This window comes from Sinorhizobium chiapasense (genome assembly GCF_036488675.1).
Classification (GTDB): domain Bacteria; phylum Pseudomonadota; class Alphaproteobacteria; order Rhizobiales; family Rhizobiaceae; genus Sinorhizobium; species Sinorhizobium chiapasense.
Window position 1 is genome coordinate 3490001 of the sequence record NZ_CP133148.1, and the last position, 57671, is coordinate 3547671.

The 57671-nt window shown below is 60.2% G+C and carries 47 protein-coding genes and 1 tRNA gene (2 of these 48 running past the window's edge); 29 read left to right on the plus strand and 19 right to left on the minus strand.

Annotated elements, in window-relative coordinates; genetic code table 11:
* A protein-coding gene (locus RB548_RS16770) for a LysR family transcriptional regulator (protein ID WP_331372364.1) crosses the window boundary here: on the minus strand, positions 1-573 show its 5' portion. Its footprint begins 375 nt before the window's first position; the window shows 573 of its 948 coding nt (coding positions 1-573); the start codon lies at positions 571-573; its stop codon lies off the left edge, out of view.
* Between the two features lie 244 nt (positions 574-817).
* On the opposite strand from RB548_RS16770, the gene RB548_RS16775 reads away from it, so the two are divergent.
* From RB548_RS16775 to RB548_RS16805, 7 genes are all read left to right on the plus strand, one after another.
* Positions 818-2023 (plus strand): ABC transporter substrate-binding protein, encoded by a 1206-nt coding sequence (locus RB548_RS16775; RefSeq protein ID WP_331372365.1) that lies wholly within the window; start codon positions 818-820, stop codon positions 2021-2023.
* Positions 2024-2037: 14 nt separating this feature from the next.
* The gene (locus RB548_RS16780; RefSeq protein ID WP_331372366.1) at positions 2038-2820 is read left to right on the plus strand and encodes an ABC transporter ATP-binding protein; all 783 of its coding nucleotides are present in this window, start codon (positions 2038-2040) and stop codon (positions 2818-2820) included.
* A gap of 1 nt (position 2821) precedes the next feature.
* Positions 2822-3523 carry an ABC transporter ATP-binding protein gene (locus RB548_RS16785; protein ID WP_331372367.1) on the plus strand — a complete coding sequence of 234 codons (702 nt, stop codon included), beginning with the start codon at positions 2822-2824 and terminating at the stop codon, positions 3521-3523.
* A 3-nt stretch (positions 3524-3526) separates the two neighbouring features.
* A complete protein-coding gene (locus RB548_RS16790; protein ID WP_331372368.1) occupies positions 3527-4414 on the plus strand; it encodes a branched-chain amino acid ABC transporter permease in 888 nt (295 codons plus the stop codon).
* A 1-nt stretch (position 4415) separates the two neighbouring features.
* Positions 4416-5405 (plus strand): branched-chain amino acid ABC transporter permease, encoded by a 990-nt coding sequence (locus tag RB548_RS16795; RefSeq protein ID WP_408642380.1) that lies wholly within the window; start codon positions 4416-4418, stop codon positions 5403-5405.
* Between the two features lie 52 nt (positions 5406-5457).
* Positions 5458-7053: a GMC family oxidoreductase gene (locus RB548_RS16800; protein WP_331372370.1), complete on the plus strand. Its 1596-nt coding sequence runs from the start codon at positions 5458-5460 to the stop codon at positions 7051-7053.
* 206 nt (positions 7054-7259) lie between these two features.
* Entirely contained in the window at positions 7260-8738 is a 1479-nt protein-coding gene (locus tag RB548_RS16805; protein ID WP_331372371.1) for an aldehyde dehydrogenase family protein, read from the plus strand.
* On the opposite strand, the gene RB548_RS32160 is transcribed toward RB548_RS16805, so the two are convergent.
* The 5 genes from RB548_RS32160 to RB548_RS16825 all read right to left on the minus strand — a co-directional run bounded on the left by RB548_RS32160 (position 8735) and on the right by RB548_RS16825 (position 16162).
* On the minus strand, positions 8735-8899 hold the full coding sequence (locus tag RB548_RS32160) for a KTSC domain-containing protein (RefSeq protein ID WP_408642420.1): 165 nt from the start codon (positions 8897-8899) through the stop codon (positions 8735-8737). The genes RB548_RS16805 and RB548_RS32160 overlap by 4 nt on opposite strands.
* A gap of 462 nt (positions 8900-9361) precedes the next feature.
* Complete coding sequence (metH, locus tag RB548_RS16810) at positions 9362-13135, minus strand: methionine synthase (protein WP_331372372.1); 3774 nt, start codon at positions 13133-13135, stop codon at positions 9362-9364.
* A 433-nt stretch (positions 13136-13568) separates the two neighbouring features.
* Positions 13569-14726: a mannose-6-phosphate isomerase Pmi gene (gene pmi, locus RB548_RS16815; protein ID WP_331372373.1), complete on the minus strand. Its 1158-nt coding sequence runs from the start codon at positions 14724-14726 to the stop codon at positions 13569-13571.
* A 16-nt stretch (positions 14727-14742) separates the two neighbouring features.
* A complete protein-coding gene (locus RB548_RS16820) occupies positions 14743-15237 on the minus strand; it encodes a heme-degrading domain-containing protein (protein WP_331372374.1) in 495 nt (164 codons plus the stop codon).
* Between the two features lie 28 nt (positions 15238-15265).
* Positions 15266-16162, minus strand: a complete 897-nt coding sequence (locus RB548_RS16825) for an ROK family protein (RefSeq protein ID WP_331372375.1) — start codon at positions 16160-16162, stop codon at positions 15266-15268.
* Positions 16163-16479: 317 nt separating this feature from the next.
* Here RB548_RS16825 and RB548_RS16830 point away from each other — a divergent pair.
* Both RB548_RS16830 and RB548_RS16835 read left to right on the plus strand, forming a co-directional pair.
* Positions 16480-16556: transfer RNA gene (locus RB548_RS16830), tRNA-Arg, on the plus strand.
* A 223-nt stretch (positions 16557-16779) separates the two neighbouring features.
* Positions 16780-17430 carry a transposase gene (locus RB548_RS16835; protein WP_331372376.1) on the plus strand — a complete coding sequence of 217 codons (651 nt, stop codon included), beginning with the start codon at positions 16780-16782 and terminating at the stop codon, positions 17428-17430.
* 393 nt (positions 17431-17823) lie between these two features.
* Here the strand turns inward: RB548_RS16835 and RB548_RS16840 are convergent, their stop codons facing one another.
* From RB548_RS16840 to RB548_RS16865, 6 genes are all read right to left on the minus strand, one after another.
* Positions 17824-18636 carry a transporter gene (locus RB548_RS16840; protein ID WP_331372377.1) on the minus strand — a complete coding sequence of 271 codons (813 nt, stop codon included), beginning with the start codon at positions 18634-18636 and terminating at the stop codon, positions 17824-17826.
* Positions 18637-18840: 204 nt separating this feature from the next.
* Positions 18841-20448 (minus strand): DUF1254 domain-containing protein, encoded by a 1608-nt coding sequence (locus tag RB548_RS16845; protein WP_331372378.1) that lies wholly within the window; start codon positions 20446-20448, stop codon positions 18841-18843.
* Between the two features lie 265 nt (positions 20449-20713).
* On the minus strand, positions 20714-21070 hold the full coding sequence (locus RB548_RS16850; RefSeq protein WP_331372379.1) for a hypothetical protein: 357 nt from the start codon (positions 21068-21070) through the stop codon (positions 20714-20716).
* A gap of 81 nt (positions 21071-21151) precedes the next feature.
* Positions 21152-21328: a hypothetical protein gene (locus tag RB548_RS16855; protein WP_331372380.1), complete on the minus strand. Its 177-nt coding sequence runs from the start codon at positions 21326-21328 to the stop codon at positions 21152-21154.
* A gap of 897 nt (positions 21329-22225) precedes the next feature.
* Positions 22226-23017 (minus strand): hypothetical protein, encoded by a 792-nt coding sequence (locus RB548_RS16860; RefSeq protein WP_331372381.1) that lies wholly within the window; start codon positions 23015-23017, stop codon positions 22226-22228.
* Positions 23018-23184: 167 nt separating this feature from the next.
* Positions 23185-23721: an ion channel gene (locus tag RB548_RS16865; protein WP_331372382.1), complete on the minus strand. Its 537-nt coding sequence runs from the start codon at positions 23719-23721 to the stop codon at positions 23185-23187.
* Between the two features lie 844 nt (positions 23722-24565).
* On the opposite strand from RB548_RS16865, the gene RB548_RS16870 reads away from it, so the two are divergent.
* The 6 genes from RB548_RS16870 (at position 24566) to RB548_RS16895 (ending at position 31341) form a co-directional block, all read left to right on the plus strand.
* A complete protein-coding gene (locus tag RB548_RS16870) occupies positions 24566-26752 on the plus strand; it encodes a DUF3604 domain-containing protein (protein WP_331372383.1) in 2187 nt (728 codons plus the stop codon).
* Positions 26753-26779: 27 nt separating this feature from the next.
* Positions 26780-27910 carry a hypothetical protein gene (locus RB548_RS16875; RefSeq protein WP_331372384.1) on the plus strand — a complete coding sequence of 377 codons (1131 nt, stop codon included), beginning with the start codon at positions 26780-26782 and terminating at the stop codon, positions 27908-27910.
* A 9-nt stretch (positions 27911-27919) separates the two neighbouring features.
* Positions 27920-28903, plus strand: a complete 984-nt coding sequence (locus RB548_RS16880; protein WP_331372385.1) for a peptidylprolyl isomerase — start codon at positions 27920-27922, stop codon at positions 28901-28903.
* Positions 28900-29919 carry a HupE/UreJ family protein gene (locus RB548_RS16885; RefSeq protein WP_331372386.1) on the plus strand — a complete coding sequence of 340 codons (1020 nt, stop codon included), beginning with the start codon at positions 28900-28902 and terminating at the stop codon, positions 29917-29919. The genes RB548_RS16880 and RB548_RS16885 overlap by 4 nt, the downstream gene beginning before the upstream one ends.
* 50 nt (positions 29920-29969) lie before the next feature.
* On the plus strand, positions 29970-30620 hold the full coding sequence (locus tag RB548_RS16890) for a hypothetical protein (RefSeq protein WP_331372387.1): 651 nt from the start codon (positions 29970-29972) through the stop codon (positions 30618-30620).
* 235 nt (positions 30621-30855) lie between these two features.
* Positions 30856-31341 carry a class I SAM-dependent methyltransferase gene (locus RB548_RS16895; protein ID WP_331372388.1) on the plus strand — a complete coding sequence of 162 codons (486 nt, stop codon included), beginning with the start codon at positions 30856-30858 and terminating at the stop codon, positions 31339-31341.
* Between the two features lie 422 nt (positions 31342-31763).
* Here the strand turns inward: RB548_RS16895 and RB548_RS16900 are convergent, their stop codons facing one another.
* The 3 genes from RB548_RS16900 to RB548_RS16910 all read right to left on the minus strand — a co-directional run bounded on the left by RB548_RS16900 (position 31764) and on the right by RB548_RS16910 (position 37264).
* Positions 31764-33956 carry a putative bifunctional diguanylate cyclase/phosphodiesterase gene (locus RB548_RS16900; protein WP_331372389.1) on the minus strand — a complete coding sequence of 731 codons (2193 nt, stop codon included), beginning with the start codon at positions 33954-33956 and terminating at the stop codon, positions 31764-31766.
* Positions 33957-34052: 96 nt separating this feature from the next.
* Positions 34053-36050, minus strand: a complete 1998-nt coding sequence (locus RB548_RS16905; RefSeq protein ID WP_331372390.1) for a glycosyltransferase family 2 protein — start codon at positions 36048-36050, stop codon at positions 34053-34055.
* Positions 36032-37264 carry an HlyD family secretion protein gene (locus RB548_RS16910; protein ID WP_331372391.1) on the minus strand — a complete coding sequence of 411 codons (1233 nt, stop codon included), beginning with the start codon at positions 37262-37264 and terminating at the stop codon, positions 36032-36034. The genes RB548_RS16905 and RB548_RS16910 overlap by 19 nt, the downstream gene beginning before the upstream one ends.
* A gap of 337 nt (positions 37265-37601) precedes the next feature.
* On the opposite strand from RB548_RS16910, the gene RB548_RS16915 reads away from it, so the two are divergent.
* From RB548_RS16915 to RB548_RS16940, 6 genes are all read left to right on the plus strand, one after another.
* Positions 37602-39281, plus strand: a complete 1680-nt coding sequence (locus RB548_RS16915) for a putative bifunctional diguanylate cyclase/phosphodiesterase (RefSeq protein WP_331372392.1) — start codon at positions 37602-37604, stop codon at positions 39279-39281.
* A 76-nt stretch (positions 39282-39357) separates the two neighbouring features.
* A complete protein-coding gene (locus RB548_RS16920; RefSeq protein ID WP_331372393.1) occupies positions 39358-39876 on the plus strand; it encodes a ubiquinone biosynthesis methyltransferase UbiE in 519 nt (172 codons plus the stop codon).
* Positions 39873-41048 carry a methyltransferase domain-containing protein gene (locus RB548_RS16925; RefSeq protein WP_331372394.1) on the plus strand — a complete coding sequence of 392 codons (1176 nt, stop codon included), beginning with the start codon at positions 39873-39875 and terminating at the stop codon, positions 41046-41048. Before RB548_RS16920 ends, RB548_RS16925 begins: the two co-directional genes overlap by 4 nt.
* The gene (locus tag RB548_RS16930; RefSeq protein WP_331372395.1) at positions 41045-43405 is read left to right on the plus strand and encodes a SpoIIE family protein phosphatase; all 2361 of its coding nucleotides are present in this window, start codon (positions 41045-41047) and stop codon (positions 43403-43405) included. The genes RB548_RS16925 and RB548_RS16930 overlap by 4 nt, the downstream gene beginning before the upstream one ends.
* Positions 43406-43409: 4 nt before the next feature.
* Positions 43410-43967 carry a slr1658 superfamily regulator gene (locus tag RB548_RS16935; RefSeq protein ID WP_331372396.1) on the plus strand — a complete coding sequence of 186 codons (558 nt, stop codon included), beginning with the start codon at positions 43410-43412 and terminating at the stop codon, positions 43965-43967.
* A gap of 15 nt (positions 43968-43982) precedes the next feature.
* The gene (locus RB548_RS16940) at positions 43983-44321 is read left to right on the plus strand and encodes a slr1659 superfamily regulator (protein WP_331372397.1); all 339 of its coding nucleotides are present in this window, start codon (positions 43983-43985) and stop codon (positions 44319-44321) included.
* 118 nt (positions 44322-44439) lie between these two features.
* On the opposite strand, the gene RB548_RS16945 is transcribed toward RB548_RS16940, so the two are convergent.
* Positions 44440-45591 carry an AraC family transcriptional regulator gene (locus RB548_RS16945; RefSeq protein ID WP_331372398.1) on the minus strand — a complete coding sequence of 384 codons (1152 nt, stop codon included), beginning with the start codon at positions 45589-45591 and terminating at the stop codon, positions 44440-44442.
* 389 nt (positions 45592-45980) lie between these two features.
* On the opposite strand from RB548_RS16945, the gene RB548_RS16950 reads away from it, so the two are divergent.
* The 6 genes from RB548_RS16950 to RB548_RS16975 are packed head-to-tail and all read left to right on the plus strand — an operon-like array spanning position 45981 to position 51953.
* Positions 45981-46994 carry a UDP-glucuronic acid decarboxylase family protein gene (locus tag RB548_RS16950; protein ID WP_331374999.1) on the plus strand — a complete coding sequence of 338 codons (1014 nt, stop codon included), beginning with the start codon at positions 45981-45983 and terminating at the stop codon, positions 46992-46994.
* Entirely contained in the window at positions 46994-47980 is a 987-nt protein-coding gene (gene galE / locus RB548_RS16955; RefSeq protein ID WP_331372399.1) for a UDP-glucose 4-epimerase GalE, read from the plus strand. Before RB548_RS16950 ends, galE begins: the two co-directional genes overlap by 1 nt.
* Positions 47977-49836 carry a glycosyltransferase family 2 protein gene (locus RB548_RS16960; protein WP_331372400.1) on the plus strand — a complete coding sequence of 620 codons (1860 nt, stop codon included), beginning with the start codon at positions 47977-47979 and terminating at the stop codon, positions 49834-49836. Before galE ends, RB548_RS16960 begins: the two co-directional genes overlap by 4 nt.
* Positions 49837-49846: 10 nt before the next feature.
* Positions 49847-50461, plus strand: coding sequence for a DUF995 domain-containing protein (locus RB548_RS16965; RefSeq protein WP_331372401.1), 615 nt, complete (start codon positions 49847-49849; stop codon positions 50459-50461).
* Entirely contained in the window at positions 50458-51411 is a 954-nt protein-coding gene (locus tag RB548_RS16970; protein ID WP_331372402.1) for a glycoside hydrolase family 26 protein, read from the plus strand. The genes RB548_RS16965 and RB548_RS16970 overlap by 4 nt, the downstream gene beginning before the upstream one ends.
* 26 nt (positions 51412-51437) lie before the next feature.
* Complete coding sequence (locus RB548_RS16975; protein WP_331375000.1) at positions 51438-51953, plus strand: DUF995 domain-containing protein; 516 nt, start codon at positions 51438-51440, stop codon at positions 51951-51953.
* A gap of 97 nt (positions 51954-52050) precedes the next feature.
* Here the strand turns inward: RB548_RS16975 and RB548_RS16980 are convergent, their stop codons facing one another.
* Positions 52051-52353: a hypothetical protein gene (locus tag RB548_RS16980; RefSeq protein WP_331372403.1), complete on the minus strand. Its 303-nt coding sequence runs from the start codon at positions 52351-52353 to the stop codon at positions 52051-52053.
* An 818-nt stretch (positions 52354-53171) separates the two neighbouring features.
* Between RB548_RS16980 and RB548_RS32165 the strand changes: the two genes are divergently transcribed.
* Both RB548_RS32165 and RB548_RS16985 read left to right on the plus strand, forming a co-directional pair.
* Positions 53172-53405, plus strand: coding sequence for a VOC family protein (locus RB548_RS32165; RefSeq protein WP_408642381.1), 234 nt, complete (start codon positions 53172-53174; stop codon positions 53403-53405).
* Positions 53406-54060: 655 nt separating this feature from the next.
* A complete protein-coding gene (locus RB548_RS16985; protein WP_331372404.1) occupies positions 54061-55449 on the plus strand; it encodes a calcium-binding protein in 1389 nt (462 codons plus the stop codon).
* 709 nt (positions 55450-56158) lie between these two features.
* Here the strand turns inward: RB548_RS16985 and RB548_RS16990 are convergent.
* On the minus strand, positions 56159-56371 hold the full coding sequence (locus RB548_RS16990; protein WP_331372405.1) for an XRE family transcriptional regulator: 213 nt from the start codon (positions 56369-56371) through the stop codon (positions 56159-56161).
* A 30-nt stretch (positions 56372-56401) separates the two neighbouring features.
* Positions 56402-57671, minus strand: the 3' portion of a protein-coding gene (locus RB548_RS16995; RefSeq protein WP_331372406.1) for a tyrosine-type recombinase/integrase. It continues 2 nt past the right edge of the window; the window shows 1270 of its 1272 coding nt (coding positions 3-1272); the start codon is cut by the window's right edge — 1 of its three bases falls inside, at position 57671; its stop codon occupies positions 56402-56404.

Consider the following 57671-nt stretch of genomic DNA (forward strand, 5'->3'; position numbering starts at 1 on the left):
ACGGTGCGAGCCGAGATCGTTGCGGCTGCGGATCAGCGGATGTGTGGCGAGATAGCTGCGCGCGCCATAGACATGCAGCGTATAGGGCGTCAGCACTTCGGAATGATAGGGGCCTGCCTTGGGCGCGGCGAGCGCGACGGCGATATCCGCCTCCTTGCGCGACAGCGACATGATTTGCTGGATCGCCACGAGTTCGAGCGAGATATTCGGATAGCTGTTGGCGAAGGCTGCGAGCCGGTCCGACAGAAAGAAATTGCCGAAGCCTTCCAGCGTCGAAAGCCTAACGACACCGCGTTGTGCGGTCATGCCGTCGCTGATGTCGAGCTGGAGTTGCTCCGTCTCCCGCTCGATGCGCTCGGCCGTCTCGACGAAACGCTGCCCCATGGTCGTCAGCACGTAACCGCGCGGATTGCGCTCGAAGAGCTTGACCTTGAGCGTGAACTCCAGCCGGTCGATGCGGCGCGACACGGTCGCATGGCTGGTTCTGAGCCGCCGCGCGGCAGTCGACAGTTGCCCGGTTCTCGCGACCGCCAGGAAGAATTGCAGGTCGTCCCAGGTGAAATTCGGATTCATGCTCGCCCCCTCTGTTCGAAAATGAACAGACCCTGTTTGCAATTTACGGTTCGGCCCGCTTGCATCCAAGCAAAATTTTCGGGATTGTAGGCATCGAGCCGACATCTGAGGAGCATGTCTGGCCAATTTTGAACAGAGAGAAGCGGAACGAATCCCGCCGATGTCGCCGAAAGGCGTATCGGAGCCGTCGCGCATTTTTGCGATGATTCGCCCGCCGTCTGTAAGAGTCCTGGGAGGAGACATGATGCACAAGAAACTCATCGCCACGCTTGCAATGATGCTCGCGAGCAGCACCGCGGCACTTGCCGACGCATCCGACGGTAAGGTCAAGATCGGCATTCTCAACGACCAGTCCGGCGTCTACGCCGATTTCGGCGGCAAGTCCTCCTACGAGGCGGCGCTGATGGCGGTTGAGGATTTCGGTGGCAAGGTGCTCGGGGTGCCGGTCGAAGTGGTCACGGCCGACCATCAGAACAAGGCTGACATCGCCTCCAACATCGCCCGCCAGTGGTACGACACGGAGCAAGTCGACAGCATCATGGAGCTGACGAGTTCGTCGGTCGGCCTCGCTGTGCAGGCCCTTTCCAAGGAAAAGAAGAGGATCACCATCAATACCGGCGCAGCAACGACCGAGCTCACCGGCAAGCAGTGCAGCCCCTACGGCTTCCACTGGGCCTATGACACTCATGCGCTCGCGGTCGGCACCGGCGGTGCGCTCGTCAAGCAGGGCGGCGACAGCTGGTTCTTCCTGACCGCCGACTATGCCTTCGGCTATTCGCTCGAAGAAAATACCGGCAATTACGTCAAGGAGAACGGCGGCTCGGTCGTCGGCGCCGTCCGCCATCCGCTGGCGACCACCGATTTCTCCTCCTTCCTGCTGCAGGCGCAGTCCTCCGGCGCGAAGGTCATCGGCCTTGCCAATGCCGGCCTCGATACGTCGAATGCCATCAAGCAGGCGGCGGAATTCGGGATCGTCCAGGGCGGCCAGCGCCTGGCGGCGCTGCTCTTCACGCTTGCCGAGGTCCATGGCCTTGGCCTGGAAGCCGCGCAGGGCCTGACGCTGACCGAAGGCTTCTACTGGAACCGCAACGAGGAAAGCGCGAAGTTCGGCAAGCGCTTCATGGAACGCACCGGCAAGATGCCGAACATGGTCCATGCCGGCACTTACTCGGCCGTCACACAGTACCTGAAGGCCATCGAGAAGGCCGGCAGCGACGACGCCGACGCGGTCGCCAAGGAACTGCATGCGCTGCCGGTCAACGATATTTTCGCTGAGAACGGCACTGTTGCTCCGAACGGCCGTATGATCCACGACATGTATCTGCTTGAGGTCAAGAAACCGGAAGAGAGCAAGGAGCCCTGGGATTATTTCAAGGTTCTCGCGACCATCCCCGGCAAGGACGCCTTCATCGACCCGGCCCAGAGCGGCTGCGACCTCGTGAAGTCCTGATCGGCCGGATCGCGATGACCGTGACCATGCCTTCGCAGAATGGAGCGCCGCGGGTGGTTTTGTCCGCCCGCGGTCTCCGCCGTGACTTCGGCGGCTTCACCGCCGTCAAGGATGTCGATCTCGACGTCTACCATTCCCGCGTGCATGCGCTGATCGGCCCGAACGGGGCCGGCAAGACCACCGTGTTCAACCTGTTGACCAAGTTCCTGCAGCCGACGCACGGCACGATCACGCTGCTCGGTGAAGACATCACCAACACCGCCCCGGACAAGGTCGCCCGCATGGGCCTCGTGCGCTCGTTCCAGATCTCGGCGGTGTTCCCGCACTTAACCGTGCTCGACAATGTACGCGTCGCCTTGCAACGGCCGAACAACCTTGCAACGCAGTTCTGGAAGCCGCTTTCCGCACTCGAAGCCTTGAACGCCAAGGCCGATCAGTTGATCCGTTCCGTCGGCCTCGACAAGGAGCGCAACGCCATCGCGGCCGACCTCTCCTATGGCCGCAAGCGCGTGCTCGAGATCGCGACGACGCTGGCGCTCGATCCGAAGGTGCTTTTGCTGGACGAACCGATGGCCGGCATGGGCCACGAGGACGTCGGCATGGTCGCCGAGATCATCCGCGAAGTGGCGCGCGAGCGCGCCGTCCTGATGGTCGAGCACAATCTCTCGGTCGTCGCCACGCTCTGCCACCATGTCACGGTGCTGCAGCGCGGCGAAATTCTGGCCGAGGGCGATTATGCCGCCGTGTCGGAGGACCCGCGCGTGCGCACCGCCTATATGGGCACGGAGGAAGCCTGACGTGAAACCGCTGCTCAAGGTCTCGGGCCTCAATGCCTGGTACGGCGAAAGCCATATTCTGCACGGCGTCGACATGACTGTCGGCGAGGGTGAGATGGTGACGCTGCTCGGCCGCAACGGCGTCGGCAAGACGACGACGCTGCGTGCCATCATGGGGATCGTGCGCGAACGCAAGGGCGAGATCAGCTTCGCCGGCGAAGATCTGATCCGCGTGCCCCTCCACCGCGTCGCTCATCGCGGCCTCGGTTTCATTCCCGAAGAGCGCGGCATCTTCTCGACCCTCTCGGTCTATGAAAACCTGCTGCTGCCGCCGGCGGTTGCCAAGGGTGGCATGACCATCGACGAGATTTTCGAGCTTTTCCCGAACCTGCACGAGCGTCGCAACAGCCAGGGAACCAAGCTCTCCGGCGGCGAACAGCAGATGCTGGCGATCGCGCGCATTCTTAGGACCGGGGTCCGGATGATGCTGCTCGACGAGCCGACCGAAGGGCTTGCTCCGGTGATCGTCCAGCGGATCGGCGACGTCCTGAAGAAACTGAAGGAACGCGGCATGACCGTCCTGCTCGTCGAGCAGAATTTCCGCTTCGCGAGCAAAGTCGCTGACCGCTTCTATCTCATGGACCATGGCCGCGTGGCCGGCGAGTTCCCGGTTTCGGAACTTTCGCAACGCATGGACATGCTGCATGATGTGCTTGGAGTGTAGGCCATGACCACGATTTTCGGAATTCCGCTCCAGGCCTTTCTCGGGCAGCTTCTGATCGGGCTCATCAACGGCTCTTTCTATGCGCTGTTGAGCCTCGGCCTTGCGATCATCTTCGGCCTCCTGCGCGTCATCAACTTCGCCCATGGCGCGCAATACATGCTGGGGGCCTTTGCCGCCTGGTTGCTGTTGTCGTATTTCGGCATCGGCTACTGGCCGGCTCTTATCCTCGCGCCGCTTCTCGTCGGCCTTCTCGGCGCCGCCATCGAGCGCACCATGCTGCGGCGCCTCTATTCGCTCGACCCGCTCTACGGTCTGCTCTTCACCTTCGGCCTGGCACTAACCGTCGAAGGAACCTTCCGCTACCTCTACGGCGCCTCCGGCCAACCCTATGCGACGCCGGCATTGCTTACGGGCGGCACCAATCTCGGCTTCATGTTCCTGCCCGTCTATCGCGGCTGGGTGATCGCCTTCTCGCTCGCCGTGTGCCTCGGCACCTGGCTTGTCATCGAGAAGACCAAACTCGGCTCCTATCTGCGCGCGGCAACGGAGAATCCGGTGCTCGTACAGTCCTTCGGCATCAACGTGCCGTTCCTGCTGACGCTGACCTACGGACTCGGCGCCGCCCTTGCGGCGCTTGCCGGCGTGCTGGCCGCACCGATCTACCAAGTCTCGCCGCTGATGGGATCGAACATCATCATCATCGTCTTCGCCGTTGTCGTCGTTGGCGGCATGGGCTCGATCATGGGGGCGATCATCACCGGCTACATGCTCGGTGTCGCCGAGGGACTGACCAAGGTCTTCTATCCGGAAGCCTCCAATATCGTGATCTTCGTGATCATGGCTATCGTTCTCCTTCTGAGACCCGCAGGCCTCTTCGGCCGGGATGCTTGATATGACGCTGACACTCGAACTTGAACAGAAGGAACGCTCGCCGGTCGTCGCCCAGACGATCTTTCTCGGCGCGGGCCTTGCCTTGCTGCTGCTTGCGCCCCTGTTCTTCTACCCGGTCTTCCTGATGAAGATCCTGTGCTTCGCGCTCTTTGCCTGTGCGTTCAATCTGTTGCTCGGCTATACGGGGCTGCTCTCCTTCGGCCATGCCGCCTTTTTCGGCGGCGCCGCCTATTTCACCGCTCACGCAGTCAAGGAATGGGGCGTGCCGCCGGAACTCGGCATCCTCGTCGGCGTCGTCGGCGCAGCCCTTCTCGGAGCTGTTATCGGCTTCTTCGCGATCCGCCGCCAGGGCATCTATTTCGCGATGATTACGCTGGCGCTGGCGCAGATGTTCTATTTTTTCTGCCTCCAGGCCGAGTTCACGCACGGCGAAGACGGGATCCAGTCGGTACCGCGCGGGCATCTTTTCGGCTTCATCGATCTCTCGCAGTCGACGAACATGTACTACTTCGTGCTCGGCATATTCGTGATCGGCATCGTAATCATCTGGCGGATCATCAATTCGCCTTTCGGCATGATCATGAAGTCGATCCGCGAGAACGAGACACGCGCCATCTCGCTCGGCTATTCGGTGAGAAACTACAAACTCGCGGCCTTCGTGATGTCGGCGGCGCTGACCGGATTGGCCGGTGGCGTGAAGGCGCTGGTCTTCCAGTTCGCGACCCTGACCGATGTCGGCTGGCAGATGTCGGGCGAAGTCATCCTGATGACCCTGCTCGGCGGTATCGGCACGCTGATCGGGCCACTCTTCGGCGCCGGTCTCGTCGTCACGCTTCAAAACTATCTGGCGACGTCGGAATTCCCGGTGACGATCATCACCGGTCTTGTCTTCATGGCCTGCGTGCTGCTCTTCCGCCGCGGCATTGTCGGAGAGTTCTACAACTCGCGCCTCGGCCGCAAGCTCGGCTTCGAGCATCGCCACAAGCACTGACGTTTATGGCCCGGCGCCGAGCGCGCTGGGCCGCGAAAATTAGAGAAAGCCCATGGACACGTTCGACTACATCGTCGTCGGAGCGGGGAGCGCCGGCTGCGTGCTCGCAAACCGTCTCTCGGAGAATCCGGATCGCCGCGTCCTGCTGCTCGAAGCCGGCGGCAGCGACAACTATCACTGGATCCATATTCCGGTCGGCTATCTCTACTGCATCAACAATCCCCGCACGGATTGGTGCTTCACGACCGCCGCGGAGGAGGGCCTCAACGGCCGGTCGCTTTTCTACCCGCGTGGCAAGGTGCTCGGCGGCTGCTCCTCGATCAACGGCATGATCTACATGCGCGGCCAGGCGCGCGACTACGACCACTGGCGCCAGCTCGGTTGCGCCGGCTGGAGCTGGGAGGACGTGCTGCCGCTCTTCCGGAAATCCGAAGACCATTATCGCGGCGCCGACGACATGCACGGCGCGGGCGGCGAGTGGCGGGTCGAGAAGGCACGCGTCCGTTGGGCGGTGCTCGACGCCTTCCAGAAGGCGGCGAGCGAAGCAGGTATTCCCGAAACGGAGGATTTCAACCGCGGCAGCAATGAAGGCTCCGGCTATTTCGACGTAAACCAGCGCGCCGGTGTCCGGTGGAACACCGCCAAGGCCTTCCTGAAACCTGCCCGACACCGGCGCAATCTCGTCATCCTGACAAAGGCGCATGTGAAGAGGCTGATCCTCGAAGAAGGGCGTGTTGCCGGCGTCGAGTTCCAGCATGATGGCGTCAGCAAGCGCGCAGATGCCCGGCGCGAAACCGTGCTTTCGGCCGGCTCGATCGGCTCGCCGCATATTCTCGAACTCTCCGGCATCGGCCGACCCGATATCCTGCGTCAAAACGGCATTGAAGTGCGCCACGAACTGGCCGGCGTCGGCGAGAACCTGCAGGATCACCTGCAACTGCGCCTCGCCTACAAGGTCACCGGCGTTCCGACGCTCAACGAGAAGGCCAGTTCGCTTTTCGGCAAGGCGGCGATCGGCCTCGAATATCTCGCCCGCCGCTCAGGCCCGATGGCAATGGCGCCGAGCCAGCTCGGCATCTTCACCCGCTCCGGTCCGGAAAAGGAAACGCCGGATCTCCAGTACCACGTCCAGCCGGTAACGCTCGAAAAGTTCGGCGAACCCGTGCACCCCTTCCCGGCCATCACCGCCAGCGTCTGCAATCTGAGACCCGAAAGCCGCGGTTCGGTGCATTTGAAGGGACCGGACTTCGCGGCCGTACCCGACATTCGTCCGCGCTATCTGACTGCCGAAACAGATCGCGACGTGGCCGTCAGGGCGATCCGCCTCACCCGCCGCATCGTCTCGCAGCCTTCCTTTGCCCGTTTCAATCCAGTCGAGTTCAAGCCAGGCCCGGCTTACGAAACGGATGAGGATCTGACGCGCGCTGCCGGCGATATCGGCACGACGATCTTCCATCCGGTCGGCACCTGCCGCATGGGCGCCAATGCGGACAGCGTCGTCGACCCGGAGCTGCGCCTGCGCGGGCTCACGGGATTGCGCATCGCCGATGCCTCGATCATGCCGACCATCACTTCCGGCAACACCAATTCACCGACGATCATGATCGCGGAAAAGGCGGCGGAGATGATTGTCGCCGCCAACCGATGAAAGCCGCGACAACCCTCTGACGCGGACCTTGCGCGCGGCAAAAAGCGGCTGGCGTAGCGACCGCTACGCGGCAATACTGCAGCGCCGGGAGCCCTTTCAGGCGCCCAAAGGTCGCTGTAGCACTTTGAATTGCTGCATGTTTTTTCCTTAAAATCGGCTTCGATTTAAGGAAACATGCAGTAGCATGCTACAAATGGGGAACGGGCATGCAGGATAAGCTTTTCATTGACGGAAAATGGGAAAAGCCGCGCAAGGGCGGCACGATCGACGTTATCAATCCGGCGAAGGAAGAGGTGATCTGCAAGGCAGCGGCGGGGACCTCCAACGACATCGATCACGCCGTCAAGGCGGCTCGCATCGCGTTCGACAGCGGACCCTGGCCGAAGCTGACGGGCGCGGAGCGAGCCCGCTACCTTCGGGCGATCGCCGGAAAGATCGACGAGCGACGCCACGCGCTCGCCAGGCTCGAAGTCACGGACAACGGCAAGCCGCTGCCGGAAGCGCTTTGGGATATCGACGACGCGGCCGCCTGCTTCAACTACTATGCGGGTCTCGCCGAAGAGCTCGACAATAATGCCGAGGAACCGATCGCGGTCGCCGACACCCGCTTCTCCTCGAAGGCCGTTCGCGAACCGCTCGGCGTCGTCGGCGCCATCACGCCTTGGAACTATCCACTGCTGATGGCCGCCTGGAAGGTCGCCCCGGCACTTGCCGCCGGCTGCACCCTTGTGCTGAAACCGTCCGAACTCACGCCGCTGACGGCGCTCGAGCTCGGCAGGATCGCCGAGGAAGTCGACCTGCCACCCGGCGTTCTCAACATCGTTACCGGCACCGGACCGGATGCCGGCGAGCCGCTGACCGAACATCCGCTCGTCGACAAGCTTGCCTTCACCGGCTCGGTGCCGACCGGCCGCAAGGTCATGATGGCGGGGGCGCAGGACATCAAGAACATCAGCCTCGAGCTCGGAGGCAAATCGCCCTTCGTCGTCTTCGCCGACAGCGATATCGGGAAGGCGGTCGAATGGATCATGTTCGGCATCTTCTGGAACCAGGGACAAGTCTGCTCCGCGACGTCGCGCGTGCTGATAGAAGAGCCGATCTACGATGCTGTGTTGAAACGGCTGACCGAGGAAGCGGCCAAGATCAAGATCGGTAACGGCCTCGACGAGGGCACATTGCTCGGCCCGATCGTCTCGAAGGGACAATACGACAAGATTCTCGGCACGATCGAGCGGGCACGACAGGACGGCGCAACGGTGGCAGCCGGCGGCGGCCGCCCAGCCGGCTTCGACAGCGGCTATTTCATCGAGCCCACAGTGCTGACGGATATGGCGGAGGATAGCTTCGTCTGGCGGGAAGAAATCTTCGGACCCGTCGTCTGCGTCATGCCGTTCAGCGACGAACAGGAGGCGATCCGGCTTGCCAATGACAGCCGCTTCGGCCTCGCCGCCGCCGTCATGTCCGAGGACAGGACGCGCTGCGAACGGGTCGCGCGCGCCTTCCGCGCCGGCATCGTCTGGATCAACTGTTCGCAACCGACCTTCACCGAAGCACCATGGGGCGGCTACAAGCAATCCGGCATCGGCCGCGAACTCGGCCGCTGGGGGCTCGCCAACTATCTGGAGGTGAAGCAGATCACCAGCTTCGATGCCGACGAGCCTTGGGGCTGGTACATCAAGGATTAGCGGTTAGAGCTGTAACGGTCGCGTATATAGTCGTTGAAATATGTACCCGCTGAGCGAGCCTTGATCAGGCCGATATAGATGCGCTCTGGTACACCATAGTAATCGTAGGGTCCGCCACTTTCGACGAACCAAATTGTAGTGTCTGGCTTAACGGATTGTATTCGGCGCGGTGTATCGCGGAGAACTCAGGATCGGCATTGGCGGGCGCACTATAGCGAGTTGCCGCCGACGGACCAGGTGCACGCGCCTAGCCTAGAAGTTGAATGAAAGTTGGCCCGGATGCGACCGCCAATGAGCACGCACATGCTCCTGGCGATTGAACCTTCGGCGAACGTATGCCCGCACTCTCACGAACCTCGACTTCAACATGATCGACATGTCGTCGCCCCCTTTCGCTTCGAGATGGGATGAGCCCATCACTCCAGTATCGCTGTCGCGGCACCGTGCCCGTGCGGAGTAGCGATCAGAGATCGCTGAAACGAAAGTAGCCGACGGCAACCCACCATCAAGGTAGGCGATTCGCGCAAAAGATGTCCATTGAAACAAATACGACCGCGTGGTTAGGTCACAAGCCACGGGAGTTATGTGCCAATCGATACTATCGCTGGCGTTCTAGTCTACTCCTACTCCGCCGCCTCGGCCTCCGGGATCGGCACGTAGTTGAGGATCGGCGAGAGCCAGCGCTCGACCTCGCGAACACCCATCGCCTTGCGCTCGGCATAGTCCTCGACCTGGTCGCGCTCGATCTTGGCGACGCCAAAATAATAGGCGTCCGGATGGCCGATATAGAGACCGGAAACCGACGATCCCGGCCACATCGCATAGTTCTCGGTCAGCTTGACGCCGATCGACGCGTCGGCATCGAGGAGGCGGAAGAGCGTTTCCTTTTCCGTGTGATCAGGCTGCGCCGGATAGCCGGGCGCAGGGCGGATGCCGGCATAAGGCTCGCCGATCAGATCCTGCGGCATGAAGGCTTCATCGGGTGCATAACCCCAGAGCTCCATGCGCACATACTCATGCATGCGCTCGGCGAAGGCCTCGGCGAAACGGTCGGCAAGCGCCTTGACCATGATCGAGGAGTAATCGTCATTGGCGCGCTCGAAACGCTCGGCGATCGCCACCTCCTCGATGCCGGCGGTCACCACGAAGCCGCCGAGATAGTCTCTTGCGCCGCTGTCGACCGGCGCCACGAAGTCGGCGAGCGCAACATTCGGCCGGCCGTCCCGCTTCGACAGTTGCTGCCGAAGCGTGAAAAGGGTCGCGAGCTCCGCGTCGCGGGCTTCATCGGTGAACAGGCGGATGTCGTCGCCGACGGCGCCGGCGGGCCAGAACCCGACCACGGCCTTCGGCGCGAACCATTTTTCCGCGACGATCTGCCGGAGCATCGCCTGGGCGTCGTCGAAGAGCTGGCGCGCGGCCGGCCCCTGGTTTTCGTCGTCAAGGATCTTCGGATAGACGCCTTTCAGCTCCCAGGTCTGGAAGAACGGTGTCCAGTCGATATAGCGCGCAAGGTCCGCCAGGTCCCAGTCTTCGAAAACACGGGTTCCGAGGAAGGCGGGCGCCTTCGGTCGATAGCTTGCCCAATCGAGCTTCTGCGCGTTGGCGCGTGCCTGCGACAGCGGCAGGCGCCGTTTCTCGGTCTCGTTGCGCGCGTGTGCGTCGGCGACCTTGTGATATTCGGCGCGAACCGTCTCCGTGTAGGCGCCTCGCGCATCCGGCGAGAGCAGGCTGGAAACGACGCCGACCGCGCGGCTGGCGTCATTGACGTGAACCGTCTGTCCGAGGCTGTAGCGCGGGTTGATCTTCACCGCGGTATGCACGCGGCTCGTCGTCGCCCCGCCGATCAGAAGCGGGATGTCGAAGCCCTCGCGCTCGAGTTCGGAGGCGACGTGGACCATTTCATCGAGCGAAGGCGTGATGAGGCCGGAAAGCCCGATGATGTCGACTTGCTGTTCCTTCGCCACCTCGAGGATCTTCGCAGACGGCACCATGACGCCGAGATCGATGATCTCGTAATTGTTGCAGGCGAGCACGACGCCGACGATGTTCTTGCCGATGTCGTGTACGTCGCCCTTGACGGTCGCCATCAGGATCTTGCCGGCGCTCTCGCGTTTGCCGTCGCCGCCGTTGGCGCGCTTCTCCGCTTCCATGTAGGGCAGCAGCACGGCAACCGCCTGCTTCATCACCCGCGCCGACTTCACGACCTGCGGCAGGAACATCTTGCCCGAGCCGAACAGGTCGCCGACGACGTTCATGCCGGCCATCAGCGGACCCTCGATGACGTGCAGCGGCCGCGCCGCGGAAAGTCGCGCCTCGTCGGTGTCGACCTCGATGAATTCGGTGATGCCGTTGACGAGCGCATGCTCCAGCCGCTTTTCGACCGGCCACTCGCGCCAGGAGAGATCCTTCTCCCTGCCTTGCGCGCCACCCTGCCCGCGATAACGCTCCGCAATCTCCAGCATGCGCTCGGTCGCGTCCGCCCGGCGGTTGAGCACGACGTCCTCGCAGGCTTCGCGCAGTTCCGCATCGATCGTGTCGTAGACGGCCAACTGGCCGGCGTTGACGATGCCCATGTCCATGCCAGCCTGGATCGCGTGGTAAAGGAACACGGCGTGCATCGCTTCGCGCACCGGCTCGTTGCCGCGGAATGAGAAGGAAAGGTTCGACACGCCGCCCGAGACATGGACATGCGGCAGCGTTTCAACGATCTCGCGCGTCGCCTCGATAAAATCGACGCCGTAATTGTTGTGCTCTTCGATGCCCGTCGCAACCGCGAAGATGTTGGGATCGAAGATGATGTCCTCCGGCGGGAAGCCCACCTTTTCGGTGAGCAGCCGATAGGCCCGCTTGCAGATCTCCACCTTCCGTGTCCTGGTGTCGGCCTGACCGCTCTCGTCGAACGCCATCACCACGACGGCCGCGCCATAGGCACGCACAAGACGTGCGTGATGCAGGAACGCCTCCTCGCCTTCCTTGAGCGAGATCGAGTTCACCAGCGCTTTGCCCTGGACGCATTTGAGGCCCGCCTCGATGACTTCCCATTTGGACGAATCGATCATCACCGGAACGCGGGCAATCTCGGGCTCGGACGCGACGAGGTTCAGGAATTCGACCATCGCCCGGGTCGAATCGATCAGGCCCTCGTCCATGTTGATGTCGATGATCTGGGCGCCGTTCGCGACCTGATCGCGCGCCACGTCGAGCGCCGCGGCATAGTCGCCGGCAGTGATCAGCTTGCGGAACTTGGCCGAGCCGGTGACGTTGGTGCGCTCGCCGACATTGACGAATGCAATGTCCTTGGTGAGCGTGTACGGCTCCAGGCCGGAAAGCCGCATGTGGCGTTCAATCTCCGGGACCTTGCGCGGCGGATACTTGGCGACGGCTTCGGCGATCGCGCGGATATGGGCCGGCGTCGAGCCGCAGCAACCGCCGACGATGTTGACCAGCCCGTCGTGGGCGAACCCCTCGATCTCAGCCGCCATCGCCTCGGGACTTTCGTCATAGCGACCGAATTCGTTTGGCAGGCCGGCATTCGGATAGGCGCAGACGAGCGTATCGGCAACCGACGAAAGCTCGTCGATATGAGCACGCATCGCGCTTGCGCCGAGCGCACAATTGAGACCGATCGTGAAGGGTGCGGCGTGGCGCACCGAGTGCCAGAAGGCGGTCGGCGTCTGACCGGAAAGCGTGCGGCCGGAAAGATCGGTGATCGTGCCCGAGATCATCACCGGAAGCTGGATCCCCTTCTCGGCAAAGACTTCCTGTGTCGCGAAAATCGCTGCCTTGGCGTTCAGCGTGTCGAAGATCGTCTCGATCAGGATGATGTCGGCGCCGCCGTCGATCAGGCCGCGCACCTGCTCGCCATAGGCAAGCCGCAGATCATCGAAGGTGACGGCGCGATAGCCGGGATTGTTGACATCCGGGGAAATCGACGCGGTGCGGTTGGTCGGCCCGAGCGCGCCGGCGACGAAACGCCGCCTGCCGTCATCCGCCTGCGCGCGTTTCGCCGCGCGGCGCGCCAGCCGTGCTCCGTCGCGGTTAAGCTCGTAGACCATGTCTTCCATGCCGTAGTCGGCCTGGGCGATCCGGGTCGAGGAGAAGGTGTTGGTTTCGAGGATGTCGGCGCCGGCGATGGCATAGCTGTAGTGAATGTCCTCGATCGCCTTCGGCTGCGTCAGCGTCAGGAGGTCGTTGTTGCCCTGCTGGTGACAGGAGCAGCCGCCGAAGCGCTCGCCACGGAAATGATCCTCGACGAAGCCAAGCTGCTGGATCTCGGTGCCCATGGCGCCATCCATGATCAGGATGCGTTCGCTGGCCGCTTGCCTCAGCGCCAAAAGGATTTCCGAACCATCAGGCTTGGGCGAAACATCTCCGAAAAGGGCCTCGATGGCGGGCATGGAAAATCCCCCGTTCTGAAAACGACAATTTTTGATTTACTCACATAAACATATCTTTATGTCAACATACGCAGCAATCACAATTTCAATGCCGGCAAATAAAGATGGCCCGCCGCGGTTGCGGCAGGCCTATGAGAAAGCAACTATGGTGGTCGAGCGGGGAACGTTATCTCGGCACGAGCTACCCCTCATCCGCCTGCCGGCACCTTCTCCCCCGCTTGCGGGGCGAAGGACGCGTGTGGCACCGCCTCGTCCCCTCTCCCCGCCTGCGAGGAGAGGGCTAGAGCAATTCCAGGAAAAGTGTGTAACGGTTTTCCGTCCGGAATTGCGCAATTTCAAATAGTTAGATCATTTCACTGTTTCAAGGAAACAATGAAATGATCTAGGGTGAGGGGCAAAGCCCTGAGCGCATCGGCAGCAAAGTGCGTCGCGCTCACATCCGCGCGAGACAATCCTCAAGCTCATAGATCGCGCAGAGGATGTGGTAGAAGCTGCTTGCCGGCGCGGGCTCCTCGACGAATGCGCCGTCCGCCTGCTGCTTGTCGCGCCAAAGACCGCGGATCGGCGTTTGAAGGAAGCGGTCGAGGGCAGCTACCGCCCGCGACGCCGAGGCGAGGTAGCGCCCGCGCTCCTTTCCTTCGGTGAGGGCGGCAAAGCGGATCGCCGCCTTCAGCCATTCGGTCTGCGGCCAGAGCCGCGCCACCGGATCGGCGACCGAGAAATCATCGAGAAGCGTCATGATTGCGACGTCGCGCTTCGGACAGATGCCGTGTTCCTCACCGATCTCGAACAGTCGTCGCGCCTTGGCGATGGCTTCGGCGCAGCCGCGCCGCTCGGCCCAACGAAGCAGGAGCCACGCCCATTCGAACTGGTGACCCGGCTCGACGATGCGGCCCTTCTCGCCGGGAAAGGGCGCCCAGTCATGATCGAAGAATTCGCGCAACGCCCCCGTTTCGGCATCGATGAAATGATCCATCGCGAGCTGGGCGATCTCGTCCGCAAGGTTGGCCCAGGCCACCCGGTCGAAGCCTTCGACCGTTTCACTTGCGAGGCACGCCTCGAAGAGATGCATGTGCGGATTGGAACCGAGCGGCAGGCGCGACGGATCGTCCTCCTCGAACCCTGCGATCGGATGCTTGCAATGGGCCTCGAGCTTCCGCCTGAGATCATCGCTGCGCCCGGCCATCTCGCGGCTCCGCTCCGGGAAGACTTGCGCCAGATAGGCGAAGGCAAGGAGGGCGAAGGCCTGATTGTAAAGATCGAAGGATGGGTCGATCAGCGCGCCGTCAGCATCGGCGAGCGCGCCGTAGAAGCCGCTTGGCAACCGGTAGACACGGTCGAAATAGGCAAGTCCGCCTTCGGCAACAGTCCGCCAGTCCCCCGGCCAGCCGCGCCGTCCGGCCTCGGCGAAGCAATAGACCTGCCGCGGCTGCACCCGCGAGCGGCGATTGGCCCGCGTCGGCACACCCTCCATGTCGATCGTCTCGACGAAGCCGCCGCCGGCCGCATCGAAACCCTTTTGCCGCCAGAGCGGCAAGGCGGCGTCAGCGAGCCAGCCGGCCAGTTCGCGCGCCTGCGAATGAATATCCATTCCGTGTCCGTTCCTGTCAGTCCTCGAGCCTCAGCGCGGCGTGGTCGGCCTTGAACAGTTCCGCCAGCGCCCCGACGACGAGATTGTGGTCCTCGCGCTGCGGCAGTCCGGAAACCGTGACGGCGCCGATGCAGCCCGTACCCTTGACGATGATCGGGAAACTGCCGCCATGCGCAGCGTATTCGGCATCCGGCAGGCCGAGTTTCGCCTGCAGATTCGTCTGCTGCTTGAGCAGGCTGAGGCCGGTCGCGTAGCTGCTCTTGAACAGCCGGAAGACGGTGTTGCGCTTGCGCCGGACCCAGTTCGGATTGTCCGGCGTCGCGCCTTCCAGTGCAGCGTAGAAGACCTGCATGGAAAAAAGTGTGATGTCGATGACCACGCCGAGCTTGCGCTCGGCCGCCATGCGCCGAAGCGTGGCGCCGAGTTCCCAGGCCGTGTCGAGATTGAACCGCTCGAACTGCAATTCCCGTTCCTGCAGCGCGATGCGGCGCAGATCGTTGTCGATGTTCATGGTATCTCCTTGCTCTCAGGTCAGGGGCTTAGCTCTTCCAGAGCCAGGCGGCGCCGCGCACGCCGGAACTGTCGCCGTGCACCGCCTTGCGGATCGGCGTCTCGAAACTGTCGCCGAAGATGTATCTGGTGATCAGCGCCGGCAGTTCGCCGTAGATCTCATCGACATTGGACATGCCGCCGCCGAGCACGAAAACGTCCGGGTCGACAACATTGGTGAGCAGCGCCAGACTGCGGGCGAGACGATCGACAAAGCGTTCATAGACACCGATCGCCACGGGGTCGCCGGCGCGCTTCGCCTCGATGATGTCCCTGCCCCGGCGATCGATGCCGGTCGTCGTGCGATAGTCGAGCTCCAGTCCGGTGCCGCAGGCATACATGTCCAGACAGCCGAGCTTGCCGCACCAGCACTTGTGGCCGGGATATTCGTCTTGCGTCATCCAGGGCAGAGGATAGTGCCCAATTTCGGCGGCAACGCCCTGGTAACCCGCGTGAACCTTCTTCTCGATCGCGAGCCCGCCGCCGTGTCCTGTGCCGACGATCACGCCGAAGACGACGCGGGCATCCTTGCCGGCCCCGTCCACCGCCTCGGAAACGGCAAGGCAATTGGCGTCGTTGGCGAGCCGCACTTCGCGGCCGAGCGCGGCTTCGAGATCGCGGCCGAGCGGCTTGCCGTTGATGAGGACGGCATTGGAGTTGCGCACGATCCCGGTGCGCGGATTGGGGCTGCCGGGAATGCCGATGCCGATCGTTCCCCGCTCCCCGGCCGTCTGTTCGGCAGCTGCCACGAGGTCGATCACGGCGCGAATGCAGTCGTCATAGCCGATGGTCGGCGTTGCCACGCGGTGCCGGGCACGCGTTTCGCCATCGCGGTCAAGCGCGATGACTTCCATTTTCGTGCCGCCCCAATCAATTCCGATGAACATGTGTGGATCAGATCTCAGGATGGATGTCGAGGAAAACGGCAGGACGCTCCTCCGGCCGCCGCGGCCCTTGCTTAGCACCTGCAGCGTCGGAGATGCTACTGCATAATTCCTTAAATCCTGTTCGATTTAAGGACAAAATTATGCAGCAATTCAAATCCTACAGCGACTTTTGCGCGTCTGATAAGACGCGCGGCGCTGAAGAGTGGCACGCGGAAAAGTGTGATGCGGCGTTCCGACGGGCAATCCGCAAATCGGCAGGACAGCGTGCAAAAACACTTGGCGAAGGGACGTTGCTTTTGTATGGGTCTATACCGAGTGGTCCCGTAGCTCAGCAGGATAGAGCATCAGATTCCTAATCTGGGGGTCGCGCGTTCGAATCGCGCCGGGATCACCAAAAAAAATCAAAAGGTTAGCCGATATGTCGAGGGGCAAAAAAGAACCTCGAAAAAAGGGGGGGCAAGCCGGGGGCAACAGAGGCCGGGGGCGGCCACAAAAACACTGGTATCCCAAGGCGCGCTACTTTGCCGATCCGGCCTACTATGACCAGTTCGGTAAGAACGCTCACTACAAACTGGGTGTCAGCCTCACCACTCTTGGGTTGGTACAGCCGGGTGCATGTGAAGAGTGTCGAAAGCCATTACATCCGTGCACTCCTCTCCAGCCGCAAGGTCATGCAAAGGAAATGCATTGATCTTGAAAACGAGATTCGCGGCCTCCTCAAAGTCTTCGGCGTCAAGCTGCCGATGCGGCTGCGAGGTGGCGCATTCGAAACGGCTGTCCGCGGCACAATCGAAGGCGATCCGGCGTTGAGCCACGCGTTACTCCCGCTGCTGGAAGCTAGGCAAATGCTCCTGGAAATCTTCCTCGAACTCGATCGACGAGTCCGAAGGGTCGCGAAGCGAGACGCCGTCACCGCGCGGTTTATGAGTGTTCCTGGTATTGGGTACGTAACGGCCTTGAGCTTCAAGGCTGCGGTTGATGATCCCGCGCGCTTCAGAAGTTCGCGTACCGTCGGCGCTCACTTCGGATTGACGCCGCGAAGGTTCCAGTCTGGCGAGAAGGACAACCCTGGTCGCATCTCTCACGCCGGAGACGCCGACGTGCGGGCGACACTTTATGCCGCCGCCAATGCGATGCTCATGCGCTCGATTGCCTGGAATAGCTTGAAGGCCTGGGGCGTGCGGGCTGATGAAGACCAAGGGACGCCGACGAGCCATCGTAGCCGTCGCCCGAAAGATTGCCGTCGTTCTGCATCGCATGTGGATTGACGGCACAGAGTTCCGGTTCGGATCGGAGGCTGCAGCATGATTTAACACTGCCCTCGAAACCGACCCTGGCCGGATCGTCCCATGCGGACGACGGGATGGATGAAGCCGAGTATGACTGCTGCGCTTCGAGCGCGCCCCAAAGCGAGGCTCTCCAGACCCTGATCCCATGCATGCGTGCAGCGGCTCCAAACGCGAGGGGCAAACAGACTGCGAAGAGAAGCGTGACCCGCGTGAACGATCAGGCCAACGAAGATCAGAAAGAGCTTGACCCAAATGCCCGATTAGAGAAGCAGTCACTCGTTCCGGCCAGCCGACCGTCTACAATGGGTGGAAATGCGGTCCTCTCCAATATAGACGATCTGGGGCGCCCAACAGCGGTTACCCGAACGGTCTTTACTTCGGAAACAGGAAGGTAACTGCCAGGCGGACACCCCAACCATCTGGGCCGGTTTCTGGTGATTCGACCCAGTAGCGTGCTCCCGCTGTCAGGCTTACTGGTTGCTCGCCAAACTTCAGCAGCTTTGAAACCTGGAAGTTGATCGGAACTGACCAGTCGTTGTGTTCCCAGTCGTAGGTGCTTTCGGTATTCAAGGTAAAGGTCCAAGCATCAGGCGTCGTGTAGGCGACAAAGGGCTGTAGGAATGTAGAACTTACATCGTCTCTGTCGCTTTGGCCTGCAAACGACCAGATATGGTTGGCGAGCATTCCATAAGTCCAAGGTCCCTCTTGCTTAAGGGCAACGGCCGTCGGTCCGGCACCCCACTTGCCGCTTCCCAACAACTCATCGGTCGCCGTTGGAAGCAAAAAGACCGGGCCGGCGCCCCAGATGATTCCACCGGGACCGGGTTGCTTGGGCGAGAAGAATAGGCTCTGCGTAATATCTCCAAGCCCAAACTGATGTCCTGAATCGCCTGCTATGTCGTTCTGCCAGATGACCGGCATGATCGTGCGGGAAATCAAGTTCCAATCCTCGTTCAGAGAGATTGGGATCACCGGCTGGATGTTCAGTATTTCCCGGTCGCCATCCTCGGGCCCATAGCCGCTGTCGTAATTAAACTGGAACGGCACACTGATCAACGAGGCGATGGGGTTGCTCAGCTTCTTCGCAAGGTCCGCATTGGAGTCCTGCGCCAATGCACGGTGACCAGAAGACAAGATAGTCAAAATCGAAGCCGCCAAGCTGGTCACATTTCGCGATACTCTCATTGCCTTCTCCATTTTTGGCACGACAGCGTGCGTTGAGACTCGGTAGCGTTTCCAGTTCTACAACTTCAATCAGGACTAAGGGAGTGGTTGTGTTTATTACCAATGTAGCTTTTGGCTGGAACTTCGCTTTACGCCAATAGCGGTCGCTCTTGGGGGGCTCCTGACCCTCCGTGCGCTATTGGTTGCTACCCTGCGTTTCCAACATCAGCGGACCAGCTCGATCTCGCTCGGCCGCCATTCCTTCGTGAAGAACGGCTCGAGCGGACTGTAGAGGCGCAGGATCACGAACCAGCCCTTCTTCGAGTCGGTCTGGATCCAATTGCCGCGCGGAATGCCGTGCGGCTGCTCAGGTGCAAACCAGACCGTCGTCGAGCCGTCGGTGTCTGCCTCGGCGGCCGGTGACGGATAGCTCTGGCTGCCGGCGCGCGGATAGCGCTGCGGCGTGTCCAGCATCGAGCGGGTCATGTTGTCGTAGAGGGTCAAGGACCAGAAATTGGCCTCTGGGATGCCCTTCGGCAACGTCACCTTGTAGGTCTTGGCACCATCGAAGTGATTTTTGTCCGCATCCAGCGTCGCCAGCAGATACTGTGAGCCGATGCCCGTCAGCCGCATCGCCATGGCGGGTGAAATGCCGGTGATGCCGTAGAAGAAGTTCGTCCGCGCATCCATGGTCCGATAGCCGGTCGCCGGATATGGCTTGGCACCCTCGGAGGTGATCTCCGGAATAGGTGTTTCGAACTCGTAGCCGGTGAGGACGAGAAAATTCGTCCAGGCGGAGTTCGGGTAATAGGACCAACTCGGATCGCGCGGGGACAGGAAAAGGCTGCGCGAAGTCGCATTGGCCACCGCAAGTGCCTCGGTCATGATTTTCTTCATGCGCTCATCTGGCGCGAAGGGTTTCCCCTTGACGATGCCGATCGCCGCCAGCGGCCCCATAAGTTCGGGGTCGAGCGAGGTGGCGGGCTCCCGCTGCACCACCTCGTTCAGCATCTCGAAGTAGTTCCAGTCGTTGGGCGGGATCGTGTTCATCACCTTGCCGGTACCTTCGTAGAACACCGTCGGGGGTGGAGGTTCGAGCTTGCCCAATTTAGCCTTGCCGGCGAGGAACTCGGCGATGGACGTGCCGACGCCGCCGGCTGCATACGGGTAAACCTTGGTGAATCTCTTGATCGATTCAACGACGGGCTTGGGATCGCTGTGGCTCTCGAGGAACGATCGACCAAACCACAGTATCGTGTTGGTCCGGGCGCGGGCGACATAGTATCCGCCCTCCGGCAGCGGCGCGTCGTAGTCCGGAGGCACAATCAGGTACTTGCCGCCTTGTCCGCGGTCGGGGCCAGGCAGACCGAGGTCCGTGACCCAGCGGAACCATGCATCCTGCACAAGGCCCAGGAACTTGGGCGGAGCCTCCAGCACCACCGGTCCCTTGGAGAGGTCGAGATAACCCATGACATAGATCGTGTCGGCATTGGCCGTCAGGAACAGCGACTTGGCGTCCATCAGTTCGGAGAAGACGAGAACCTCGTTCTCCTTCATACCGATGTCATTCATCCCCTTGCGCAGCGCATGGATGCTGACGCCGCGCATGTTGTCCATGAAAGCGCGGTAGGCGAAGGTGAAGTCGAGATTGTCGTAGAGCCTTTCTGCGGTTGCCTTGCTCGGCACGCCGTCCTTGAACTCGAATTTGCCGATATTTGTCTCGACGACATTCGGCGTCGAAAGGGATTCGGGGATCGGCGGTGCCTCCGCGAGGGCGACGGCCGTTTGTGTGGCCACGAACATGATGCCTGCTGCAACGGAGACCCTAATCATTGCATCCTCCGGTTTGGTTGCATTTCTCGGTCCATCCGGTAGGTGGCCATCGAAGCCGGCGAGCTTGCCTTCGTGGGCGCGGTTCTCGGGCTCGCTGCACTGTTACGTCGCCGCCAAGCCGCCGCCGCCATGCGCTTCCGCGCCGCCTGGGAAAGCTACTGATGGCGCCGCCCTCAATGTCGAGTCGCAGGGTTTCGTCGCGGACGAAGCAAGCAACGCGGCGACAAGGGCGGCGCCAATCAGCCGTCATCTTGGCGGATCGGGCTTAGCGGACGTAGATAATCAAGCTGCCGTCGGTTGCCTGTTCGGCGCCTCCGATATTGGCGATCTCGACATTCTGCGCCTGCAGTTTCTCCAATAGCGGCTTGTTCGCCTCGATGGCCGCAACGAGAGCCGCGCGCTGTTCCGGCGTTGCCTGCTCTACCCACAGGCGCGTCTGATTCTGTTCCGACAAGGTGCTGATGTCGACGACGCTGATGTTGTCGCCGCTGTAGCCGCCCACCGTCTTTTCGATCTCCTTCGGCCAGTTCATGGCAGCGCCCTGTCCCCAGGCGATACCGCCGAAGCTCAAAGCGGAGAGGGTGGCGATGATGGAAAAAGTCGCAATGCGGTTCATTGTCATGCTCCTTCCTTGGGTTTGCGCTTCTCGCCAGCTGGCAACGAAGCGCGGGTGATATGGTGGCACCAGTGTCCGTTCGGCGCGTCAATCTGTGAACAGAATGCTGTTGGTCGCGACCGCGGTTAGCGTGAAGGTTCCCTCAGCGAGATTCGCCCCACGCGCATTGAGGACAATCAGCGACGGTACGAATTCGGTCCTTGCCTGGCCGATCACCTTATGCAAGCGGACATGGGCCGGAGTCGGGCTAGCGCTCTGCGCCATTGCCGTTGCCGGGGCTGAGCGCCAACAGCAAAGTCGCAACCGACCAGGCGGCAAGCCTCGATGGCATCGGTCCTCCTCCGAATTTGCTATGCGTTAAGTATTGCAACAAACAATCGCTCTACGGCGGCACGTGCATCAATTCGGCGTTTTCTGCCGAGAACTCGAAACGTCGGATGGCTGCCATTCAATGACGCCGGCTTATTGGCGTTTACTGCCGGCAATGTCTCTCAGACACGGCGTCGATGAAGAAAGTGCGGATACGCGACTACACTCGGAAGAATGACAGCGATTTCAGAAATTCGTATGAACGTGTGACCCGTCTTGCGCAGAAACGGCATCGGCACATCCGGCCAGCTTGATCGAATCCCCTCAGCGAGGCTGAGTAGCTTCGGCACACTCCCGCTCAGGTTGCGGGTAATCTACGTCCTCCGAGGACCAAACGCAAGTCCCACTACAGCGCCGCGTGTCTTATCAGACGCGCAAAGGACGCTGTAGCACTTTGAATTGCTGCATGTCTTTCTCCTTAAATCGAGGTCGATTTAAGGAGACATGCAGTAGGCTGCTGCAAGCGCCGTCCGACGCTTTCGTTGGGCTTCGACAAATCTAGAAATGCGGCATGCTTGCACTGAGCCCTGCTGTGGCTTCGGCAACGCCGGGGCGTTATGCAGCGCCAACGCGAGCGATATAGGCTTGGTTGCGTGCCAACAATGCCCAGAAAATGCGTGCAGTCTTATTGGCGTCACAGCGTCGTTTTCCCGCTCAACGATGGGGTGGAAGGATCCCGCTCCGCCGGTGCTACAGCATGTCTCCTTAAATCGACCTCGATTTAAGGAGACATGCAGCAATTCAAAGTATTACAGCGTCCTTTGGCGACTGATAAGACGCGCGGCGCTGTAGCTAGAATTTCACCACGAGCCCGAGTATGGGACCCTGCTGTACGACGTCGAACAGAAACCCATCGTTACTGTAGTCGACGCCCAGAGCGCGGTAACCTGCAACGGCGGAGACGGTGTCACTGAAGCGATACCCGATGGCGGCGGCGACGTCCCAGTCGAGGTCGGCCTGGCCGGCACCTACGAGCCCCCATCCGGTCAGATAGATCTCGGGCGTGAAAGAATAGGTCCCGCGCAAGCCTGCCAGCCCGTCCACCCAGGTATCGCCGTCACTTCTCGACTCTCCGTCGAGGATGCCGCCGCTGAAGGAAAGGTCGGTATCGACGGACCACACACGCATGCCGCCGACGACATCGAGGCGCATGGCATTGTCTTCGAAAACCGCGTAGCCGACACCGAGCAAGCCGGCAAACGTCTCGGAGGAGACCTCGACGTCGTCGGCAAGAATGCCCCTGGGCGTGCCGTCCGCCCCGGAGATCTTCGTGTACATGACGTCGGCAAAGATGCTGTAGGGACCATAGCGCGCTTCGCCGATCGCCATGGCTCCGAAGTCCAGATGATCGAAGATGTCGCTGAAGCTGGCGTCGACGTCGGCCGCCGGCAGCCCGAACTGCGCAATGTCACCTGACAGTCCTGCCGCCCAAAAATAAGGTGCGAACGAAAAAGTCCAGCCGGTCTCGGTCGTCGTCTGCTGAACCTCCGGCGTCATCGGCGACAGGACGTCCGCAGCCGACGCACTGCTGGCCAACGAATAACATCCGACAACTGCAAGAGCCTGAATGAGTCCAGATTTCATTACGTCCCCCATCTCACTTTTGCGGCGCTGCGATTCGACCCGGTTCGATCTTGGATCAAGGCCATGCTTCTGGCCAAACACTTTTTGACAATCCTCGTTAGAACGTATTCACCCCTGCAATTTCCCCTGGCTAATTCCAGGCTTACTCGGCCCTCACGAAGGCGGCTTCATAGGGACTCGGCATGGGTCTCTTCCTGCTCCAAAGCTGATCCACCAAGGTTCAAGTCGTCCTTATCCGAATGCGCGCGCCTAGCTCGCAACAGGTCAAGTTTGCCGAAATCGGTCATGATGCTCACCAGAACGCTGCCCGTCCAACCGAATGTGAACAAGCCCGACATCCCTATGATCGGCCCGATCAAACGCCATCGATCGGGCAGAGTGACGTTACCCTCCCCGAGCGTCGTATAGCTCTCCAGGACGTAGTAGTAGCTGTCACGCATTGAGGGGATGATTGCTCTGAAATAAAGAGGGACCGCCCAAATGAGGGTTTCGGCGAAATGGAGGATGGCCAGCGCACCGATCGTCAGCGCCAGCATCATGTTGAGCCGCCAGTGTGGCGTGGTGCTGGTTACATGCGTCCAGGAGGTGCTGAATCGTCGGCTGATCACCCGAATTCCTGCGCCGTGTACAAAAATGACAACGATCAATATCAAGGTGCCGACGAGAATCTCGAGAACGGACTCTGGAGCTGAAAGGTCGTCCACTTATTTCATCCTGGTCGTCCGGTAGCGGGGGGCCGTTTGTCGACCTTCCATTGATGCCCGGCATGTGGGCGTATTGCAGTCTCTGATGGCTACTACAGCGCCGCGCGTCTTATCAGACGCGCTAAGGACGCCGTAGCACTTCGATTTGCTGCATGTTTTTGTCCTTAAACCGTACGATTTAAGGAAACATGCAGTAGTGCTGAAAACCCGACACTTGGTAGTAGGTGGGGCAAGCAGCGCTTCCCAGGAAGCCTTTGTCATGGGTTTGCAGACGCTACCACAATCTAACTCGGCTGGACATGAACTTGGTTTGCGCGTGGCTACAACCTGTTGTATGTTACAGTAACGTACTTCACTTTTCACGAAACAGACATTATGGTCGGGCAAGATCGGGCGACGAGGCTTTGAAACACCTCTGCCCGCACTGATTCAAGCATTGCGTTTATTTCCAGCTAGCTGCCATTCAACCAGGCGTTATGAATGAACGGACATAGGGTCCGGTCTGCGCAGATTGAATATCAGGCCCGAGCCCTCGTATGAATCGCCTTATTTTGCAAGTGCGAGAGCATTTCTTGTTGTCAAAATATATATAGGCAGTTTACGAGAAAATCGCTCTCAATGAAAATGTAAGTGATGGAATTACTGATCGCCAGGATTTGAATATATCGGATTCTTGGGTTAGTATATCCGCGGCCCGACGGGCCGTTACATTATATCATCTGTACAATTTGTTTTAGGGATTTATTCCCCTTCCGGAAGTTAATCAAGACGAGGGATACGAACGATGCGTAGGGCACGCGGAACCACACTCTTACTCACCTCCTCATTCCTGGTCTTGGCCGCAATGTCGTCCAGAGCTCAGGAGAGGCAAGCCTACTTTGGCGAAACCCATGTCCATACGGGCTGGTCGTTCGACGCTTACATCTTCGGCAACACCAAGACCACGCCGGCCGATGCCTACAGATACGCCAAGGGAGAGACCATCAAGCACCCGCTCGGCTACGATATCAAGATCGACACCCCTCTCGACTGGATGGGTGTGACCGACCATTCCGAATATGTCGGGACCGTCGCCCTCGCCAATACGCCGGGCTCGGACATCAGCAAGCTGCCGATCGCTCAGAAGCTGATCGTCCACGCGCCTGCAGACGTCCAGCGGATCTACCTCTGGCTCGGAGGTACGATCGTCGACAAGAAGCCGATCGAGGCCTTGATATCGCCAGAAGTGGCGGGATCCGTCTGGAAGCAGAATATCCAGATGGCCGACCAGGCGAACGAACCGGGCAAGTTCACCGCCTTCTGTTCCTACGAATGGACGTCAACTCCTGATAACCGCAACATGCATCGCAATGTCTTCTTCAAGGATTGCGCCAAGGTACCGGTGGCACCCTACAGCTCGATCGATTCAAGCAACCCGTCGGACCTCTGGGCCTGGATGGACGATCAGCGCAAGGCCGGCAACGAGCTCCTGGCGATCTCGCACAACGCCAACCTCTCCGATGGTCATATGTTCCCGACGGATGTCGATGAGAAGGGCCGCCCGATCGATGCGGCCTGGGCGGCGTCACGGGACCGCAACGAAAGGCTGACCGAGATCAAGCAGATCAAGGGCGCGTCGGAGACCCATCCGACCCTTTCTCCCAACGATGAATTCGCCAATTTCGAAATCCTGACCTATCTGCTCGGCGATCCCGCCGGTCGCTTTCCGACCGTTCCCGGAAGCTACATACGTCAGGCCTTGAAGGACGGGCTCTCGATGATGGAGGCCCAGGGCTACAATCCCTACAAGACCGGCTTCGTCGGCGGATCGGACTCTCACAACACCGGCGTTCCCTACAGGCAGGACAATTTCTTCGGTGGCCACGGACGGGCCGACGGCGACATGAAGCAACGCATGGCGGGCCGTCTGTTCGCCGGTCTCGACACCAGGCTGGAGAACCCTGCGGGCCTGACGGGGGTTTGGGCAGAGGAAAACACGCGCGCATCACTCTTCGATGCGATGCAGCGGAAAGAGACGTTCGCCACCAGCGGCCCGCATATCCGGTTGCGCTTCTTCGGCCGCACCGACGGGGCGGATGTCGCCAACCGGCCAGACTGGGTCAAGGCAGCATATGCCGGCGGTGTGCCGATGGGCGGCGACCTGCCGCCGGTCGAAGGGGCCGGGGCGCCGTCATTCATCGTCTGGGCGGTAAAGGACCCGACCTCCGGCAACCTCGACCGCGTGCAGATCGTCAAGGGTTGGACCAAGCACGGCCAGAGCTTCGAGAAGGTCCATGACGTGGCCTGGGCCGGCAGCCGCACCCCCGATCAAGTCACCGGCGTCGTTCCGCCGATCGGCAGCACCGTCAACATCGCCGAGGCGAGCTACACCAACACGATCGGCTCCGTTGAGTTGAAGGGCACGTGGACGGATCCCGAATTCGATCCGAGCCTCGACGCCTTCTACTATGCCCGCGTGCTGGAAATACCGACGCCGCGCTGGACAACGATCCAGGCCAGGGACCTCGGCATTGCGCCTCCCGACAATGTCGCGGCGACGATCCAGGAACGGGCGTGGAGTTCGCCGATCTGGTACACGCCCACCCAGGAGTTGAGGGTCGCCGCCGACAATGGCACCACGGTTGCCGATCTGAAACAGCAGGGCGCTGTTCAGCTCGACAACGCTGCGCTCACCGATTTTATCGTCGGCAAGACGACCTGGGTTCGAAACAACGTCACCGGCGCGGTCTACAACATTGCATGGACCACGTCCGGCCAGCGTCTCATCGGCAACGTCAATGGCGCGATCCCGCAGCCGGCGGAGGTTGGCGACGTGATCCATGGCGGCGCGCTGGGCGTGGGCTCGGCCTATGCCATCAAGGACGGCGCGATCGTGACGACGCTTGGCAACACCCCGTACGAAGCGACCGTCTACAAGCTCGACGACAAGTATTTCGCTGCGCGTAGCAACGAGTTTGGCTACGCCAACTACGAAGTCGTTCCGACACCGCAGGCGCTCGACCCGTTGGATCAGCAGAAGGCTCCATTCTGATTTGAAGCCTGCCGCATGGAGCTGGATATGGGACAGGTCACCGCGAGACGGTCCGGAGGTTTTGTAACGAGGCTGATCGTTGCAACAGTCATGCTTGTCATCTGCGCAGTTCCTGCGGCGGCGTGCCCCATATGCCTGTCGGGCATGAAGATCACGATGGGGCAGAAACTGGACTCAGCCTATCAGGCCGTGCTCGCAGTGCCGCTTGCCGAGCCAGGGACGTTTCGTATCGTCGAGGTGATCAAAGGCAAGGTCGTGGGCGATACGATCAACTTACCGTCGCCCCCGCCGCGGAGCTCCAAGCCGTATCTCATCTTGCGGTACCCCTTGTCGGAGCAATGGGAGAGCCAGGGTGCGATCGGGACGGAATACGCGGACTGGCTGCGCCAAATTGCAGTCGATGTACATGGTTCGCCTGTTGAGAAGGCGAACCCCCTGCAGCTCGGTCCAGTTCGGAAGAATTTGACTGACGCAGAGTGGGTCGAGCGCGTTGCGACCGTGGCGGTCAATCTCGAAAGTGAAGATCCTCTCGCCGCCGAAATAGCCTATGGCGAAATCTCGCGCGCCCCCTACAGTGCCCTGCGCACCCTTAAGGGAAAGCTCGACGCGCGGATAATTTCGGCCTGGATTGCCGATCCGCAACTTGTCGCAAGGCGCGCAGGCTATACGCTTCTTCTCGGGATTGCAGGAAGTGCCGACGATGCGGCTGCGCTTGAAGCAATCATCCAGAAGGCATGGTCGGCACGCAATGCCGACAACCTTTCGGCGATGCTTGCCGCCGACATCGAATTGCGCGGACCGGAACGCGTGGCATGGATCGAGCGGATGTATTTCGATGACCGCCAGCGTACGCTTCCGGAAATCGAGGCGGCCTTGCTGGCGCTAAGCGTCCACGGCGGCGCAAACGGCGTCGTGCCGAGGGCGAGGATCGTCGAGGCCTATCTCTCCTTCATCAAGGTCAGGAAACCCATGGCCGGCTTCGTGGCGATGGAACTCGCTGACTGGCGGGCCTGGGAGGCCACGGCGGACTACGTCGGCATCATCAAGTCGAAGGCAGTGAAGGATCCCGCCGGGCAGTTTGCAATCCTCAGCTATCTCCATCGCAGTCCAGTGACCGCCGCGCTGGCGGGGCGCTCCTTTGCCGATCAACCCGAATAGGCGTGCACGATGAAACTGTTTCCAATCGCGCCGGTACCCTCGAATCGAGGTGATGGTGCGGGTCAACTGCAAAAGAAGAAATGGCAACGGTTTCTGAGCGAACCGCTTCTGCACTTCCTTGTTGTCGGTGCTTTGCTCTTTGGCGTCTATCGTATCGTCAGCCTCGAGACGGAAAAGGCAACCGATGCGCAAACAATCCAGCTGACAAAGGACGATATCCGCCAACTGGCGATAACCTGGTTAGCCCAGGGGCGCCCACCCCCGACGCCGGAGCAATTGCGAGGCCTGGTGGATCAGAAGGTCACCGAAGAGATCCTGTTCCGTGAGGCCGTCGCGCTTGGGCTCGATCGAGACGATCAGATCATAAAGCGCAGGCTGGCACAAAAAATGGATTTCCTCGCGGCCGATCTGGCGACGCTGAACGAACCGAGCGTTGCAGACCTCACGACCTGGTTCCGTCAGAATGCCGATCGCTTCGCCCTCCCGCCACATCTAAGTTTCCGGCATCTGTACTTCTCATTCGACAAACACGGCGAGGCGTCCCGCGACTCCGCCGCGGCCGCGCTCACTTTGATCGCCGGCAAATCCGCAAATTCGCCCGATGTCGCAGCTCTGGCTGATCCCTTCATGTTCCGGAACTATTACGGCGACGCCACGCCCGAGCAGATAGCAAAGGAGTTCGGGCCAGAGTTTGCGAAGGCGCTATTCGAGCTCAAATCGGGATCATGGCAGGGACCCGTGCAGTCGGGCTACGGATGGCATCTCGTCTGGATCGACTCGATCGAACCCGGTCGTGTTCCCACGTTCGAGGAGGTTGCACCAGACGCCAAAGCTGTGTGGCTCGATGATCGCTACCGTGAGGTCAAGCGGGCCGCGCTCGAGGAGATGCGGTCCCGCTATGTTGTGATCGTACCTTCCATCGACCCGGGCGATCTGCTGGCCCCGCAAAATCCGCAGGCGGCGAGCAATTCAACAGGATCGGTCGCGCAATGAGCCGCCGGATCATCTTGGATAGATCAAGCCTTCGCTGTTGGATTTGCGCGGTCGTCACGATATTCGCGCTGGTGATACCCGCGGCCGCCCATGAGATAAGGCCAGCTTACTTACAGATCGATCAGACCGGGCCAACCCGTTACAGCGTGATGTGGCGAACGCCGTTGTTGTCCGGCACGCGGCTTCCCGTCGTCCTGCAGTTTCCGGAGGGTGTGCGCAACCTCATGGAACCCGCTGAACGCGCGCTTCCAGACTCGCTTGTTGAACGTCGCGTCGTCGAGACCACCAGCGGAGGGCTTTCCGGGAAACGCATAGAATTCACGGGCCTCCAGGCAACCATAACCGACGTGCTGGTGCGCGTACACCTGCTTGATGGCTCCGTTTCCACCACATTGGTTCGTCCGTCCCATCCCTGGATCGAAATTGCTGACGGGCGCGGGCGCTTAGAGGTGGCAAAGACGTTTGTCGTGCATGGCATCGAACACATCCTTTTCGGTTACGACCACCTGCTGTTCGTGCTGGCATTGATCCTGATCGCGCGCGACTGGCGCGCACTGCTGTTGACGGTGACCGCATTTACCCTTGCCCATTCAATCACGCTCACGCTGGCCACATTAGGTTTCGTCGACGTTCCGGGTCCTCCGGTCGAAGCGACGATCGCCTTCAGCATCCTGTTGCTTGCCTGCGAGATCGTTCGCATCGACCGCGGTCAGCCCAGCCTGACGGCGCGACGTCCATGGCTGGTCGCCTTTGCCTTCGGCCTGTTGCACGGGCTGGGGTTTGCCGGTGCGCTGGCGGATCTGGAGCTTCCCAAGGGCGATATCCCGCTCGCCCTGCTGTTCTTCAACGTCGGTGTCGAGATCGGGCAACTGTTGTTCATCGCAGCGGTGATCGCGATCGTCGCTGCCGTGAGGCGGCACGCGACCGTGAACGGTCGCGCGGCATATCTCGCCTCGACCTACGCGATCGGCGCGATGGCATCGTTCTGGTTCATCGAGCGCGTGGCAGCATTTTGAAGGACAGACGCGGCATCAACCAATGGCAACAATCAAGGAGGAACAAAGCCATGCAGATCAAACTGGAATCTTTGGGTTTGGCGATCACGCTTGCGCTGGTGGTGATCGGAGGCGCATCGGCACAGGAACAGCAGAATGCCATCAAGGCTCCAGCGACCAAGACGATTGGATCGGCAAAGCCCCAGGTTGAGCCGTCATTGATCGTGCTCAATTCGAAGGGAGCAAGCATGAAGGACGGTAAACTCGTCCTGACCGGGGTATCGCCCAATTCAATCGTTTTCGCCGACCGGCCGGTGCGGGCGGCGGGCCACGTGCTCACCGCACACCTCATCGAAGAATGGGGTTCCGGCAAGGACAGTTTTGCGGCCGATCCTCCCAATGCGACCGTGTCCGTACTCAGCGAGGACGGTGGTGACGTGATTGACGCGGTCGTCACGCTGGATGCGCCCAAGATGGAAGGGGCTGACCTGACTTTCGAGGTCAATGTGCTGGAAGGCAGCCTCGAGGGCGGCGACGGGCCGGCCTCGACCTTCATCGACATCATCGGCATGCCACTCACCCCGCGTTCGTTTGCGGGCGTTGCGCGCCGCACTGCCTTCCGGGGAGCCTGGTATGCCGGCGCTGCCGCCGGGGCGGCCATGGCCGCACCGTATTATGCGCGGCCAGCCTGCGGTTATTATCCCTATCCGCCTTGCTATTGATGGGAGTCATTGGGCGCCCCTCGCGTCGTGCGTTCCATGGGCGAGAGAGACCAGAGCGAAGTTGGCGTCGGGTGGAGAAGAGGCCGGCACGGTGCGATAGCACCGCGTCGGCGCCGATTGGAGCTATCCGAACTGCATTCGATTCCACGCCCCTGGGAGATTAAATATGCCGCCACCTGCCACATTGGACGCAAAGCACGCTGAAGGGAGAAACAGAGACTCCCGGCTTGAAAGATTGCTCTTCCGTCTGGAGGCTCAGCACATCTGTCTGGAATGGGCCTTCCGGGAAATAGCCGGCCGTCCGGGCATTGTGTTCGAGATGGGATTGGGACACGGTCGTACCTACGACCACTTGCGCATCCATCTGCCAGAGCGCGAGATCTATGTGCTGGATCGCGAGGTCGACTGTTTCGCCGACTGTACGCCGCCAGAGAATTATTTGCTGCTCGGCGACATCGAGGACACGCTTGCTGCCGCTGCCATCCGCTTTGGCGGACAGGTCATCCTTGCGCATGCAGACATGGGTTCATACACCCAAGCGCATAATATCGCGACGAGTGCCAAACTCAGTCGACGCCTCCCGGCAGTCCTTTCACCAAACGCCATTGTCCTATCCGACTTGCCGCTCGACCTTGCGGGGACCCGTTCGCTACCGCACCCGCCGGGCGCACCCAGAGACACGTATTTTCTTTACGTCAACGGGCCTCACACGCCGATCTGATGCTCGACCGGAGCGATGTCGCTCAACCCCGTTCGTTGCGTCCGCAATTGGCGCGATGTCGCCTTTCGGCACCCTGGCTGCGAACTTCTGCTCTCCACCCGCTGCCGTCCTCGGGGAAGTTTATCCTCGCCTTGAGAGAGGAACCGAACGGCCAACCTATCTATCGGCTCGAACCCGCGCCAATAACTTGATGCGGTTCAGTGTTACAAACGCGGACGTCCTTCCGTATGCGTGACCGATACTACATTCGCCTTCGATATTTGGAAGAATGCCTGCCCAAGACACCAATGGAATGCAGGCGTTCCATCTGCCCGTTCCGAGCGAGGCAAAAAGAGCAGGCCGCAAACGTGGAATGACCGGGCTGTGCGACGGCGTCTCGGTGTCAGCCAACTTCTTGCCAGGGTTTGAATAGTCTTTTCTGCTTAGGACGAGGTTCTTTGAGCTCTCTCTGCGCCAAGACGTTCGCGCAGTGAGTTCTTCGACATTGGCTCTGCCAAATGGAAACCCTGCAATTCGTCACAGCCAAGATTGCGCAGGATCTCACTCTGCTCTTCGGTCTCCACGCCTTCAGCCGTCGTGCGCAGGCCTTTCGCATGTGCGACACCAACGATGGACTGCACGATCGCCACGCCACCACCGGGCCGGTCAAACGCTTGGACGAAAGAGCGATCTATCTTGATCCGATCGACCTCCAAGCGCTGCAATCGGCCAAATGAAGAAAAGCCCGTTCCGAAATCGTCAAGTGCGAATTTCACGCCGAACTCGCGCAGCGCCGTGATGTTCTTTTCGCAGACGCCGGCTTCGTCGAGGAGAGCTGTTTCGGTGATCTCAAGCTCCAGTCGCGACGGCTCAATCCCGAACTGCCGCAGCAGCGAGAAAACTTGAGCAGCATAATGTCGCTGTCCAAGCTCGACCGCGGAGACATTCACTGCAATATCGAGGTCCGGAAACTCACGCGCGGTAGAACAGGCTTCCTTCAGTACGAAGGCGCCGAGCCGATCGATAAGGCCCGAAGTCTCCGCAAGCGGAACGAAGACCTCCGGAGCTATGCCGCCTTTGTTTGGGTGCCGCCAGCGAATGAGAGCTTCAAGCGAGCTTATCTCATGTGACGCGGCGGAATAGACGGGTTGGTAGAAGACTTCGAGCTGATTGCCAGCTTCCAGCGCCGCCCGCAGATCTTGTTCCAGATCCCGCCTTGTCCTGATCAGTTCGTCCATATGGGGGCCAAAGATTGCGTATCGGTTCCGCCCGGACGTCTTGGCGTGATAAAGCGCGATATCGGCCTTCCGCGTGATCTCTACGGGATCGGCAGCATTCCCTTTCGCAACCGCCACACCTATCGAGAGCCCGATGAGAACGGGCTGTCCGTCTATCTCGAAAGGCCTACGGATCGCAGCGATCAGAGAATCGCAGAGTTTCTCCACCTCGTCCTGGCGCGCGTGCTCGACCACGATGGTAAACTCATCGCCACCAATTCTGGAAATAACTGCAGCAGCGCCGGCGGTTTCCTTCAGTCGCTTCGCGACTTCGATCATCAGCCGATCGCCGACGGGGTGGCCGAGTGTATCGTTCACTTGCTTAAAGCGGTCGAGGTCGAGGTACAGAAGAGCGTTGGTTTGGTCGGCTGTCGACGCAGCGACCACACGCGCCAGCAACTGATTGAAAGACGCACGGTTCGCGAGGCCGGTCAACGGATCGTGGAGTGCCAGGTGGTTGAGCTCGGCTTGACTTTGCTGCAGGCGTCTCGACCGCTTCCGCAGAATCATGCTCAGCACGCCTGTGAGCGCGAAAAGACAGAATGCGGCGACCAGAAGAACCGGTGCCGTGGCTTTCGCCACATCGGCACCGGGTCTAAACGGCAGCCAGGAGAAATATCCGACCGTCTCCCCAGACGACGACACGATCGGTGCATAGGATCGCTCCTGGCCAAGGTTCGGCACGACAGAAAAGCGCACATCTTCAAAAACATAGTCCGCCCCGAGGCGGGTAAGGAAATCGCCGTCGAGGAAACGGACGGCCACGTGAAGAAACTCGCCGCCGGGCTCCTGCTGGATATTGCCGGTGTCCGAAACGATCGGCTTCACGCTGACTATCGCCGGCCGGCCGCCGAGGCGAACCAAATCGCTCTCCCCGATCGACAGCACCTGCTCACTTGTTCCTGCCTCGTCGCCTTCTGCGAGCCTCTTCTGCAACCTCGCGATCAGCGGCATTGCCTCAGGTACTATGTTTCTGAAAGCGTTCTGCTCGTTGGCCTCTCCGACCAGGAACGCGTATAACGGCTTGCGATCCGGGCTGACGACGAACGCGCCGTCATGTCGGAAATAGCTGTGCATCCAACTACCGAGGTTGGAGTCGACCCACTCACGATCCCATTCCTGCGATATTGTCCTGACCGCGTCATCCCAGACGGTGACGCTCTCCTGATCGTGAGCGATGCTGTATTGCATCTTGGAAATGACAAGCTCGATGAGCTGCTGCTGGCGGGCGACTGCCACAGCGTCGGACTGCTGAGTTGACCAATGGACGGCCAAATATATGCCACCCATTAGAGTCATCGCGACGACCAAGGGCAGCATCGACTTGAAAACCGCGGTGCTGCCAACCGAGAACCTCATTGGCGTTCCTCCCAGGACGCTTTCTTATTGATTGGCTCAACGCTTTCCAAGCGCTGTACGCTCCCGCGTGGGTCTAAAGTTTGACGGATGCAACGACTACGAGGCAGTGCGTGTGCGGCCAAAAGCGCGCAGCAACAGGTTTACCGAAACCGCGACTTTGTCGATGTCGGGAATGTCCCGGGAATAACGCCCGGTGTAGAGCTTGGTGATCATCTTGTCGCGCTCGAACCCGTGCAGATCGAAGTGTAGATGGAGGTAATAACGCCGCATGTCACCCGACCGGGTAATGTCCCCGCGTCTCTGCGTCACCTGCCTAAGATCAGCTTCGAGCGGCGCGAAACCTTCGAGGTTCAGCATGACGCGAGTCGATTTAAACCTGATCTCGGCTGGAACCGCGACCACTGCCTTGTCGAGCGAAAGACTGACCAGGCGCCCTGCACTGCCATCGACCGCCACGGCCTCATCGAGCTTGAAGGCTTGAAGGAGACGCCGCGGCTTTTCAAAACAGATCAGCGAGGCGATAACGAGCACAACGATATTGATCCCGGACCAGAACGCCGCGATCGTCGAAAACGAGCCGCGTGTGTGCGCAGTTTCCGGAACGATATTGATCAGGAGGCCGATTGCGGTGACGACGATAAAGCCCGCGATGCAGTTGAACGTATAAGCATCAAAAGCGCTTGCTTCGTTGCCGCTGCCCTTTGGGGTGACCTTGAAGGGCTTTCCAAACGGGCGCACGAGGCTTGAAAGAACCGTTGGCAGCATCCGGAATGTGGCAAACGTGCCGACCGCGGTGGAGACCAGCGGCAGATAGCGGGTCGGTGTCATCCACAACATCAGCAGGAAATAGGCGACCAGCACTGGTACCTGATTGGAGACATAGTCAGTAACGTCCGTGAAATAGAGCGGCAGAGCACCAAACCAGAGGTAGACGATAGGCACTACAAGCACGCTGAAGCGGACCAGATATTGCACCAGCCAGGACATGGGGAGGAACATGACTCGCTGGAAGAGCGACAGCCCGAGCCCGCGCACCGGGCCGTTATGCAGGTAGAGTGTCTGGATGCCGCCTTGGCACCAGCGTTCGCGTTGAACGAAATAGCCGGCTAGGTTCTCGGCCGCCAGGCCCATCGACAGCCGCTCGTTGAGATAGCGGGTCTTATAGCCCTTGTTGAGCATCGAAAGCGTGGTTAGCAGGTCCTCGGTGATTGACTCTGTCGGGAATCCTCCGATCACATCAATCGCCTTGCGGCGGGCGATAGAACAGGAGCCGCAACAGAAACTCACATCCCACCCATCACGGCTTGGCGCGATCTCGTCGAAGAACAGGCGCTGCTCGTCCGGCCAGATGTTTTCGAGGCCAAGATTGGACTGTACCGGATCGACGTTGAAGAAATGCTGCGGCGTCTGCACGATGCCGATCGTCTCGTCCGAGAAAAACGGCAATGTCCGCCGGAGGAAGTTGCGGTAGGGCACGAAATCCGCATCGAATACCGCGATGAAGTCACCGGAACTGACGGCGAGCCCATTGTTCATGTTGCCGGCTTTGGCATGGGCATTGTCGCTTCGCGTCACATGGATCGCGCCTCTTCCTTCGCAGAAGGTCCGAAGCCATTCGCGGCGGCCGTCGTCGAGCACATAGACGGTGAGCTTGTCCTTTGGATAGTCGAGCGCCAGTGCCCCGACGATTGTCCTTTCCAGGACATCGAGAGGCTCATTGTAGGTTGGTATGAAAACGTCGACCGTCGGCAGGTCGCTTTCACTTCGCGCGAAGAACTCTCGTGCGAGCCGGTCCGCCTCGGTGCTGCGGTCGACATAGCGGCTCATCAGGACGAGGAACAGCACGACCTCCGAAAACGCGAGGACTTCGACGATGAACACAAACCACACCCAATAGAAATTGGCGCCATCATTGGGATAGGGAAGAACGGTCTCGGTGAAGCGCCAGACCAGATACCGCAGTGCGACCGCAGCAACGAAGGCGCAGGTGATCGCTCGCGCCCATGTCCGATGGCGCGACCAGTTGGACGGCCCGAGAAGAAAGAACGCGATGACCACCAGGGTCGAAGCGAGCGCTAGAAGAGACTGAACCACAGGCTTTTGATCCACTGCGTCAGCCGGAGGTTGTGTTTGGCGATGCGCACCTGCACGGTCCGCCCCACTTGGCAGAAATTGGCAAAGTCCGTGTTGAGGGCCGAAGGCTCGAGCAGGATGCGGATCCGGGCGCTGCGCTCATCGGTTTCCGGCTCGTTGGCGGCAAGCGAGTCCTTTTCAATGACGGCCGACGAACCCTTGAGGGCTTGCACCCGTCCGTTGAAGACTTCGCCGCGTCCAAAAAGCCGGACCTCCGCCGCGCGACCGGGATAAATCTCGTCGTAATCGACTTCGGGCACGAGAATGTCGACAAACAGCTCGCGACAATCGAGCACGCGCATCATCTCGTTGTTCAACACGACATTCGATCCGCTAACGATACTCCTCGTCCACACAACGCCGTCGAACGGTGATGGAACTGTTGCCGATTCGAGACTGCGAACGCGCTTCTCTTCTTCGATCATTTGCTGTTCGGTCTGACTTGCTCGCGTCTTGTTCTCGGCAATACGGGTATTGAGATCGTTGATGCGGACAATCACCTCGTCCTGGCGCTGACGGGAATATGGAACATCGTTCTGGCCATCGCCGACGACAAATATGCCTTGACGCACCGCGTCGAGGCGTTGCTGCAGCAATTCCACCGTCAGATTGCTGATCTCAAGCTCGCCGCCGGTGGCAGCGCCGGCAGCCTCAGCTGCCTCGACCATCTTACGGGTGAAGATTCCCTTGGACTCCAGCTCTTGCCGACGGTCGAGATCCACCTTTGCCACCACATCCTGGGCGCGCGATACCTCGACACGCTTCCGCAGTATCCGCAGCTCCCGTTCCAGGCTGGAGATGGTGGCGCTCTGAAAGACCGACAGGCGCACGGCAAGCTGGTCGCGCAGGCTCACAAGCTCGTCGCGTTCCCGCTCCAGCGCCGTTACGCGATCGAGGGCGGTTCGGTATTCGGCCCGCAGCGACGCCAGAACGGTCCGGTTGACGCGTTCGTTGCGAATAGTGGCGAGTGTTTCGCCCTCCGTTACCGGCGTTCCTATCCGCGGTGGCGCCTCAGTAATCTCGCCGTCGATCGGCGCGTTTATGGTTGCAAAGCGCGCATTGACGGTCCCATCCAGGCTGGTAAAGCCCGTCACCCCGGGCAACAAAACAGCGGCAGCAAGTATCAGGAGCAGAATACCGACCGTAATGCGCGTAATACGATTATTCAGGATCATCTGGACCGCCCTTACCTACTGCCTGGCAGCGTAGATGCGGACAATGTTCCTTCCTATTAACACAACCGCCGCCGCGCGATTCCACCAACATTCAGTGGAATCTCGCCTCCTCGCTTTACGCCCGCCACCAGTTCAAGATTCATCGACGCGTGATAGCGAACAACCCTTAAAATTGAGTGTTTCAATGGCGAATGTGTGAAAAACGCGGTTATCTCCCTGGTCGGACGGCATTGACTGCGACACCTTTCCTCGACAATTGTGAATGAGCGATTGCTTTGAAACCCAACTCCGAATTGACGGATTGATTGAGACGCAACGGGAAAAACGGAGAGCTAGGATGCCGGACGCGGATGCGGCGATGTCTGCTTCATCTTCCGCTGAGAACGACTTTCTCACCAATGTTGACGAACTCGTCTCTTTATACGACCAGAGCTTCCACCTCGTCGACTGTTCGGCATCACACAGGAAAACATACGCCGTCGACTCGCTTGTCGAGACAACGCTCTGGCACATCTATCCCGAGCTATTAGCGCCCGGCCCGCAATCCGCCGTCGAATCGGTCGTTGGAAGCGGACTGCCCAGAACCGTCGAGATCGTCGATGCGGCGACGGGAAATCGCCGCACACTCATTATCTTCCGCAGTGCTCGCGGTATCGGGATCACCGAAGCGGAAAGACGCTACCACCAGACATCCAACCAAAGCGAGAGCGATCGAGCGCTCCTGTTGCACCAGGCAACTCACGACGTCTTGACCGGGCTGCCAAACCGGCGGCAGTTCAGCGATCAGTTGCGCGGCGCATTGCCCGTGCCAAACGGTGCGCGACTGGCCCTCATGCAAATCGATCTCGACGATTTCAAGCCAATCAACGACACGTTGGGACACGGCGCCGGCGACGCCGTTCTCAAGATGGCGGCGGAACGGATCAGGGGTGTGCTGGGGGAACGGGATTTCGCTTACCGGTTGGCCGGCGACGAATTCGCAGTCATTCAGTGGAGGACCGATCAGCCCAGAGAGGCCGAGCGGCTAGCCGAAGCGCTGGTCAACGCTTTCAAGGCCCCGTTTACGGTCGAGGGCATCAATGTCTTCGTCGGAGCGAGCGTCGGAGTCGCCGTTGCTCCGGCAGATGGAAATGAAGTCGAGCAACTGATGAAGGCTGCCGACATCGCACTTTATGCGGCAAAGAAGGACGGTCGCGGTCGGGCACGGACGTTCACCCGCTCCATGCTCATTGTGCTCGAGCAACGGGAGATGCTGCGCCGAAGCCTACGCACCGCCCTTCCCGAGGGCCAGTTCTTCATCGAATACCAGCCGCTTGTAAGGTCATCCTCTTCAGTCGCGGGTTTCGAAGCGCTTTTGCGATGGCGCCACCCGCTGATCGGCATCATCCCACCGAACGTCTTCATTCCGATGGCTGAAGCGGACGGTCTGATGAGCGAAATCGGTCAATGGCTGCTGGAGCGCGCCTGCCGAGCAGCATCTACCTGGCCATCCCACCTCACAATCGCGGTCAATCTCTCCCCTGCGGAATTCCTGCACGAAGGTCTTACGGATCGCGTGGCACAAACTCTCGATCTGGTCGGATTGCGCGCCGATCGGCTTGAGCTCGAAATTACCGAGTCGGTGCTGCTGGAGCGAACGACCAACAATCTCGATACGCTCAACACCCTGAATGTGCTGGGCGTGCAGATTTCGCTTGACGATTTCGGCACCTACTACTCCTCGCTCAGCTACCTCAAGAATTTCCCGTTCGATACGATCAAGATCGATCAGTATTTCATCAAAGATCTGGAGAAAGACGAGAAGAGCCAGACCATCGTGCGCTCCATCATGGCGCTCGCCCATGGCCTCGGCATGCATGTTACCGCCGAAGGGGTAGAGACCAGGGCCCAGGCAGCCTGGCTCCAGAACGAGGGCTGCGACCGCCTACAGGGACATTTCCTCGGCTTTCCAATGCCCGCAGAGGCAATCGGCGAGTTTCTCCGCAAGTCGCCGACGGTCCTGTGGGAGGTCTTCTAAGAACGTGAACGGATGGATGCCGCCTGGACTGTCTTTGAACATCGCGTCAAGTTTTGCGTGCGGAGGAGGAACCTGAATGGACGGAGCTGAGAACAACTCACTGGAAACCGCGTTCGAACCCTTGCTCCAATTCGAGATGGAGATGGGGACCTTTCTGTCGGACTGGCACCACTGCGATCAGCTGTCGACGTTCGTGGCGCGGATGATCAGCCACAATCGAACGGATCCCGTTCGGCATTCGAATTTCTTTTCATCCGCCCTCAATGAACTCCTGGAGGTGTCATTCCGTGGCGGTTCTGTCGACGGACGGATTGGCTGCGCCGTCTATCGACAAGGCCCGACGGAGCGGGTGAAGCTCACGTTCCCGTGCCCGCCGGGTCAGAGGCAATTCTATCGAGAGGCAATCTCGAAGACCCGTAAAGCGAATGCCTACGCGCGCTATCTCGACGCCATTTCGACCGATCTCGCACCGAGCCGGGAGGTCGTCCTGCTCGATCTGGCAATCAATTTCGATGCTCAACTTCGGCTTGAGGAAAGCGAGCCGCCGTCGATAACGCTTGTCGTAGACCTACCTCTTGAAGGAATCGTAAGTTGAATACCGCTGCCCTTTCAGGATCCTTCAAGGCTGAGTTCGACCCAAATAGCCAAGAGTTTTCTCTTTCGGGGGTGATCCGACCGCGTTCGGTCGATGAGATCGCCGCGAGCGTTTCAGCTCTCAAGGCCGCCATCGAACAGGTGCGGGGTGTCCTCTACATCAATGTGAAACGTCTCGTTCAGATGAACAACACGGCCTTCCACGCTTTCGCGCGCGTCGTTCTCGATGCATCGCGTGAAAGATCGGATCTTCGCTTCGTTGTGGTAACGTCGAGTGTCGTGGGCTGGGCCGAACGCATGTTCGGACACTTGAACAGGGTCGAACCGCAGGTCACGGTCGAGGTTTACGACTCCAAGTTCTATCCCGGCCAGAGCTTCGTCGAGGATACGAGCTTCATTCCCATCCTCCGCGCGCAGACGAAAATGACCTGGCGCCACGAGCGCACCATCCTGCCGCGCCACGGCATGCGGCCCGGCATCGCCATGGCCGACATCTGCTGCGGCATCGGCGATTTCGCCGTGCTCGCGCAGAATGAGTTTCAGCCGGCGCGGATCGTCGCCCTCGACCACTCGAAGCCGAGCCTCGCCTATGCCCGCAAGATGGCGGCGGAGTTCGGCGTGCCGGGTATCGAATATACCTACGGCGACGCGTCGGAGATGCTACTCGAGGACAACCAGTTCGACTTCGTGACCTGCCGGCATTCGCTGCAGATCTTCAATCAGCCGGAGCTGATTCTCAAGGAGCTCTATCGGATCGTGAAGCCGGGCGGCCGCGTCTACATCACCAACGAGAAGAACTCGCACTGCCTCGGCGAGCCACGGGCGCAAAGCATCCAATGGACCTACAATGAGCTCGCGAGGCTTTTGAGCCATTTCGAGATGGATGTGGAGCTCGGGCCGAAGAGCCGGCGCTATCTCGCCGACGCGGGCTTCGACGACATCCTGGTCGAATCCTTCATGGTCACCAATCTGGACGGTGACCCACAGGATTTCGCCGACGTCATCGCCGGCTGGGAGAAGATGTTTGCGGCAATGGCGGCGAGACACGGCGAAGCACCCGAATTCATCGACCGTTTTCGTCAGGGCTTCCGGGATCACATCTTCGCGGCACTGCATCCGAAGGGCTATGCAGGCTGGCCGATCTGGGCAGCGTCCGGGCGCAAACCACTATGAGCGAAAGCAATGTCCAACGTCCCCGGTTCGGTTTGAGATCCTTTCGTGCCAAGTTCGTGCTGGTCGTCGGCAGCGCCGTGCTCTTCGACCTCCTGGCAACAGGCGGCCTGGCGCTCTGGAACGTTCAAAGATTGTCGCGCGACGCGACGACGGAGGTCGGGCAGGGCCTGCAAAAGGCAAACGAAGATTACATGCTCACCTACGCGGAATCGACGGCCGCGCGGGTTGATCTTCTGCTCGGCCAGGTTCACGCCGACGTCGCCACGCTCGCGGGCGTGCTCCAGGCGCAGATCGACCTCCCCGTGCGCAGGTCCGACGTCGGAGAGGCACTGGCGCGGCACGCACCGGAATCCGTTACCGTGACTTACGATCCCAAAGGTGGGTGGGCGCAGAACCTTCCGGGACCGCTCTCGAGCGTCAGCGTTTGGAGCTATCTCCTTGGCCCCGACCACCGGCCGCTACCCGAGGTGCAGACCGATATCGAGAACAGCGCCGTTCTCGATCTGGTTGCTCCCGCCCTGCTTGCGCACGGCCGCTCCAAACTGCAGATATACTACGTCGGACCAAAGGAGCGGCCGATTTTGCGGATGGCGCCCTATGCCGATCAGGCGCAGACGTTCGACCGTCTCTACCCCGGTCACAACGAGGCCAACTTCTGGAACTTCTTCTTCCCCGGCCTCTACGAGTCCTGGGAGGGATGGGCGAAGGATCCGAGCCTCAGGCCCGTTGCAGCCGATACCACGCAAACGGCACCTTATACGGATGCTGCCACGGGGAAACTGATCGTCAGTTTCTTCCAGCCGCTCTGGACGCGCGACCGCAAAAGCGTCGCCGGTGCTGCTGGTGCCGATATTACGCTCGACCAGCTCGCCGAGGTCGTCGAGAACGTCAAGGTCGCCGACAGCGGCTTCGGCTTTCTGGCGATGTCCGACGGCAACGTGCTCGCCATCAATCCCACCGGTGAAAAAGTGATCGGCCTGCAACGGTCGAGCGATACGGGCGGGCAAGGCGTCACCGGTCTCGAACGGTCGCTGCGTCGGAGCATGCAACCGGCGATCGCGCAACTGCCGCTCGGCGCCGACGGCGCCATACAGCGTGTCCTGCTCGACCACGCCGGCGAGAGGGTTCCCTATCTCATTCTCCTGAAGCAGCTTGCTCCGGAGAACTTCTGGCTATCCGGCCCCGTGCGACGGGAGACGATGTCGCTTGGCATCGTCGTGCCGGAACGCGAGATCTATGCGTCACTGTTTGCAGCCCAAGCAGGAATCTCTCAGGCGACGAACAGGATCGTGATCTATCAGATTCTGGCGCTCCTCGTGTCACTATGTTTCGTCATCGCCGCCGTATTCGCCATATCCAAACGGATCACCGGCGGCATCAGTGCACTTGCCGATGCCGCCAAACGCATCCAAGCCAAGGACTATTCCGTCAGGGTCGATATCCCAACGCGCGACGAGGTCGGGGAGGCTGGCGCGGCCTTCAATCGGATGGCGGAGCAGATTAGCTTCCATACCGAGAACCTCGAGCAACTTGTCGAGGACCGGACAAGGGAGATCGAAGAGGCGAACCTGCAGATCTCGGCGTTGAACCAACAGTTGCGCAGCGAAAATTTGCGCCTCGGAGCCGAGCTGGCAGTCGCCCGCCGCATCCAGATGATGGTTCTACCGAAAGCCGGTGAGCTTGAGGAAATCGCAGATCTGGAAATCGCCGCCTACATGCGGCCAGCGGACGAGGTCGGTGGCGATTACTACGACGTCTTGAAAAACGGAAAGCGGCTGAAGATCGGGATCGGCGACGTAACCGGGCACGGCCTTGAGAGCGGCGTGCTGATGCTGATGGTTCAATCCGTCGCGCGGGCACTGCAGGAAGCCGGCGAGATGGAGCCTTCGCAATTCCTCAACCGCGTCAATCGCGCCATTTACAAAAATCTCGTCAGGACCAGCACCGACAAGCATCTCTCGCTGGCTTTCCTTGACTACGACGGCGCGCGCTTGACTCTCTCTGGCCAGCATGAGGAACTCATCGTGGTCAGGAACCTCGGAGATGTGGAGCGTATCGACACTCTCGACCTCGGGCTGCCGATCGGATTGGAGCCGGACATTTCGCCCTTCGTGGCGACCCGCGATATCTCTTTTGGCCGCGGTGATATGATCATTCTCCATACTGACGGAGTAACCGAGGCGGAAAACCGGAACGGAGAACTCTTCGGCATTGAAAGGCTCTGTGAGAGCGCGCGTCGTCGCTATGGTCGAAGCGCCGAGGACGTGAAAACCGGAATCATAGACGATCTGATGGCACATATTGGCACCCAAAAGATCCATGACGATATCACGCTGGTGGTAATGAGGCACAGGTGAACGGATGACGACCTTATACGGACTGGAAGACCTCGCGATTGGAACGGGCGAAGATGTGACGAGACTTCGGCTCTTCGAGGGCCCACTCGATCTTAGCTGGAAACACTGCGCAATGACGTCGGATTTCGTCGCTGAATTTGTTGCGCTGCGCTATCGAACGTCCCGCACTCTCTATAAGGAAGTGCGGCACAATGTCGGCTACCTGACTAATGAGCTCATAGAAAACGCGGTCAAGTTTCGCACTTCCGGCGAAATTGTCGTCGAAGCATCGATTGCGACCAACGCCTTTCGGACAAAAGTCTCCAATTTCATCGACGGAGATACGGCCGAGCGGTTCCAGCATTTGCTTTCGGAAATAACCGCGGGCGATCCGGGCGAGCTGCTCATAGAACGGATAGAAGCGAATGCGACCGGCTCCGGTGCCGGCTCCGGCCTTGGACTTCTGACCCTCATGAGCGATTATGGTGCCCACTTCGCTTGGGTTTTTGGATCCGACAGACAGGATAGCAAGATCCCGCTGGAAACATACGCCGCGATTACAGTCCCTGATCTCTCGAATTGATGGACCCCGAAAAATATGGAAATCAAAGAAGACGAGTACCGCGTCTGGTTGGAAGGCAAGGACATCTATTTCGATGGAAGCATGCGCCTGCCTAGCTCGGAAGCCTATGCCCCGATCTTTTCCTTGGTAATGAGCGTACTCGAGACCGATCCCGATCGCATGACCGTTGATCTCACGGGGCTGCAGTTTCTCAATTCATCCGGAATCAACCTGCTGGCAAAACTCACGATCGAAGCGCGCAAGCGGCCGAATATCCAATTCACCGTCCGCGGAAGCTCGGAGTATCCCTGGCAATCGAAGTCTTTGCCAAACCTCAAGAAACTGCATCCCGGCGTCGATCTCAGGCTGAGTTGAGGGAACACTCAAGAAAGCCCCGTGCCCCGCGCGTCACCGCGGTGGATCATTGCGATGATTGCCGTTCAGTTGCAGCAGGCGCGACAAGCGCTGTCGTGTGCTTGCCGGCTGACGCTTCTCACCCCTGAACGGATTTGAGCCAGTCGCCGATCGTCGCTCCACGATGGCGATCTGAAAGAGCAAGCGGTGCGACATGCCGTTCGGCCGATGCCATCTTGCGGATGTCGCGCGGGCTCGCGCCGAATTCGTGGCTGAAAGCGCGTGTGAAATTGGCGGCCACATCGAAACCCGCGGCTTCCGCAATTTCGGAGATGGGCCGATTATTCGTCGGGTCGCTGAGATCCGCGTAGGCCTGCAGAAGCCTGCGTCGGCGAATGTAATTGAGGACGCCGCCGCTCGGCTCGAAAAGCTGGTAGAGCCGCGTGCGGGAAATGCCCAGCGACCGGCTGATCGCGTCCGGTGTCAGATCCTCCGAATGAAGGTTGAGATGGATGTATCGGTGCGCCCGCTCCATCATCCCCATATTTGCCGGGGACCCCGCCGCGTCCGGTCTTGTCGAGGACACCGCGCAAGCAACGACCATGTCGCGTATCGTGCGCACGATACGCGGCACTTCCGGCGCGGTGATGTTGCTGAGATTGGCTTCCATACCGTTGATATAGTTGATCAGCAAATCGGCCAGGCTGCCTGACAAAACGGAATTGTTGGCGCCCTCAAGCTTGCTCGCATCATCCGCCAGCAATTCATAAGGCATGAAGAGAAGGACGGACACGGACTCCGTCACGCGTCCGCGGTATGGATAGCTAAGGGACCGGAAAAAGATTTCTTCCGGCCCTGTCTCCGTGACGTGGCGATTGACTTCCGTCCATGCCCGACCATTGCGGAACAGTCCGACGTTCCAGTGGTCGATCGGGCTGGAGCGTAGCATCGCGCGAGACCGCTCATAGCTATATCCCGGCGTACGCTGTTGAACGACAAGCAAATCGCCGAGGCGCCATCCTATCTGCTCTGCAGGGAAGCCTTCATCCGGAGACTTCGCATCCGGCAAACGGACATCGACGAGCGGAGCCATGTGCACGCGCCAAGCGTCAAACTGCTCCGCAGGCGGCAATCCTAGCGTGGAGAAATGTGAAGGTACCAGTCTGGGGTGGATGATGGTTTGACGTTCCGTTCGCACGGTTGGCTCGCGGGGCCACCGACGCCGTTCCAAATGCACGGGCCACTCGGGAACCTCGGTCGGGCCATCTCCTGATCCGGACTCCTTGCTCATGCAACTCCTCCAGCGAATGGTCGCCCTCAAGCGTGAACCACAGGCGATCAAATGCCTAGAGGCGACCCATCTCCCACCGCGCCGCAACTCGCCCTAAAGTGGAACTGAGCCGTCAGGTTACACCCAGAAGTGCCAGTTATACCTCGTTTTGAGTAGAAATGCACGGCAAGATAACTATCCGGATTGGGTGATAATGACATTCACCACACTGCGGTTGTATCAATAGGCAACAGTCGCATCCGAATAACGCAAGGCAAAATCCAAGGTATTTTCGAACGAAAGCATTTGAATTACCTAATTATTCCTTCCGTTGCGAACAATAATCAGTTCAGCGACAAGTTCTATGGAGATTATCCGTGAATTATTTTCGCAATGATTTCAAAAACACTTTGCCGAATGTGAACGACGACAATGATTTCCTGCGGCGCCCGAAGAATCTGAGGCGAATACTCGTTACTGGTGGCGCGGGCTTCCTGGGATCACATCTCTGCGAGCTGCTTCTCGGCGCCGGTCACGAGGTTATCTGCATCGACAACTTCTCGACCGGCTTGAGACGCAATATCGCGCAGCTGAAGCGCTTCGATACCTTCCGCGTCATGGCCCATGACATCGTGGAATCGATCGACCTCGAGGTCGACGAAATCTACAATCTCGCCTGTCCGGCATCGCCGCCGCACTATCAGGCCGATCCGATCCAGACCATGAGGACCTGTGTGGTCGGGTCGCTCAATCTATTGGATCTGGCTGCGCGCAAGGGGGCGCGCATCTTCCAGGCATCGACGTCGGAAATCTACGGCGACCCGCAGGTCCACCCGCAGGTGGAAGGCTATTGGGGCAACGTCAATCCCTTCGGCCCACGCTCCTGTTACGACGAGGGCAAGCGTTGCGCAGAAACCCTGTTCTTCGACTTCCACAAGGTTCATAGGGTCGAGATCAAGATCGTTCGCATCTTCAACACCTATGGCCCCCGGATGCGCCCGGACGATGGCCGCGTCGTTTCGAACTTCATCGTCCAGGCCCTCAAAGGTGAGGACATTACCATCTACGGTGACGGATCGCAGACGCGCTCCTTCTGCTTCGTGGACGATCTGATCGACGGCTTCGTCCGCCTGATGGCGTCGCCGTCGTCGCTCTCCGGCCCGGTCAATCTCGGCAATCCCGGAGAGTTCACGATCAGTGAGCTCGCCGAACAGGTGATCCGCTTGACCGGCTCACGCTCGAAGATCGTCCGCCGGCCACTGCCTGTCGATGATCCGCGTCAGCGCCGCCCGGACATTTCGCTCGCAACGGAAGCGCTCGGCTGGCGCCCGACGATCGATCTGTCGGAAGGGCTCGCGCGCACGATCCAATACTTCGACGGTCTCCTCTCCGGTTCCGATCGGAAAGTCATGGAGCTGGTCTGATGGACGCGTCACGCATCCTCGTTACGGGCGGCGCCGGCTACATCGGCAGCCACACCGCAAAGCTTCTCCGCCTGGAGGGCATCGAGCCCGTCGTCTACGACAATCTGTCAACCGGGAACCGCTCCGCGGTGCGCTGGGGCCCGTTCGTACAGGGGGACATCCTGGACACGGCCCGCTTGATCGAAGTCATCGAACTATATCAGCCGGCCGCCGTCATCCATTTCGCAGCATCCGCCTACGTCGGTGAGTCCGTCGTCGACCCTGCGAAGTACTACAACAACAACGTTCGCGGAACGCTGTCGCTCCTCGATGCCTGTCGGCAGGCGGGCCTCGACAAGATCATCTTCTCATCGAGTTGCGCCACCTATGGCGTGCCGGCGACGTTGCCGATCGACGAAGCCACACGGCAGGTACCGATCAATCCCTACGGCAAGACGAAACTGATGGCCGAGCACATGCTCGCCGACTACGCGTCGGCCTTCGGCCTCAGCCACGTTTCGCTTCGTTATTTCAACGCCTGCGGAGCCGACCCGGAGGGTGATCTTGGCGAATGGCACGATCCCGAAACGCACCTCATTCCGCGCGCGCTGATGGCTGCGGCGGGCAAAATTCCGCATCTGGAGGTCTTCGGTGACGACTACGACACGCCCGATGGGACTTGTGTGCGCGACTATATCCACGTGGCTGATCTGGCGCGCGCTCATGCGCTGGCATATCGGCATCTCGCCGAAGGTGGCGCGAACCTTGCGCTCAATCTCGGCACCGGCCGTGGCTTTTCCATAAGAGAGGTGCTTCGGGCAATCAGTGAGGTTACCGCATATGACGTCCCGGTCGTGTTTCGCCGGCGACGTCCCGGAGATCCGCCGGCGTTGTATGCGGATGCTGGACTCGCTTACGAGACGCTCGGCTTCCTGCCCCGCTATTCCGATCTTGAAACAATCGTGCGAACGGCTGCGCCATTCTTCGGGCTGGAGGCGCGGTCATGACCTGCCTTTCTGCCAATGATCGTGCGAACCCTCCGCAGAGCGATGAGCCGCTGCTCGTCCCCATGCTCACCGGCTATCGCCGCGCGGAATATCTCCTCGGCGCCGGCCTCTGGGCAGCAGCCCTCGTTCATTTCTGGGCCTGGTGGCTGGAGCCGCGCCACCACGTGGACACTTTGGGCAGCGTTACGGTGACCGCGGTCCTCGCATGGGTCACGCTCCTCCCCGCCTATTTCATTATGGTCTTCTATCGTGCGGCAAAACCAAATGGCCCCCTGCGGCTGCCGGCCGGCAGCCGCGTCGCCATGATCGTGACCAAGGCACCATCGGAACCCTTTTCGATCCTGTCGGAAACGCTGGAGGCGATGCTCGCGCAGGATGTTCCGCACGACACCTGGCTCGCGGACGAAGATCCCTCCGAGGCGACGCTCGAGTGGTGCCGGGGGCGTGGCGTCCTCGTCTCGACACGTAAAGGACGGGCCGACTACCATCGCACCTCGTGGCCGCGACGCACGCGTTGCAAGGAGGGCAACCTCGCCTTCTTCTACGATCACTACGGCTATGATCGCTATGATTTCGTGGCTCAGCTCGACGCAGACCATGTTCCTGAGCCTGGCTATCTTTTTGAGATGCTCCGCCCTTTTGCCGACCCGAGGGTGGGGTACGTCTCCGCACCAAGCATCTGTGACCGCAACGCGTCCGCGAGCTGGGCGGCGCGCGGAAGGCTCTATGCCGAGGCGAGCATGCACGGCTCGCTTCAGACTGGCTATAATGGGGGGCTGGCGCCGCTGTGCATAGGATCGCACTATGCGGTCCGCACAGCGGCGCTGGAGGAGATCGGCGGACTCGGCCCTGAGCTGGCCGAGGATCACTCGACGACGTTGATGATGAACGCTGCCGGCTGGCGCGGGGTGCATGCGCTCGACGCGATTGCGCATGGTGATGGGCCTCGCACATTCGGTGATCTTGTGACCCAGGAATTCCAGTGGTCGCGCAGTCTCGTCATGCTCCTGCTGCAATATTCGCCGCGTTTGATTGGCCGACTGCCGCTGTGGCTGAAGTTCCAATTCCTCTTCTCGCAGCTCTGGTATCCGCTTTTCGCGTGCTTCATGGCGCTGATGTTCGCGATGCCGATTATTGCGCTGGCACACGGCGAGAATTTTGTCGCTGTGACCTATCCTGATTTTCTCGCGCATGTCGCGCCACTTTCGATCATCCTCGTGCTTTTGGCCTATCGCTGGCGGGCCGGCAGTTCGTTCCGGCCATATGACGCGAAGATCCTCAGCTGGGAATGCACGCTCTTCCTCTTTGCGCGTTGGCCTTGGGCGCTCGCTGGCACTCTGGCGGCGGTGCGCGACTGGCTCACCGGATCCTTCGTGGATTTCCGCGTCACTCCGAAAGGTGCATCCGAGGTCGACCCGCTGCCGCTCCGCGTTCTCGTGCCTTACGTCCTTCTGGCCGCTGCAGCCGTACTGCCGGTCCTCCTTGTCGACGATGCCGCAAACGCCAAGGGCTTCTATCTCTTCGCGATCCTGAATGCCGCGATCTATTGCCTGCTTCTGCTGGTCATCGTCGCGCGGCATTCGCAGGAGAACGCGATCGCCACCACCTCCCGTTTTCGCCGTCCGGCGATGGCGGCCGGCCTTTCGGCACTCGTCGCATTGCCCGGTATCGCGACTGCCGAACACGGGAAAGACGGGCTTGAGGCGCTCACCTGGGGCGCCGGGCACCTTCGCCTCTTCGAGGAGCGCTATGCGGTAGCCGGCGCCGGTCGGGGCGACACGGCCTTGCGAACGATTGTCTTTCGACCGCGCTGGATTTCCGTCACGGCGGAACAGGGAAACCGTGGAATGCGCTGAGGATAGAGCCATGGCAGAAAAAGTCGGACTTGATCACAAACAGAGCTGGGGTACCCGTTATGCAGTGCTCGTCAGGCACCTCGCCCTTGGCGTCGTGCCAATGGCCCTTCTCCTCAGCCAATCGCCGGCGTCGGCAGAGGTTGTCATACCCGAAAAGGCCCGCGTCATGACCGGCGCGGAGCTCTACATGATCTTCCGCGACAAGACCTGGAAATGGGAGAACGGCGCCGGTCGAATGGAAGACGAAGGTCGCGTTTTTCGAGCTTGGGCGCAGTCCGAGACGGGAGCGACCTGGGCGGAAGGACGCTGGAGCGTAACTGATAACGGTCAACTCTGCCTTAAAGCCGTATGGCATGGCCAGAGCGCAACGGCCCGCGACAAGACCTGCTTCACCCACCGGATCCCCGACGGCAAGATCTATCAGAAACGGGAGCCCGCCGGCGACTGGTACGTCTTCAGACATGCAAAGCCGACGGCCGATGACGAGTTCAATCGTCTAATCGTTGAGGATCTGGTCGAAACGAAGCTCCCGATCATCCGGGAGGTCTTCAATACACAGGCGGAAGCAAAAACGGATAGCGTTCGCCCGCAAACCAAGGCGAACGAAGTTGGAGGTGTGCAATGAACAAGAGATCAAAGGCGGTTGCCTTCACATTTTTTGGCTTGTTGCTGTCGGGTACCGTCCTTGCAGCCAGCATGCCCCGCGGAATCCCAGACGCGCATTCCATCACCACGGCAACACCATCGGACAAGCGTCCGGTGCTGACGCCGAACTCGATAGATTTCGGTGCCTATGATCCGCACGGCGACTTTGGGGAGCAGTCGCAATCCAAGATCGAACATCTCTTTCTGCCTTGGGAAGACGTCGATCTGTCGACCCTGACGCTTGCGGACAACTATGCGCAAGCGCGCGGACGCACGCTGATGATCACGATCGAACCGTGGTCCTGGTCACCTGACTGGCGCGTTTCGGATCAGGAGTTGCTGCGCAGCATCCTGAGCGGAGAGCGCGACGACAACATGGCCGCGGTCTGTTCGACGGCTGCCACGCTGAGAAGCCCGATCATCATAAGGTGGGGCCAGGAAATGGACGAAACGGATAACCAGTTCTCCTGGTCGCACTGGCGGGGTGCGGAATTCAAAGCGGCCTACCGACGCATGGTGGATGTGTGCCGAGCGCATCTGAAAAACGCAAAGTTCATGTGGTCGCCCAAAGGCAATCAAGGACTGGAGGCGTTTTATCCCGGGGACGACGTCGTGGACATCGTCGGATTGTCGGTGTTCGGCTATCAACAATACGATCGAGGCACGACCGGCCGCGACCAGTCGTTTTCGGAACGTCTGATGCCTGGATATGAGCGGGTGAAGGACTACGGCAAGCCAATCATGGTCGCCGAGCTCGGTTATGAAGGTGACGCGTCCTATGTGGCGGGCTGGGCGGCAACCGTCGCTAGGCGTCATGCCGAATTCCCGGGACTGACAGCGGTCGTCTATTTCAACGACCGCGAAATCTACCCGTGGCCCGGAGGTTATGGACGGCCCGATTGGCGGGTGATCCGGGAAGCTACCGATTAGCCAGCAAGCCCGACAGGAGACATGAGATGAACTCAGCATTACGCACAATATTTTTGCTTGTCGCCATGACCGCGGCCATGGGTGCGACACCATCGGTTGCCGAGGCCGCCAGCGGACGCGTCAGCGCTCAAAATGCAACGCCCCTGACGCACGAAGAACTCTATAAGCTGTACGGTCAGAAATCGTGGATCTGGAAAGCGGGCGCGGGTTATTTCTCGGTGCGGCAGCGCCGGTTTACGGCTTGGTCGAGCGAGAACGGCCGGCCCTCATACGGTGTCGGCCGCTGGTTCATCACCGGACCGGGAAAACTCTGCTTCAAGGCCGACTGGCATGCCAAGGACGGCTCCGCTCCCGCAACGACATGCTTCAGCCATCGCAAACAAGGTAGCCTCATTCTTCAGAAACGCGAACCGAACGGCATATGGTATGTCTTCAGGAATGCGCCGGCAAAATCTGATGACGAATTCGCCAAGCTTCGCCGCGGTAATTATGTGAGCGCTCGGCTGAACCACATCGAAGCCAGGCTCGGCAAGATGGACTGATCTTGACCGGGTGAAGGGGTTGCGCAGCCTATGGGCGTCAGCGATCAATTCGGCTCCGCAGATGAGCCCGTCGCCTATCGGCGCGCAACTCCGCCCCCTATCGAAGGAAGCAACGCGAGGTGCTGCCAAAACCGCTTGGCGTGCAAATAAATGGCGCGCGCCCGAGATAGGCGGCCCGTTCGAGTTTTGCCGCCCGTTGAACGACGACCTGCTTGGCTGCGGCGGGCTTACTCAACGCCGAATAGCCGACCTGTCTCGTCAGCGACGAGGTCCGGATACTCTGATCCGGCGTGGCCGAACATCCCGACACCGCTGCAGCAAGGAACAGAGCAAAAACGCCCCGCACTATACTGCTGCGGCTGTCGCTCAGCCCGATCGAAATTCTTGTTTGCGCTTTCATGGCTAGAACTCCTGGTTCTGAAACCCTCATGCGCAGCACGGTAGATGAGACGATTTAAATGGCCGTGCAGAAAACGTATACAACTTGACCTATCCCAGCTATGGTCCGCCCGCATGTGGGTGGTGGGTAAATCGCGACCCTCACAGCTAAAAGATCCGGCATGTCAGCCATAGGCATTCCAAGCTGACCCGTTTGGACCAGCGCACCTTCCCCGATGCCGGCTCGCCGACGTTCGCGCAACGCTCAAAACACCGTCGACACGCTGCTCTTCTGTCTGCGCGATCATGCCGCCGCGACCGCGAAGCAGCCTTTCATCGACCTCATGCGGCAGCTTGTTCAGAAGGTTGTGGTTGGCAAGACGCCGGGCCACCAGCCGGCGACGATTCTGGGAGACCGGTTCAGGTGCTGAAGCGCCACGCCGATGCCGGCCTATGAAATCGTGCGGTGACTTGGCCGGTCAAGCTGTCCGTGAACGCGCGTGCCTGCGTCCGCACCCGTGACAGCATTCATCCGGGATCACAGGCGCGGCGCCCGGGAATGCTCGGGCCGCCTCCGCGATTCCGTTTGGTTATACGATCTTTTGAGCACGCAACCCCCCAATACACTGCGCCAAAGGCTCATAAAGGTACAGCTGCTGTCGACCCGTTCCGGTCGTTCGGATTCGAGCGTGTTATGACGGTAAAGTGTCCCCGTTGCCGTCGTTCGGGTTCGAGCACAAGATGGGCGCGAGTCGATCCCATCCGGTCAACTTGAAAACGGGGCATCCTGACGCCAAGTTGGAAAACGGACGTTCCCTGCCACCGCGAAGGACCTCGCCTATGCAACATCTCTTCGGCGTCGATCACTGTCCCCTTCTTGTTCACGACCTCGACGCAGCGGATACCAAGGTTCGCCGGCTGGGCTTTCGCCCCACGCCCCGAGGGATCCATTCGGCGCATATGGGGACGGCCAATTCTACCGTTCCGCTCCGCAACGGTACGTATTTCGAGACCGTGGGGACCCTGCAGCCAGCACTCCTGCTGGCACGCCGCTCTCGGCACCATCAGGGCTAGCGTCGACGAACCGCGCATCTCCTGTTCCGGCGACTATTGGAATGTCTGGCCAATGCGCGCTCTGCTGCTGCCGACCAACTCGACGAATGACGGCATTCCACCCTACTGCGACGCGATCTGAACCGGAAAGGTCGACCCGTTGTGGTCCTTGGCGCTGGACACGACTAACGGGACGATTGCCCCCTAAAGCGGACGCTTGGGCACTACAGCGCCGCGCGTCTTTTCAGACGCGCAAAAGGACGCTGTAGCACTTTGAAGTGCTGCATGTTTTTGTCCTTTAATCGGCTACGATTAAAGGCAACATGCAGTAGCACGAGGTTGCCGCCGCGACGCCGACGCCCAGCCGATCGTTGCATCCCGTTCCGCCGGCACCCACGCGATCCCGCTAACCTGACGGTACCCTTGTCCCAATCCCGGATAAGGATCATTCTGCTTGACGCATCAACCTGCCCCCCGCGGCCTCGCCAACAGCGTGGGTTTCGACGCGGCAATTGCGACCAGCACACGTGAAAGCGACACAAACTGCGGCTCGACATGTTGGGCAATCTTGTGTCGAGTGCCGCTGACGCATCGTCTGACGGCGGCATCTCCTCACAGCATCACTGCAACTAGACAGTTCACAAGCGAAAAGCGTGAAGCCTGAGGGAGGAAAATCATGGCGAATCTGATCGGCGGAATCCCGCCTTATCCCGGGATCAACAACCTCATCGTCGGCACGTCCGACAGCGACTTCATCTTCGGTGATCCCCACACAAGCGGCAATACATTGGGCGTGGTCGAGATCGGTGGGCCCCTTGCCGCCGGTAGCGGCGGCAATGACCGGCTCATCGGTCTCGGCGGCGCTGACTGGCTCTTTGGCGATGCCTGGGATATCTCGGGGCTTGGACGCGGCGGCAATGACTGGCTGATCGGCCTCAGCGGCGCTGACCGGCTCTTTGGCGATGCCTGGGATATCTCGGGGCTTGGACGCGGCGGCAATGACCGGCTGATCGGCCTCAGCGGCAATGACCGGCTCTTTGGAGACGCCGACAGCATTTCCGGCAGCGCCAAGGGAGGTGACGACTGGCTCTCAGGCGGCCAGGGAAGCGATACGCTCTACGGTGATGCTGCTTTTATGGAGGGCAGCGCCCAAGGTGGTAACGACTCGCTCGCCGGCGGTCGGGGGAACGACACGCTCTATGGCGATACCGCGACTGTGACCACCGACTTCTCCAATTCAATTCAAGCCGGTGACGACCAGCTTAAGGGAGGGTCTGGAAGCGATGTCCTCTACGGCGACGTCGGCGACGGTGATTTCCTCCCCTTCCTGCGTGAGGGCGGCGACGACCGACTTGACGGCGGCTCCGGGGACGATCTCCTCTACGGCGATGGGGGCAACGGCATCTTCGTCGACCAGGGCGGCAATGACCGGCTCAACGGCGGCACGGGAAACGATACCCTCATCGGCGATGCGGTAACGACCCAGGGGAGTTTTGGCGGCAACGACGTGCTCGACGGCGGCAAGGGCGACGACACCCTCTACGGCGATAGCCAGGACCACTTCATCGACGGCGGCTTTGGTGGCAACGACCAGCTTTGTGGTGGCTCAGGGAACGACATCCTCATTGGCGACGAGGGCTCCGGCCGGCTAAGTCTTGGCGGCAACGACCGGCTGGACGGTGGCGCGGGAGATGACACTCTTTATGGTGACTTCGAATCGGACGTGCAGTCCGATTGCGGGGCTGACCTCCTGATCGGAGGAGCAGGCAACGACCTGCTGTTTGGCGATGCCGGCCCCTTTTCGGGCGTGTTCAGCACCGGAGCGGACCAGTTTCTGTTCGCGTTGGGGAGCGGGCAGGACACGATCGGCCGCTTCGAACTCGGCAGGGACGTCATCCAGATCGACAGCGATTACGGCTACGGCAACTTCGCCGAGCTGCAACCCAATATCAGCGACGACGCAAATGGCAACGCGGTCGTGCATCTGAACGGCACCGTCGACCAGGTCACGCTGAACGGCGTTCAGGCAGCCAATCTCACCGCCGCCGACTTTTTCTTCGTCTAATGCATGTCGCCCAAAAGTGTGCAGCGGTTTTGGGAAAACGACATGCATAAAAGCAAGGACCTAAAGCGATCGCATGGGTCCGATTGAACGCGACGCGCTTTAAAAGGTCGTGCTTTGAGCCTTGCCTCCGGAACCCGATTCGCAGGTAGTAACCAGATGCTCCACTCGCGGCCTCATCCCTGTGCTTGTCACAGGGATATGAGCAGTGGCCCAAGTCTGCTGCGCGGAAGAGTCCTTTCAGCCCAAGGACTGCTGCATGTTTCCTTAAAATCGTAGCCGATTTAAGGATAGAAACATGCAGCAATTCAAAGTGCTACAGCGTCCTTTGCGCGTCTGATAAGACGCGCGGCGCTGCAGAAGTTCCGCTATTGGCGCAAACCAGACCTGAACCGAGCGGATGCGGACTTCTGCTCTCCACCCGTTTCTGTCTTTCGCCTTGGAGTACCGCATGACCCAAGTTGAACGCAGATCGGTCATTCCTATAGCGCTGCCGGGTCTTGGGCGCAGAGATTGCGTGAGTGGTCGGTGGGCGGAAATCGGCACGCTATTTAGCTATGCGGTACTGCAACGGGCACACGCCGCATCGTGCGGCATGTCAGCCTGCGGAGCTCGTGGCAGTGCGGGAGAATGGCCTGATGTGGGCGAACATGCTGCGGGCGTTCCAAGTCGGGAGGGCTCTTGCGAGCGACTAATACAGAGCGTGCTGACCTCACGGCTTCCGGCACCGCGCCTCGTAGAGGCGTTCGAGGCGACGGACGGTGTCGTGACTCGGGCGGCGTCCCTCGCCGACAGTAAGCCGCCAGATCGTCATGCGCGAAAGCTGCGCTTCCCGCGCAATGGCGGAAGGCCGCATGCCGCTGGCCTGCAACCCGGCAATCATCGCCTCGACCATTTCAGGTGAAGTCGGCTCGTCGTCCCGCATGGGAAAATTATACGCCGAAAGGGTGCAGTATCAGGCAGCAATCCGCAGAGGCGAGACTATTTCCTGCAGCAGGTCCGCCCATGCGTCCAATGCCACCCGTTTCTCGGCAAGATAGTCGTTCTTGTCGTAGTGCACGGCGGTGACGCTACCATCCTTGTGCGCCAGTATCTGCCCGACGATGAACCGGGTGAGATTGGCTGCTTTTTCAGGTTCCACCCTTTTTCGCACCCGTTCCGATGTGATGTTGGTGCCACCAGTGCGCCGGAAATCATGCGGTGTGGCATCCGGTATCTCCAGATTCTTGGCGAGCCGGTTGAAGGCGCGGGTTAATGAATGGCGGTCAATCGGCATCGCTTCCTCGCTCTGTGACGATTGGAAGACGTAGACGTCGCCGCCGATCTTGGTTTCCGCCTCGGAAAGCATCTGCAGCGCGAGGTCCGATAACGGCACGCATTGGGTGCGCTTGCCTTTCATCCGCCCTGCCGGGATCGTCCACGTCTTCTGGTCCCGGTTGACTTCGGACCAACGCATGCCGGTCACTTCCTTGCCGCGTTGCAAGGTCAAGAGCGCCATGCACATGGCCAGCCGCATTTCTATTGTCAGCCTACGGTCGTTGCTGCCGCGCAACGCCGTCCAGAGCTTCCTCAGCTCGTCATCCTCCAGCACGCGCTCGCGTTCGGTCGGCGCAACGGTCGGCAGCTTGAGAGCGATGTTCGCCGGAATGATCTCTTTTAGCAGCGCGTAGCTCATCAACTGCCGGATCAGAGTGTAGCAGTGACGGCCACGCGACGGTGCCGCCTTGGTCTCACGCTTGATGAACTCGGCGATTTCCTGCCGTGTGATCGATGTTATCGGACGTTCGCCGAATTCCGGTTTGACGTGATTTTCCCAATGCCGCTTTTCCTCTGCCAGTACGCCCGGACGTTTCGGCTTGCCCTTCACCTTGTGTGTGCCGTTGGCGGCTGCGGCAAAATACTCGTCGGCAAGCATATCGAGACGGTTGAGCTTCTGCCGCTCGATTTCCGCCTTCTCTTCTTTTTCCCGTCCGACCACGTCGATCTTCTCGGCCACGTCGCCCTTGATCTGGCGCGCCAGCACGCGGGCACGTGCCAGTCCGATGTCGGGGTAGCGGCCAATCGTCTTGCGGCGATGCTCACCGCTCTTGGTGACGTAGCGCAACGACCACGACTTGGCACCGTTCTTAGTCACTCTGAAGGACAGACCCGGCTCGTCGTCGTCGCGGTGCTCCTCCCGGTCCTTGGTCGTCGAGAGGTTTTTCAGGGAGTCGTTTGTCAGCTTC

Excerpts from the sequence above, each read along its gene's own strand:
- RB548_RS16970 (WP_331372402.1), top strand. The coding sequence starts at position 50,458 with ATGAACAAGAGATCAAAGGCGGTTGCCTTCACATTTTTTGGCTTGTTG.
- RB548_RS16940 (WP_331372397.1), top strand. The coding sequence starts at position 43,983 with ATGGAAATCAAAGAAGACGAGTACCGCGTCTGGTTGGAAGGCAAGGAC.
- RB548_RS16980 (WP_331372403.1), bottom strand. The coding sequence starts at position 52,353 with ATGAAAGCGCAAACAAGAATTTCGATCGGGCTGAGCGACAGCCGCAGC.
- RB548_RS16890 (WP_331372387.1), top strand. The coding sequence starts at position 29,970 with ATGCAGATCAAACTGGAATCTTTGGGTTTGGCGATCACGCTTGCGCTG.
- metH (WP_331372372.1), bottom strand. The coding sequence starts at position 13,135 with ATGCCCGCCATCGAGGCCCTTTTCGGAGATGTTTCGCCCAAGCCTGAT.
- RB548_RS16885 (WP_331372386.1), top strand. The coding sequence starts at position 28,900 with ATGAGCCGCCGGATCATCTTGGATAGATCAAGCCTTCGCTGTTGGATT.
- RB548_RS16860 (WP_331372381.1), bottom strand. The coding sequence starts at position 23,017 with ATGAAATCTGGACTCATTCAGGCTCTTGCAGTTGTCGGATGTTATTCG.
- RB548_RS16945 (WP_331372398.1), bottom strand. The coding sequence starts at position 45,591 with ATGAGCAAGGAGTCCGGATCAGGAGATGGCCCGACCGAGGTTCCCGAG.
- RB548_RS16935 (WP_331372396.1), top strand. The coding sequence starts at position 43,410 with ATGACGACCTTATACGGACTGGAAGACCTCGCGATTGGAACGGGCGAA.
- RB548_RS16870 (WP_331372383.1), top strand. The coding sequence starts at position 24,566 with ATGTCGTCCAGAGCTCAGGAGAGGCAAGCCTACTTTGGCGAAACCCAT.
- RB548_RS16845 (WP_331372378.1), bottom strand. The coding sequence starts at position 20,448 with ATGATTAGGGTCTCCGTTGCAGCAGGCATCATGTTCGTGGCCACACAA.
- RB548_RS16975 (WP_331375000.1), top strand. The coding sequence starts at position 51,438 with ATGAACTCAGCATTACGCACAATATTTTTGCTTGTCGCCATGACCGCG.
- RB548_RS16775 (WP_331372365.1), top strand. The coding sequence starts at position 818 with ATGCACAAGAAACTCATCGCCACGCTTGCAATGATGCTCGCGAGCAGC.
- RB548_RS16880 (WP_331372385.1), top strand. The coding sequence starts at position 27,920 with ATGAAACTGTTTCCAATCGCGCCGGTACCCTCGAATCGAGGTGATGGT.
- RB548_RS16960 (WP_331372400.1), top strand. The coding sequence starts at position 47,977 with ATGACCTGCCTTTCTGCCAATGATCGTGCGAACCCTCCGCAGAGCGAT.
- RB548_RS16790 (WP_331372368.1), top strand. The coding sequence starts at position 3,527 with ATGACCACGATTTTCGGAATTCCGCTCCAGGCCTTTCTCGGGCAGCTT.
- RB548_RS16900 (WP_331372389.1), bottom strand. The coding sequence starts at position 33,956 with ATGAGGTTCTCGGTTGGCAGCACCGCGGTTTTCAAGTCGATGCTGCCC.
- RB548_RS16780 (WP_331372366.1), top strand. The coding sequence starts at position 2,038 with ATGACCGTGACCATGCCTTCGCAGAATGGAGCGCCGCGGGTGGTTTTG.
- RB548_RS16875 (WP_331372384.1), top strand. The coding sequence starts at position 26,780 with ATGGGACAGGTCACCGCGAGACGGTCCGGAGGTTTTGTAACGAGGCTG.
- pmi (WP_331372373.1), bottom strand. The coding sequence starts at position 14,726 with ATGGATATTCATTCGCAGGCGCGCGAACTGGCCGGCTGGCTCGCTGAC.
- RB548_RS16840 (WP_331372377.1), bottom strand. The coding sequence starts at position 18,636 with ATGAGAGTATCGCGAAATGTGACCAGCTTGGCGGCTTCGATTTTGACT.
- galE (WP_331372399.1), top strand. The coding sequence starts at position 46,994 with ATGGACGCGTCACGCATCCTCGTTACGGGCGGCGCCGGCTACATCGGC.
- RB548_RS16920 (WP_331372393.1), top strand. The coding sequence starts at position 39,358 with ATGGACGGAGCTGAGAACAACTCACTGGAAACCGCGTTCGAACCCTTG.
- RB548_RS16965 (WP_331372401.1), top strand. The coding sequence starts at position 49,847 with ATGGCAGAAAAAGTCGGACTTGATCACAAACAGAGCTGGGGTACCCGT.
- RB548_RS16915 (WP_331372392.1), top strand. The coding sequence starts at position 37,602 with ATGCCGGACGCGGATGCGGCGATGTCTGCTTCATCTTCCGCTGAGAAC.
- RB548_RS16800 (WP_331372370.1), top strand. The coding sequence starts at position 5,458 with ATGGACACGTTCGACTACATCGTCGTCGGAGCGGGGAGCGCCGGCTGC.
- RB548_RS16910 (WP_331372391.1), bottom strand. The coding sequence starts at position 37,264 with ATGATCCTGAATAATCGTATTACGCGCATTACGGTCGGTATTCTGCTC.
- RB548_RS16930 (WP_331372395.1), top strand. The coding sequence starts at position 41,045 with ATGAGCGAAAGCAATGTCCAACGTCCCCGGTTCGGTTTGAGATCCTTT.
- RB548_RS16990 (WP_331372405.1), bottom strand. The coding sequence starts at position 56,371 with ATGCGGGACGACGAGCCGACTTCACCTGAAATGGTCGAGGCGATGATT.
- RB548_RS16850 (WP_331372379.1), bottom strand. The coding sequence starts at position 21,070 with ATGACAATGAACCGCATTGCGACTTTTTCCATCATCGCCACCCTCTCC.
- RB548_RS16825 (WP_331372375.1), bottom strand. The coding sequence starts at position 16,162 with ATGTTCATCGGAATTGATTGGGGCGGCACGAAAATGGAAGTCATCGCG.
- RB548_RS16820 (WP_331372374.1), bottom strand. The coding sequence starts at position 15,237 with ATGAACATCGACAACGATCTGCGCCGCATCGCGCTGCAGGAACGGGAA.
- RB548_RS16985 (WP_331372404.1), top strand. The coding sequence starts at position 54,061 with ATGGCGAATCTGATCGGCGGAATCCCGCCTTATCCCGGGATCAACAAC.
- RB548_RS16805 (WP_331372371.1), top strand. The coding sequence starts at position 7,260 with ATGCAGGATAAGCTTTTCATTGACGGAAAATGGGAAAAGCCGCGCAAG.
- RB548_RS32165 (WP_408642381.1), top strand. The coding sequence starts at position 53,172 with ATGCAACATCTCTTCGGCGTCGATCACTGTCCCCTTCTTGTTCACGAC.
- RB548_RS16855 (WP_331372380.1), bottom strand. The coding sequence starts at position 21,328 with ATGGCGCAGAGCGCTAGCCCGACTCCGGCCCATGTCCGCTTGCATAAG.
- RB548_RS16795 (WP_408642380.1), top strand. The coding sequence starts at position 4,416 with ATGACGCTGACACTCGAACTTGAACAGAAGGAACGCTCGCCGGTCGTC.